Source organism: Oceaniferula flava (genome assembly GCF_016811075.1).
In the GTDB taxonomy this organism is placed as follows: Bacteria; Verrucomicrobiota; Verrucomicrobiia; order Verrucomicrobiales; family Akkermansiaceae; genus Oceaniferula; species Oceaniferula flava.
This window is the reverse complement of record NZ_JAFBGL010000005.1, coordinates 1-57,671: the sequence shown is the minus strand read 5'-3', so window position 1 is coordinate 57,671 and position 57,671 is coordinate 1. Positions and strand designations below refer to the sequence as shown.

At 52.2% G+C, this 57,671-nt stretch carries 40 protein-coding genes and 1 tRNA gene (1 of these 41 running past the window's edge); 20 read left to right on the top strand and 21 right to left on the bottom strand.

Annotated elements, in window-relative coordinates:
• Both JO972_RS08795 and JO972_RS08790 read right to left on the bottom strand, forming a co-directional pair.
• On the bottom strand, nt 1–289 hold the 5' portion of the coding sequence (locus JO972_RS08795) for a sialate O-acetylesterase (protein WP_309489664.1). It extends 3,638 nt beyond the left edge of the window; 289 of the gene's 3,927 nt are visible here — the first part of the coding sequence; it begins with the start codon at nt 287–289; its stop codon lies off the left edge, out of view.
• 95 nt (nt 290–384) lie between these two features.
• Nucleotides 385–1,245: a PEP-CTERM sorting domain-containing protein gene (locus tag JO972_RS08790; RefSeq protein WP_309489663.1), complete on the bottom strand. Its 861-nt coding sequence runs from the start codon at nt 1,243–1,245 to the stop codon at nt 385–387.
• A 160-nt stretch (nt 1,246–1,405) separates the two neighbouring features.
• Between JO972_RS08790 and JO972_RS08785 the strand changes: the two genes are divergently transcribed.
• Nucleotides 1,406–2,476 (top strand): substrate-binding domain-containing protein, encoded by a 1,071-nt coding sequence (locus JO972_RS08785; protein WP_309489662.1) that lies wholly within the window; start codon nt 1,406–1,408, stop codon nt 2,474–2,476.
• Between the two features lie 77 nt (nt 2,477–2,553).
• Here JO972_RS08785 and JO972_RS08780 read toward each other — a convergent pair whose 3' ends face one another.
• From JO972_RS08780 to JO972_RS08770, 3 genes are all read right to left on the bottom strand, one after another.
• Nucleotides 2,554–4,014 (bottom strand): sulfatase family protein, encoded by a 1,461-nt coding sequence (locus JO972_RS08780; RefSeq protein ID WP_309489661.1) that lies wholly within the window; start codon nt 4,012–4,014, stop codon nt 2,554–2,556.
• Between the two features lie 186 nt (nt 4,015–4,200).
• Nucleotides 4,201–5,637: a sulfatase family protein gene (locus tag JO972_RS08775; protein ID WP_309489660.1), complete on the bottom strand. Its 1,437-nt coding sequence runs from the start codon at nt 5,635–5,637 to the stop codon at nt 4,201–4,203.
• A gap of 55 nt (nt 5,638–5,692) precedes the next feature.
• Nucleotides 5,693–6,874, bottom strand: coding sequence for a M24 family metallopeptidase (locus JO972_RS08770; protein ID WP_309489659.1), 1,182 nt, complete (start codon nt 6,872–6,874; stop codon nt 5,693–5,695).
• Nucleotides 6,875–7,585: 711 nt separating this feature from the next.
• Between JO972_RS08770 and JO972_RS08765 the strand changes: the two genes are divergently transcribed.
• Both JO972_RS08765 and JO972_RS08760 read left to right on the top strand, forming a co-directional pair.
• Complete coding sequence (locus tag JO972_RS08765; protein WP_309489658.1) at nt 7,586–8,356, top strand: PEP-CTERM sorting domain-containing protein; 771 nt, start codon at nt 7,586–7,588, stop codon at nt 8,354–8,356.
• A 105-nt stretch (nt 8,357–8,461) separates the two neighbouring features.
• The gene (locus JO972_RS08760; protein ID WP_309489657.1) at nt 8,462–11,035 is read left to right on the top strand and encodes an alpha/beta hydrolase fold domain-containing protein; all 2,574 of its coding nucleotides are present in this window, start codon (nt 8,462–8,464) and stop codon (nt 11,033–11,035) included.
• 666 nt (nt 11,036–11,701) lie between these two features.
• Here JO972_RS08760 and JO972_RS08755 read toward each other — a convergent pair.
• The 9 genes from JO972_RS08755 to JO972_RS08715 form a co-directional block, all read right to left on the bottom strand.
• Nucleotides 11,702–14,113: an alpha-amylase family protein gene (locus tag JO972_RS08755; RefSeq protein ID WP_309489656.1), complete on the bottom strand. Its 2,412-nt coding sequence runs from the start codon at nt 14,111–14,113 to the stop codon at nt 11,702–11,704.
• A gap of 67 nt (nt 14,114–14,180) precedes the next feature.
• Nucleotides 14,181–16,619 carry a discoidin domain-containing protein gene (locus JO972_RS08750; protein ID WP_309489655.1) on the bottom strand — a complete coding sequence of 813 codons (2,439 nt, stop codon included), beginning with the start codon at nt 16,617–16,619 and terminating at the stop codon, nt 14,181–14,183.
• A gap of 12 nt (nt 16,620–16,631) precedes the next feature.
• On the bottom strand, nt 16,632–19,028 hold the full coding sequence (locus JO972_RS08745) for a DUF6288 domain-containing protein (RefSeq protein WP_309489654.1): 2,397 nt from the start codon (nt 19,026–19,028) through the stop codon (nt 16,632–16,634).
• Between the two features lie 11 nt (nt 19,029–19,039).
• Nucleotides 19,040–20,245 carry a sialate O-acetylesterase gene (locus JO972_RS08740; RefSeq protein WP_309489653.1) on the bottom strand — a complete coding sequence of 402 codons (1,206 nt, stop codon included), beginning with the start codon at nt 20,243–20,245 and terminating at the stop codon, nt 19,040–19,042.
• A gap of 25 nt (nt 20,246–20,270) precedes the next feature.
• Nucleotides 20,271–21,371 carry a sialate O-acetylesterase gene (locus JO972_RS08735; RefSeq protein ID WP_309489652.1) on the bottom strand — a complete coding sequence of 367 codons (1,101 nt, stop codon included), beginning with the start codon at nt 21,369–21,371 and terminating at the stop codon, nt 20,271–20,273.
• Between the two features lie 24 nt (nt 21,372–21,395).
• Nucleotides 21,396–23,597: a hypothetical protein gene (locus JO972_RS08730; protein WP_309489651.1), complete on the bottom strand. Its 2,202-nt coding sequence runs from the start codon at nt 23,595–23,597 to the stop codon at nt 21,396–21,398.
• Nucleotides 23,598–23,797: 200 nt separating this feature from the next.
• Nucleotides 23,798–25,615: a sialate O-acetylesterase gene (locus JO972_RS08725; protein ID WP_309489650.1), complete on the bottom strand. Its 1,818-nt coding sequence runs from the start codon at nt 25,613–25,615 to the stop codon at nt 23,798–23,800.
• A 332-nt stretch (nt 25,616–25,947) separates the two neighbouring features.
• Entirely contained in the window at nt 25,948–26,805 is an 858-nt protein-coding gene (locus tag JO972_RS08720) for a hypothetical protein (protein WP_309489649.1), read from the bottom strand.
• A gap of 628 nt (nt 26,806–27,433) precedes the next feature.
• Nucleotides 27,434–27,507 (bottom strand) — tRNA-Ile (locus tag JO972_RS08715).
• A gap of 148 nt (nt 27,508–27,655) precedes the next feature.
• On the opposite strand from JO972_RS08715, the gene ypfJ reads away from it, so the two are divergent.
• From ypfJ to JO972_RS08690, 5 genes are all read left to right on the top strand, one after another.
• Nucleotides 27,656–28,585 (top strand): KPN_02809 family neutral zinc metallopeptidase, encoded by a 930-nt coding sequence (gene ypfJ / locus JO972_RS08710; RefSeq protein WP_309489648.1) that lies wholly within the window; start codon nt 27,656–27,658, stop codon nt 28,583–28,585.
• A gap of 75 nt (nt 28,586–28,660) precedes the next feature.
• Complete coding sequence (locus JO972_RS08705; RefSeq protein ID WP_309489647.1) at nt 28,661–29,176, top strand: hypothetical protein; 516 nt, start codon at nt 28,661–28,663, stop codon at nt 29,174–29,176.
• Nucleotides 29,177–29,192: 16 nt separating this feature from the next.
• A complete protein-coding gene (gene polX, locus JO972_RS08700; protein ID WP_309489646.1) occupies nt 29,193–30,944 on the top strand; it encodes a DNA polymerase/3'-5' exonuclease PolX in 1,752 nt (583 codons plus the stop codon).
• A 36-nt stretch (nt 30,945–30,980) separates the two neighbouring features.
• On the top strand, nt 30,981–33,743 hold the full coding sequence (gene glnD / locus JO972_RS08695) for a [protein-PII] uridylyltransferase (protein ID WP_309489645.1): 2,763 nt from the start codon (nt 30,981–30,983) through the stop codon (nt 33,741–33,743).
• Nucleotides 33,744–33,980: 237 nt separating this feature from the next.
• Nucleotides 33,981–34,304 (top strand): hypothetical protein, encoded by a 324-nt coding sequence (locus JO972_RS08690; RefSeq protein ID WP_309489644.1) that lies wholly within the window; start codon nt 33,981–33,983, stop codon nt 34,302–34,304.
• Nucleotides 34,305–34,344: 40 nt separating this feature from the next.
• Here the strand turns inward: JO972_RS08690 and JO972_RS08685 are convergent, their stop codons facing one another.
• Genes JO972_RS08685 through JO972_RS08675 form a run of 3 tightly spaced genes read right to left on the bottom strand, consistent with a single transcriptional unit; the run spans nt 34,345 to nt 36,131 of the window.
• Nucleotides 34,345–34,716: a hypothetical protein gene (locus JO972_RS08685; RefSeq protein ID WP_309489643.1), complete on the bottom strand. Its 372-nt coding sequence runs from the start codon at nt 34,714–34,716 to the stop codon at nt 34,345–34,347.
• Nucleotides 34,717–34,751: 35 nt separating this feature from the next.
• Nucleotides 34,752–35,114 carry a YkgJ family cysteine cluster protein gene (locus tag JO972_RS08680; RefSeq protein WP_309489642.1) on the bottom strand — a complete coding sequence of 121 codons (363 nt, stop codon included), beginning with the start codon at nt 35,112–35,114 and terminating at the stop codon, nt 34,752–34,754.
• A gap of 12 nt (nt 35,115–35,126) precedes the next feature.
• Nucleotides 35,127–36,131, bottom strand: a complete 1,005-nt coding sequence (locus JO972_RS08675) for an N-acetylmuramoyl-L-alanine amidase (protein WP_309489641.1) — start codon at nt 36,129–36,131, stop codon at nt 35,127–35,129.
• Nucleotides 36,132–36,423: 292 nt separating this feature from the next.
• Here JO972_RS08675 and mfd point away from each other — a divergent pair, with 292 nt between their 5' ends.
• From mfd to hemW, 4 genes are all read left to right on the top strand, one after another.
• Nucleotides 36,424–39,561: a transcription-repair coupling factor gene (gene mfd, locus JO972_RS08670; RefSeq protein ID WP_309489640.1), complete on the top strand. Its 3,138-nt coding sequence runs from the start codon at nt 36,424–36,426 to the stop codon at nt 39,559–39,561.
• 114 nt (nt 39,562–39,675) lie between these two features.
• A complete protein-coding gene (locus tag JO972_RS08665) occupies nt 39,676–40,665 on the top strand; it encodes a peptidylprolyl isomerase (RefSeq protein WP_309489639.1) in 990 nt (329 codons plus the stop codon).
• Nucleotides 40,666–40,768: 103 nt separating this feature from the next.
• Complete coding sequence (locus tag JO972_RS08660) at nt 40,769–41,548, top strand: SDR family NAD(P)-dependent oxidoreductase (RefSeq protein ID WP_309489638.1); 780 nt, start codon at nt 40,769–40,771, stop codon at nt 41,546–41,548.
• A 75-nt stretch (nt 41,549–41,623) separates the two neighbouring features.
• Entirely contained in the window at nt 41,624–42,718 is a 1,095-nt protein-coding gene (gene hemW / locus JO972_RS08655; protein ID WP_309489637.1) for a radical SAM family heme chaperone HemW, read from the top strand.
• A gap of 94 nt (nt 42,719–42,812) precedes the next feature.
• On the opposite strand, the gene JO972_RS08650 is transcribed toward hemW, so the two are convergent.
• The 3 genes from JO972_RS08650 to JO972_RS08640 are packed head-to-tail and all read right to left on the bottom strand — an operon-like array spanning nt 42,813 to nt 46,752.
• Complete coding sequence (locus tag JO972_RS08650) at nt 42,813–44,912, bottom strand: cytochrome c biogenesis protein (RefSeq protein WP_309489636.1); 2,100 nt, start codon at nt 44,910–44,912, stop codon at nt 42,813–42,815.
• A gap of 19 nt (nt 44,913–44,931) precedes the next feature.
• Complete coding sequence (locus tag JO972_RS08645; protein ID WP_309489635.1) at nt 44,932–46,161, bottom strand: cytochrome c biogenesis ResB family protein; 1,230 nt, start codon at nt 46,159–46,161, stop codon at nt 44,932–44,934.
• 27 nt (nt 46,162–46,188) lie between these two features.
• Nucleotides 46,189–46,752, bottom strand: coding sequence for a hypothetical protein (locus tag JO972_RS08640; protein ID WP_309489634.1), 564 nt, complete (start codon nt 46,750–46,752; stop codon nt 46,189–46,191).
• Nucleotides 46,753–46,929: 177 nt separating this feature from the next.
• On the opposite strand from JO972_RS08640, the gene hemE reads away from it, so the two are divergent.
• From hemE to JO972_RS08615, 5 genes are all read left to right on the top strand, one after another.
• On the top strand, nt 46,930–47,964 hold the full coding sequence (gene hemE / locus JO972_RS08635; RefSeq protein WP_309489633.1) for a uroporphyrinogen decarboxylase: 1,035 nt from the start codon (nt 46,930–46,932) through the stop codon (nt 47,962–47,964).
• 77 nt (nt 47,965–48,041) lie between these two features.
• Nucleotides 48,042–49,265, top strand: coding sequence for an AI-2E family transporter (locus tag JO972_RS08630; RefSeq protein ID WP_309489632.1), 1,224 nt, complete (start codon nt 48,042–48,044; stop codon nt 49,263–49,265).
• A gap of 200 nt (nt 49,266–49,465) precedes the next feature.
• Nucleotides 49,466–49,666, top strand: coding sequence for a hypothetical protein (locus JO972_RS08625; protein ID WP_309489631.1), 201 nt, complete (start codon nt 49,466–49,468; stop codon nt 49,664–49,666).
• A 12-nt stretch (nt 49,667–49,678) separates the two neighbouring features.
• Nucleotides 49,679–49,987, top strand: coding sequence for a DUF4235 domain-containing protein (locus JO972_RS08620; RefSeq protein ID WP_309489630.1), 309 nt, complete (start codon nt 49,679–49,681; stop codon nt 49,985–49,987).
• A 185-nt stretch (nt 49,988–50,172) separates the two neighbouring features.
• The gene (locus JO972_RS08615) at nt 50,173–50,628 is read left to right on the top strand and encodes a hypothetical protein (RefSeq protein ID WP_309489629.1); all 456 of its coding nucleotides are present in this window, start codon (nt 50,173–50,175) and stop codon (nt 50,626–50,628) included.
• A gap of 121 nt (nt 50,629–50,749) precedes the next feature.
• Here the strand turns inward: JO972_RS08615 and ppdK are convergent, their stop codons facing one another.
• Complete coding sequence (gene ppdK / locus JO972_RS08610) at nt 50,750–53,569, bottom strand: pyruvate, phosphate dikinase (protein WP_309489628.1); 2,820 nt, start codon at nt 53,567–53,569, stop codon at nt 50,750–50,752.
• A gap of 293 nt (nt 53,570–53,862) precedes the next feature.
• Here ppdK and JO972_RS08605 point away from each other — a divergent pair, with 293 nt between their 5' ends.
• The 3 genes from JO972_RS08605 (at nt 53,863) to JO972_RS08595 (ending at nt 57,484) form a co-directional block, all read left to right on the top strand.
• Nucleotides 53,863–54,537 (top strand): hypothetical protein, encoded by a 675-nt coding sequence (locus tag JO972_RS08605; RefSeq protein ID WP_309489627.1) that lies wholly within the window; start codon nt 53,863–53,865, stop codon nt 54,535–54,537.
• 16 nt (nt 54,538–54,553) lie between these two features.
• Nucleotides 54,554–56,752: a DUF7133 domain-containing protein gene (locus JO972_RS08600; RefSeq protein WP_309489626.1), complete on the top strand. Its 2,199-nt coding sequence runs from the start codon at nt 54,554–54,556 to the stop codon at nt 56,750–56,752.
• Between the two features lie 162 nt (nt 56,753–56,914).
• Nucleotides 56,915–57,484, top strand: coding sequence for a PEP-CTERM sorting domain-containing protein (locus JO972_RS08595; RefSeq protein ID WP_309489625.1), 570 nt, complete (start codon nt 56,915–56,917; stop codon nt 57,482–57,484).
• The last annotated feature ends 187 nt before the right edge of the window (nt 57,485–57,671 follow it).

The following is a 57,671-nucleotide window of genomic DNA, read 5'->3' as shown; positions in this document are numbered from 1 at the left end:
GTTCTTGAATCCATACATCATCACGCACCACCCAGTCCCCCGAGCCATCTACGAGGTGTTGATATTCCGCCTTAGGGTCGTTTGCGACGAGATATTCCAGTGTTCCAGGTTTACTTTGTGGAGATATCTCCCCCTGGCCGACCATATTAGATTGGCCGACTAGGATGAAAATTTTCAACGGACTGCTCCCTGCTTGCTCAGCACAAAGCTCCGAACTCAGAGCAAAAAAGACAGTCAGGAAAACCGGAATAGCGGTGTAGCGCAAGCGGGCGAAATGGTTATGGATCATTGTGTTTTAAAGCCGTTAGACTACCCCTCTGAGGGAAGCTTCGGAGGGGATATGTTTAATTGAAAGCCTAGGAAGATTTTTCGTAGATCCTAAGGTTAGATGCGACGACGCAAGATCAATGCTAGCCCTCCCAAACCAAGCAAAGCGGTTGCTGAGGGTTCTGGTACTGTGACGACAACATCACTGTAGGATGCCCCAAGGCGTATCTCATCAATAATCGGTGCATCCTGTTTACCAGAAAAGGCCAAAGTGTCGAAAGTTGATTGATCATACACTCCGCTGATTGAAGAAATGCTAGAGCCAAGAACGAGGTCAGTCCCGGGCATAAAGAGGTCCAACGTATCATCCGATGCACCGTCCAAACCCCAAGTAATTCTACCAACTATCAAGTGAACAGTACTGTAAGCGATCGAGGTCTCAGCACCTTTAGCCTGGGATCCGCTTGTGTATGTTGTCGCGCTAATCTGGTTTCCTCTGCTATTGCCGATATGAACCCCAAGACCGTTCCCACTGCTATTCATCGAGCCTGACCCAGAATTTGTTCCATCAGTGCCTAGGGAGAACATAAAGCGATTGTTGCTGTCTTCTGTTGATTGTTCTACAAGAAAACTAAACCACAGCTCTGCGCCATCATCCATCAATCCTGCACCGTCTAGTGCTGCATAGGGATTGGCGCTGTAGCCAGTGCGACCATTCTCAGATGTACTCAACCCCACATGATTTCCTTTGGTTGCCAGTGATCCATAGCTAAGATCTCCGGAACGGATTTCAAGACGTCCAGCTCCGTCATAGCCATTCCAATTTCCTGCCAAACCACTACCGGTTGCCTTTCCATTCAATGAATCGCCGACATCAGTTACGTCGAAAGGCTCGTAAACAACAGTTGCCGCGTGTGCTCCAGCGATCCCAGCTAAGTGAATCAATGGCATTGTGAGTATTGCAGTTAATTTATACATGGTGTTGATATTCTTGTTTGTTCCTTGATGGACGATCAGGGCAGAAATTTTTACCTCTAATCGCTCCAACTAGGAGCTACATCCTTTCTGTGATCTCACACTTGAACAACATATATATATCTTGACGACCATTCCTAATTATGGGAGGAGTTAGTCTAACATGTCTGAATTTCAAGTAATTACCGCAGCTGAACAAGTGGCTACTCACCTGCGTAACGAACTCGCACGAGGAGCTTGGGTCGGGGTGCTACCGGGCAGTAACAGATTAGCAGAACTCCTTGGGGTTGGGCACGGTACAATCGATACCGCACTGGGCATATTGGAGAAAGACGGTCTGATAGTCCCTCAGGGCGTGGGACGTCGCCGCCGCATCGTATCAGGAGGGAAACAGAACACCCCTTCGCTACAGATTAAAATTTTACTCTATGAAAAAAGTGATGGCAGTAGCCACTATATTGTTGATCTTTTCCACAGGCTTCATGAGGCAGGGCATCAGGCAGCATTCACAGAGAAAAGTTTATTAGATATGAAAATGGATACAAGTCGGATTAAACGACATGTCAAAAATACCACGGCAGACGCCTGGATTGTGTTTGGCGGCTCAAGATCCGTTCTGGAATGGTTTGCTAAGCGACCTGAACCCGTATTTGCTCTCGCTGGCCGACGTCGTTCCGTTGAGATTGCTGGATGTGGACCGGACAAAGTGATGGCGCAAACAGCCATTCTGAAGAAACTGGTTGGATTTGGGCATCGCCGCATCGTGATCTTATCGCGCGAGGAGCACCGTGTGCCCAGACCAGGCCATTTTGAGCAAAGCTTTCTTGAACAAATGGCCGCCCACGGTCTTCCGGTAGGTCAATATAATTTGCCGAACTGGAGTAATGACCCAGGAGGGTTACAGGATTGCTTGGATTCTCTATTTGCCACGACGCCTCCTACTGCAATGTTTATCGAAGAAATGCCTATATTTGTCGCTGCCTCTCAACATCTTGCGCAACGTGGCATTTCAGCTCCGCGCAATATTTCAATGGTTTGCGGCGATCCGAACCCAGCCTTCGACTGGTGTCGGCCAACCGTGGCCCATATCAAGTGGGATCCACGCCTATTGGTGCGCCGTATCGTAAAATGGGTGAACAATGTTGCGCAAGGCAAGCAGGACCTGAGCCAGAACTCTATCAGATCAGTCTTTGTTGATGGCGGAACAATTGGGCCTGCGCCGAGAGATTCCTAGTCATTTACAGCAGAGCTTATTTGCTGGGGCTTCGGTATTTGACAAAGCCGGTAAACAGCGACGCCATGCACACTGTTCTACTTTTTCCTGTTTCGAGCGCGAGTCCGCTGTTGTTTCATAAACGCATCAACTGCGGATGGAGTGTCCCGGTCGACGAAGGCTTGTAGCGCGGGGTCATGGGTCTTCGCCATTTGCGCTTTGAGCTCGGACCGCATTTCCGAGATTTGGTCCTTATATTCCGGATCTGCAATCAAGTTGTGTAAAGCGTCAGGGTCCTTCTCGAAATCGTAAAATTCCTCTAATACTCGGTGCTCAAATAAAGCGACACGGGCAGCTATGGCTGGGTCCGATTTTCCCGCTTGCTGCATCGATCTGAAAGCAAGCCCGCTTGTGGAATCCATGCGCATCGCTCCAGTTCGATTTGCCCAGAAGTTAATCAGGTAGCCATATCGCCTGCCCTGCACAGCACGCATAGGGTATTGGCTTCTGGAGTAAGTCTCGTGAAACTGGGTAAAGGCATACTTTCGTGTTGTTTGCTTCTTGCCATGGAGCACTGGCAGAAAACTGGTGCCGTCCATACCAGCGGCGGATTTCAGTCCAATCGCATCGAGTACAGTTGGCATGTAGTCGATTCCCGAGATCACGTGTTCGGAATCCACAGATCCGGGAGTCACATGTCCGGGCCATTTGACAATCCACGGCGTCTTCGTGCTGTTGAGATAACAATTGGCTTTAGCGAAGGGGGTTGCCATACCGTTATCGCTAATGAACATGACCATGGTATTTTCAGCTAGGCCGGACTCTTCTAACGCGCTCATCACAGCACCAACGGATTGATCACCGCGATGAACTGATGTGAAGTATTGCGCGATCTCCTTCCGAATTTCAGGAAGGTCGGGGAGGAATTGAGGTACTGATATTTCATCTTCTCTGATCCAACGAGTGACCTTGGGCAAATTGGCCCCCCAGCTCTTTTTCTCCTGCTCACTCCCAGCGAAAGGCCGGTGAGGGTCATGAATGTTGGCCATCAGGAAAAACGGTTTTCCTTGGCGCTTGGCCATCGAGATAAATGCATTTGCAAACGAGTAATATTTTTCAGGCGACCTTCCGATTCCAGCACCGGAGGATAGCTGGGACTCTGTGATATAATAGTCCCAACAATATTTGTGTTTAGGCTTCAAGTGCACTTCCTTGCCGAGGATGCCATTAACATAACCGGATGATTTCAGGTATTCCTGCAATGTTGGAATCTCTTCATTGATTGGTTGGAATCCCTTGGCTCCATTGCGGTGCGGATAGCATCCCGTCATGACAGACTGTCTGGATGGTTGGCAGACCGCAATATTGACATGCGCGTGATTAAACTTCATCCCCTCTGCCGCAAGGCGATCAATGTTGGGCGTGATTTTTGAAACCTTGCACCCGTAGGCTCCGACGGAGTTGTAGTTGAGATCATCTGCTGTGATCAGAATAATGTTTGGTTTTCGAACGATGTCGGGAGCTCCCATCGCGTGTGGAAGGGTGCTCAGCAGAAGCATGAGAATGCCTATTGGAAGTATTTCGTGGAGAGGAAGGTGGCGTTGCATTGAACTTGGAGCTCTAGTTAATACTAATAAAGGGAATAATAATTTCTGCAGTGAGCTGTGATAACAGATTATCTATCTGCTCAAGATTTACGAACTACATCGGGTTTCTTGATTGTCTCAACCGTACCATCATTTGCATTATGGCTGAACCCTGATCGGGCCAGGATGATTGATCTGTTGAGCTCCGGAAGAGGCTCCAGGCATTTCGCTTTTTGTTTTCTTGTTCCTTGCTTCTTTACTGCCTCGGCTTGGTTTGAGGTTTTTGGGTAAAGTATCGCCCGTCTGCTCAGTCCAGATTTTAAGCTGCTTCCGCATGGTCTTGAGAATCGTCTCGTTTTCAGGGTTGTCTGCTAGATTCGTTAATTGTTCAGGATCTTTCCCAACATGGTATAGCTCTTCTTCCGGGCAGGGATTTTGGAAAATATTCATCTGAGCCTTTGTTAACGTGCCGGCTTGATGAGCGGCTTTCAATTCTTTTCCAGCTCCTCCTATGTATGCCTCTACGCAGAGGTTTTGTTGATCGGGGACATTGTTACGAATATACAGCCAGTCACCCATGCGAACGAGTCGCTCATGGCTACGGTAAACATGCCAATTGTGTTCAGCAAAAACAAGGTCACGGACAGTGGCTTTGGGATTTTTCATAATAGGTGTTAGGCTGACACCTTGGATGCGCTCGCTTTTTGGAACCTTAGCGAGATCAAGAACTGTGGCTGACACATCGATGGAGCTGATCAGGCTACTGCTGACTCCGGTTTTGGTTCCTTTGGGGTAATGTATGATAAATGGCGTTTTAATACCGCTGTCATAAAGCCGCGTTTTGCACCGGGGAAAAGGGCGGCCATTATCCGCCATGACGATGATGACCGTATTTTCGAGAACATTCTGTCGCTCAAGTTCTTCAACGACTAAGCCGATATAGTGGTCGAAGCGACTAATTTCGTGGTAGTATCCAGCCAGGTCTCGACGCGTTTCCGGGCCGTTAACCATGTATGGGGGAACAATGACGTCTTCAGGTTGGTAAGTTGGCGTTCCTGGTCTGATCGCCCAATCCCTGTGGGCGTCCGATGATGCATACCAACAGAAAAAAGGTATGTTTTTAGGGCGATTTTGCAAAATACTCACCCAGTCTTCTTCTAAACCAGCCCCCTTGCCACGTGATATTTTACTAAAGGCGATATTTGCAGATTTGCCCATGTGGTGCTTCCCGGAAAGAGCGGTGTAATACCCCGCATCTTTAAGTAACAGGGGGAAGAGTGATGGGTTTTCAGGTAAGGTGGTGTGCAACTCGGCTGCACCAGTATTATGGGGGTAGCGTCCGGTAATGATACTGCATCGGCTTGGACTACAACTACTTGACGTTAGATAAGCGTTATTGAAACGCATACCATTGCTTGCCAATCGGTCTATGTGGGGCGTTTTAATTGTCGGGTGTCCATAGCAGCCAAGATCTTCATATGAAATATCATCAGCGATAAAAAAGACGAAGTTGAGTGGACTTGATGCTTTATCCGCATGGACGAGCGCTGCGGAGAATATAAATGCCCGCAACGAAGTTAGGAATTGGTGATTCATGATATATAATAAATTGCCTGGCTGTGTATCGCTTAATACAACCTGCGCTGTTTACTTATTGTATTTCCCATGTGTAAGGAGCATGGGAAATGAGTTCGTTGCCCCCAGGAGTCACATGCACGACATCTTCAATTCGACAACCGCCCAGGCCTAAGTAATAAAGCCCAGGTTCTACGGTGATGACATGCCCCTCCTTGAATTTCCATGGCGCTTTCGATCGCATGAATGGGTTTTCATGGATTTCAAGGCCGACCCCATGACCAAGAGCATGAAAAAACCCTTTCACGTTCTCGCTGTCTCTCACTGTTTCGTAGCCCTCTTTATCAAAAAATGCCTGTACCGCATCATGCACCTCCCCGCCGACTTGACCTGGCTTAATCATACTGATCGCTAGCTCGTGACCTTTTTTAACAGTTCTCACTAGTCGCCGTTGTGCGTCACTGGCTTGGCCCTTGAGGAAAGTCCGCGTCATATCTCCCCAATAGTGGTCGTCAATCCTCTGAGGAAAGATATCTACGACTATCAACTGATTAGCAAGGATAGGGCCGTAACCGGTGTTGTGGTTGTCGTGTACCTGATCGCCACAGGACGCAATTGTATGCAACGCCACGGCACCTTCATCGAGAGCCGCATGGCTAATCAGCTCCCTGAGGCGCTCTGACGTAAGGACCTTGCCTTGGTGGACAAGCTGCCCGCGCACAATCTTGGATTCAGTGAGGGTTTTGTGGACGACTCGAAAGCCTGCTTCGCTTGCTCGATTCCCCCTGCGCAATGATTCCACTTCCGAGGTTTTTTTAATTTCACGCTCAGGGCAAACCCCTCCGTTTTTGTCTGCTTGGATTTCCACCCCCGCTTGTTGAAGCTCAAGTGCAAGACCGGCTGGGAATCGTTCGCCGATACGAAATCTAGGGATCTGATAAACCTCCGCTAGATGTATGATCATTTGACTGAGACTCGCCTGCTGGCCTTTTGGTAATTTGAAATGTCGCGCAGCATCATCGTTGACTTTGTTCACAAGTAGGATTTCGTCCAGGTCTGACTCGGCTACCATCCTCCCATATTCCGACGAGTGAACCACACCCACTTTCATTTGGCCTATTGAAAACGCAATGTAGGGATCGAGCGCTTTGAAACCGCTGAAATAGAGTAAATCTGGATCGTTCGAATCTGCATGAAAGAGGATTGATTCTGCATGCGTAGGCATATTTTGAGGGCTCTTTAAATTTGTTTGGGTCATATTGAACGAATGGTGGATTGGGCTTGGGAGGCAACATGCTGCGGATTACCAACACGAGGCACGCGAGATCTCAAAACCATTTATCACCTAGACTTTTACTAGCCGCCCTCGGCTCACAAGAGATTTATTCATGCCCACCCATCCTTAAATTGGATAGTTGCAATAAAACTCTACTCATAGCGTTTATCGCCGATGACTTTCAATTGTTCCCGATAGCCTAATAAACAACGAAGCAGAGTACGCCAAACCAGGCTACTAACAGCGAGTAAATGGCTCACTTTTGTAACGCTCTTTAAACGTCAATGACAACATCATGTAAGCTTCATCCAGAGAGCTTCCGAAGAGCATTGTAGAACTCGATATGGGCCCTATTTATAGGAGTGATCTTCCAATTTCACACCTCACTGAGCTTCGATCATTTCTCTGGTTTTCATGAGCTCATACTCATAGCCAATCAATTACGCCTCCGTCGTCTGCTACATGATCCAAGTCCGCCAGGCGCCCCTTCTTAAGTGGCGATAATTTCCAAAAACCATGTGTGATTATAACCTACCATTATGGGGTATAGTCGCCAAGAACGATAAAGTAGTTTTGACTGGATTGGCCGTCATTACTCAGCTTAATTGTATCGAAATTCTAGCATTTGGCTTTTTGCTGTAACGCGTGCAGTAAAGATCCTGCCTTTTTATGCGTCCCAATATTACCAACAACATGAAACACATGAACTATCGTATTCCATTATCTGCCTTTGCCGGCCTGGCAATATCTATCGCCACCTCTCACGCTGCCATTACTTACGTTGACGCTCAAGCAGGCGCTGGAGGAAACACACGAGAATCAGGAGAGCTTCAAAGTGATACAAGCTGGGTAGGAGCTGATGTTTCTGGTTACAACAACACTCAGTGGGCCGAGCGAGGCACAGGAGCCGAGAACTATTTCCAAGCGATGCCTGATGGAGACCCAAGCGGTATCCCGCAGTTGACCACGACGATCTCAGGTCTGACCGACGGCCAAACCTACAAGGTCTGGGCCTATTTCCGGGATCAGATTGATGACACCTCTGAGCCATACCAAAACTGGGTGCTGGCGGCAGGTCTCACCCCGTCATTGGACACGACATACTGGTCTGATAGCCAACCTCTGGCTACACACAACGGCGCTACCCCAGTAATCGGAACCGGTGGCACGGGCACGATCTCTTCGACTGGCGTCTCTGAGGCATCGGCTGCCGACTTTGCAGGCATTGCTCCCGCAACAGGGACAAGTCCGAGTAGACTTTACTCGGTCTATCTAGGAGAGGTTACCCTGTCTGGAGATACAGAAATCGACGTTTATGTGGACATGCTGATTGCCGGCTCGAATAGCTCCACTCGGACCTATTACACCGGGGTTGGCTATGAACTCCAGCCTGTTCCAGAGCCTTCTTCGAGTGCTCTGCTCGGTCTCGGTGCTCTTGCTTTGATTCTTCGCCGCCGGAAGTAATTTCACTCTTACCTCCGCTCGGAGTAAAATGATCTCACGCCCTCCTGTGACCCAAGCGTTACAGGGGGGCGACTTGCATAGAGCTCGAACATCCTGTCAAAACTCATGAAGCGAAACTGCGTTATCCTGCTATCGGCCTGGCTCTGTGCTAGTCTTTCCACCTATGCCTTCGATGTCGCGGGATTTACAGCCGATCAAACCCTAGCATACAAGCAAACGGTGAACGGTAGCGGAGAGGCGGTGACCTTACACCTCGAGGTGTTCACACCGCCTGACCATCAGCCAGCCGACAGCCGACCGGTCATTGTTTTTTTTCACGGCGGAGGCTGGTCCAGTGGTTCTACAACTCAGTTCCACCCACATTGTAAATACCTAGCTTCCCGAGGCATGGTGGCGATTTCCGCAGAATATCGTCTCACCGGTGTCCATGGAACCACTCCACAGGAAAGTGTTACGGACGGAAAATCAGCGATTCGTTGGGTTCGTAACAATGCCAGCACACTAGGCATCGACCCGAACAAGGTCATCGCTGGGGGAGGCTCCGCTGGAGGGCATATCGCCGCTGCTGCTGGGACACTCACCAACTATGACGAAGCAGCCGAAAATTCTAGCACCAGCTCTAAGCCCAATGCCCTAGTTCTGTTCAATCCGGTGTTCGATAACGGGCCGACTGGCTATGGATACAACAAAGTCCAAGCTTACTGGGAGGATTTTTCGCCTTTGCACAATATCGATGAAACTGCGCCCCCAACGACGGTTTTCCTGGGCACGAGGGACGAATATATTCCAGTCGACACGACCAAGGGCTATCAAGCCCTGATGAGGGCAAAAGGGCTTCGCTGCGATCTGCATCTCTACGAAGATCAAGTCCACGGATTTTTTAACTACGGTCGAGATGGCTATGAAAACAACATATTCCGGATGGATGAATTCCTCGTCTCGCTAGGATACTTAACACACCCTCATGCAGATCCAGACCCAGTCAGCGAATGGGTGAAGATCTTCGGAGACACGAGCTTTTCTGGTATGAGCGCCACAACGTCTTCTCCAGTTACTACTGACGCCGATGGCGACGGAATTGCAGCTCATTTTACCGACGTCAGCCTGGCGGACGGTCAGTTCATCAGAATGACCGGATCAGTGACCTTCGATACCCCTTTATCCGGTAGTAATTTCCGCATCGGCCTCTTCGAGGGCGATAATCCGGTGACTGAGGACGATGGAAACGGCTATGTCGGAATCTGGGCTGAGGCACCGGCAACCGCGGCCACCAAAATCGCGGCAGGTGACGGAACCGGCACCAACCATCCTTTCGAAACCGCCACCTCTCTCATCCTCGGCCCAGTCCCGGCCGCAGATGCCATGGTTCCTACAAATACGCCCATCGAGTTTACCCTGATGATCGCACGCAACGGCAACAACCTCGATATTTCCACGAACTTCACCGACCACGGAACCTATGATCAGTCACAAAACTTGGTGAACCAAACTGTGGCGAAGTATAATTACAACTGTGTCGCTTTCCTGATGACTGGCAACTTGAACGCAACGCAAGCTAGCTATTCTAACATCGAAATCTCCGGCGGCTCTGTGCTGCTAACCACCAAAAGTGATGAACCAGCCATCAGCAAAGTGATTACTTACGTTGATGCTCAAGCAGGTGTTGACGGAAATACACGGGAGTCAGGAAAACTTCAGAGTGATACAAGCTGGGTTGGAATTGATTCGTCTCTAACCAACAACACGCAGTGGGCTGAGCGAGGCACAGGGCTCGACAACTATTTCCAAGCGATGCCCGACGGAGACCCGAGCGGCATCCCGCAGTTGACCACGACGATCTCAGGTCTGACCGATGGAGAAACATATAGAATCTGGGCCTTCTTCCGAGACAATACAGGTGATGATAGTAGTTCTTACCAAAATTGGGTTCTAGCGGCAGGCCTCACAGAGTCATTGGAGACGACATACTGGGCACCGAACCAACCTCAGGCAACACACAACGGTGCCCCTCCCATACTCGGATCTGAAGGCACGGGAACGATCACTACCTCAGGCGTCTCTGAGGTGTTTAGCTCTGACTTCAGAGGCACCACTCCCATTACGTTAGTCAATGAAGGCTTAACTAGTGAGAACAGGCTTTATGCCGTCTACCTTGGAGAAGTTGCTTTATCCGGTGACACAGAAATTGATATCTACGTGGACATGCTAATTAACGGAAACAGCAGCTCAACCCGCACTTACTACACTGGAGTTGGTTATGAGCTTGTTTCCAATACGACCTTCAACGACTACCTTTCCAACCCTGAATTTAACATCGATCCGGATGAACGGGACTTCGAGCTCGACCCAGACAACGACGGCCTTAGCAACGGACTCGAAGCCTGGTTCGGCACCCATCCAGGTAAGTTCAATGTGGGGCTTACTGTGCTCACGACTGACGGCACAACGACCACGACAATCCATCCGCAGAGCGAAACTCCACCGAGTGACGTGAGCAGTTTTTACGAATGGTCGCTAGACCTAGTTAACTGGTATTCTGGCGATGGAGTCGATGGCCCGATTGGTGGGCTCACTGCGACAATCGTGCCCTCCACCACTGGTACAACCACCACTGTTACGGTCACCGTCAGCGAAGAAGCTGCTCGAATATTTCTACGCGCAGGGGTGACCTCAAATTGAGCATGGCCTCCATGGCCCTGAATCATTTATGGAAAGCGGTGGGGAAAACCAGGAAGATTGCTCGTGTGCCCGACCATAAGACGATGCTTAACAAGTCGTCAAAACTCATTGAGACTGATCAACAATATTCATATCATTTTGATGATTGAGAGCAACGAACTGCCCCGTGGTCTTGGCATAGATTTTACAGTTGTGATCCGCAGGCGGAACGATAGCGCGAGTGCAACAATTGGAGTTGCTCATAATCCTCACAACCTCACGCTGTGACTGACCTCGCTCTAGACAGGAGCCCCTCCTTTCTCACTAATGAGGCGACGGCACTCATTAGGATTAGGGTTGTTGTTTCACTCTGCACAGTCCCCCCCTCTGCTGCATGACGGCATAGAGTGCGAGGTGCACACTTTATTCGTCGACTCTTGAAAAAACTTGATGCTTTCTGATTCAGGGGCGGCTGCGCGACGTTTTCTCGCAGGTTAGATTCATTCAGTGCGGTAGTTCTGGTTTCTTATTGAATCGGGAACCCGATCACGTGATGAATAACAGACCACCCAGCAGCTAGTTTAAGAAATTTACAGAGCATTAACTGCTCCATTGCTACTAGGAAGGCTCATCGTATAAACTCTAAAAGACCTCTTAATAGCCGTTTCTATTTACGGAACGCGGAGATCAATGACTCTGTGTGACACGCCAGTCAACCTCACCAGACTGGGATGATTCTATACTCAGGACCTTAAGGCTGCGTGATGTTGGGTGAGGTGCTATTGTAGCTAAACCCTTATCAACCTTCACTTGGTTCATCTCGATACCGTTGTTGGCAATCACGATCTTGAATTCTTCTCCGGCAATCACCTTGGCCGTTCCAGACAGTGATCTTTTTGACTCATCCCACCGGACATTAGTTAGATCTACCCAGCCTTGGAGCAGGTGGCGGTTTGTGCTTATTACTTGTGGATGATCCAAGGCCTTTCTCACCGAAATCATGGCGCAGTGGCCGGGTTCTAGCTCTTGTTCCACCCTACCACTTCCCTCGATTTTTCCTAAATAAGTATCGCTCCAGAATTCGTAGCCATGATAGCTAGCCGAAGGGTCAAGCCCGATCGCATTCGTCGTTCGATCGCCGCTTAATGCAGTTGAGACGATTGTTCTCTTTGCCCCAGTGTTATAGAGTGCCACCTGTCTCCAATCAGGAGTCAGCTCCAATTCGTAAACTTGTGGATCGCTGATGTCGGTAAAGGCATCAAGTGGACGAGCACTCATTGGCTCCTGATAGTGCGGATAGCTCCGTGAGACGATTCTAGTGACTTCGGGTGTAAACAAGGAATACGAAGTCGCCAAATCTAGTCGACCACTGGTTAGGAAGTTCATCGTGATGAGCGATTGTAAATTTTCCGGTGTAAGGCCATGTACAGCCTTCGTGTCTGAATAATAATTAAAGACAGTCCGGTTTTTATACCAACGCAGCCCACTGCGCGAAACCATCTCTGGCACGAACTTGTTATCATCTCCCCAAGTCCGTTGAGTGTCCACTAAGCCAGCGGTCAAGTCTAAACAAGGGCGGCCAGATTCGCCGAGATTTCGTTCATCGATCAACCCATCCTCCCCCATAGCCTCTCTAAGCAAGGAAAATGCACGTCGGTAAGCAGAGTTTGTACTGGCGTAACGGTCGTCAAATCCTCCTTCGGGGCGCCATGCGGTAGCGGGATAATCTACTTTCACCCCGCGCACTCCGGCCTTACGTATTGCTGACCAAACTTTAACGAAGTGTTTGGAGTATTCCTTATCGGTATAGTCATAGGTAACGTAAGGTTGATGATGGTTATGTTTATTTTTTTTGTCTTCATAGCCAGGACCTCGACGGTCCAGCTCTGAAATATCATTAAAGAGCATCCATTCCGGATGAGCTTTGGCGAAATCATCCGAAGGCATACCAAGCTGCATGTATGTGTAGCCTGAACAACCTCGTTCCTCGAGAGCCTTACACCAGCTCGCGACAGTCTCGTAAGGTGGCACGAGGTGCCCATATTGACGAAAGCGCTGATCGTCCCACCAGCCCTGCTCAGTATCCAAGTGATATTTATCTGGCTCGAGACGGAGCATCGGTTCTGTGTACTTCGTCAGTTGACTGGCCTTAGCCAGTTCCGCCTCTTGAACAAGCTTTGCAGAGTTGTTAATATTTGGCAATTTACTGATATGAGACACACTCCACCCACATAGAACAGGAGCTTGGTAAACGTTGGGTGAAGCATTATTGGCTATACGCACAGCTTTACCATACCTCTCCAAAGTCTCAAATGGGTCTAATCCTGTGAGGTCGAGATAGAAAGTATCTTCACTAAGATAATCTTTATCTTCGTCGACCAGGATGCCGATCGGGTCTTCTGCGTATAATCCGAGGACTCCCGCCTTTAGGGTCGCAATCTTAGCATAAGCTTTATTCCCAAGGCCTCCCCAAACGATCGAACGGCGTTTACCGTTTACCTTACCCGTCAATAACAAGCTGTTACAGGAAATACGATCGAGCCCTTTAATTACTAGAGTTGAGTCCATGCCTGCACTACCATTCAAGGTTTGAGACTGGCTGACTTCTTTCCCGCCAAATAAACGACCTCCATCAAGCACGGTAATATCCCTTAACCGCATGCTAAAATAATTCGGAGTTTTAAGGCCAAAGCCGAGTATAATAGCCGGATGATTCTCATAAAGGGTGTATGAGAAGAGTTGCTGAGCTGGTAAGCCCCTACGTTTGAAATGTGAAGAGTAGCGATAAAGCCCGTAATCGCTGAGGGCAAGCACTAGCCGTTGCCCCTTGCCGAATGCGTCCACTACCGCCTCTTGACGATGCACGTACAGGCTCGCACCTTCCTTCATCTTGGTTTTAATCTCTGAATTTTCGAGCAGTATTTCACCATTTTGGCTATCGAGAATGCTGAACCTTCGACTATCTAGATCAAATTTCGCCGTAATAAAGTCGTTTGCCAAGAGTGCTGTTTTAGCTTCCACCTTTATCTTAACAGGAGCAGCCTCAATCAAGCTGCTTAACCCTGCGAAGGCGATTATTGTCAAGAGTCCTATCTTCATATTTCTAACTTTTAGTAGGGAGGCCGATGTATGTTGAGTCGTTCTAGAGTTTTGTCTAATCTGCACTTTACTCTGATAGAATGAGAGTTTTTTCCTTCAAAGGAATAGGGTATGCAGTCAACCAAACTTCTGGGGTGAAATCTAGATGCTCAGGATCTAGACCAAGCACAACGACTTCACATTTTTTCCCAACCATATCTGGAGTCACAGGAATGAAGTAGGTAACATTGCTTTCTGTCCGTGGAACCCCGTTTTCCCATGGATTAACAGGGAATGAAGGTGCTCGGCGTGGGGCTCCTACGTAACGGTCTCCTACTTTAAGTGCAACCCAAGTCCCATCTCTTCCGTGTTTACCATTGCATGCAACAGCTAAGTAACTTCCAGCTGGAGCTGCCTCCATCGTGAAAGGTAATGACCAAGCTTTAGATGCTGATTGAAACTCAGTGAATAGCCACGACATCTTCCACTGGCTTCTTGCTAATTGCTTGTCTCCTTCGTAACCGCGAATTTCGACCAACTTGTCTGGCACTAGGTTGCTTCTCAGATAGCGGACTGGTTTGTCAGAGTTAATATCAATTCGAAAGTTCCCGTCATCTTCTACCAGCTGCACAGGTGACCAGGTCTTGAGATCTGCTGATACTTCGGCATGAGTGTCCTTCGTTATTGATGCATGTTTTAACTCGGCATTCTGTGGTGTTTCTAATACGATACGGTTGATATTTGTAAGTTCCCCTAGGTCAAGCCTCAGGTAACGGCTTTCTGGCTTACGTCTCTTTCTACGCAACAGGCTATAGACCGTGGAAGGGTCGTCATCGAACAGATATTGCTGAAGAATACCACGTTCTTGAATGATCGCCTGACCAAGAAATTCTTTTCTCGCTTTTTGCACCTGTGGAATAGCACTTGGGCCTGATCGCTGCAGTGAGCGAATTTCGAGTGGGTGGTTGTCGGCAGCGAAACAGGTAACCTCATAAAGGGTTTCGGCATCCTCAGGAACTGCGCATACGGCAGGATTCCCGATTTTTCTGTGCCATGATTTGGGATTTAAAGTCCCTGGAAAGTTGATGGTTACTGCCCCACCTGTGGTAAAATTATTCAACGGTTCACCGTCTAAAGTGGCACGTTTAAATGTCTTACCACCACCTACCAATGAAATGGGAGTCGTATGACCAGCTTCACCTCGAAGCTTGATAATTACATCTTTCCCAGGCACATCTCGAACAACCGAGTAATCACTACCAATGACACCTACCCCTCCTGTTTGTTGATTATCGACTAATAACAAGCAGCTTCGGAAAGGGAGCACTTCAACCTCCACTTCATCACCGTAGTTAAATGTCCCCAAAATACGTTCATTAGGGTGAAAACGGCGAACTTCGACTGGCCCTGTTGAAGTGAAACCAACTGATTCATCCAATTTGATTTTTCTGATGACTGGTTCCCAAGTTAAATTTCGTAAGGTAATGATGCGAGTATTTGCATCCCCCCGAGCTACAGCCAACGGACCGTAGCGTTGTTCATCGAGGACTATGCCCTTGACCATGATGTCGCGGTAACGATGGAGTAAGTTATATATGCGTGCCAAAAGTGGAAACTCATCATCTTTCAAGAACCAAGGGTTGGCATAAATCTCAGGAGATAGGATTAGGTTTCGGTTAAATGCCTGCAATATCAAATCATCTTCCCAGAAGTCGAGGCATGATGAAAGGCAGACACCATGATCCTCTGTGAGTCTCTGTAGATCAGGAACTAAGCCACGAGATATTGCCTCTACCCGATTGTGGGTTCCAGTGCGACTCCGGTTTGTCATGTGCACATCGATGTACGTTTCCGCGCCACCCCAGAGAAAAGTAGTGGCATAGGGATTGGCTTTGCCCAAGTCCAGACGGTGGTTAAGCAAGATCAAATCCGGGCTGTATTTTCGGCACTCTGTCATTAAGCGAGCAAAGGCATCCTGCTTTTCCGGGCGTAACTGGGTACAGACTGAATCCATCTTGAAAAGTGCGAATTCATAGTCCCTACAAAGACCAGCCAGCATATCTATCCTCGCTTGTTCTTCTTCAGGGGTGTCACCAAAGCCATCTGGACCTAACCAAATACCCAGTCGACAATCGAAACTTTTTGCGAGTTTGTAGATCGGTTCAAACCCGCGCGGAAACTGCTTCTTGAATTTATCAGAATCCATGCTCCCATAATACCGAGGACCATCAATGTTACCTGCGTCGAAAGCATAGATATCCAGTTTCATACCGTATTCATCATGCATCCATTTAAAAAACTCCAGATTAGCCAATGTTTGAGTTTCGGTGGCTCCTTCATTAGTGTTGTTGATCCACGAAAAATACTGTGACCGAGACGGGGTAGACTCCGTTGCTCCTGGAATTATTTCAGAAGCAGATAAAGCTGTTGAGCTTACAACGGATAAAGCCAGAGCGGCGATAGAACTTAGTCCAGGAATGAGACGCAACCCTAAGCTCGCTGAATGGGTGAAAGATGGATGAGACATGGGAAGTGTAGCTTAATTGATGGTTATAAGTTCTGGTGTAATATTGGATTTTTCAATCAGGGCGATGGTCTCTCGAATATACTCAGCTTTTTGCAAACTAAGACGTTTCGGGAAATGGGCTTCACCCTGTGACATTGTTGCCGCAATTTTTTCGAGTTCTGGGATGACTGACTTAGCGTGAGTTCCGTAGGAAAGAAGGATCTCCAGGAGTTCTGGTGTACGTTTTTCACTTGCCCATCGGTTCTGAGTGCGGAGGTAGTTTACACAGGCCAAGATGCCTTCTTCGACTTTGTGCACTGAGAGAATATGAAGTCCCTCGACTCGGACGATATCGGCAAACATAACACCGCTGGGTGCAGGCTCGACGACAGCTTCCAAGATTGCAGGAAGAAGTGGACGGATCTCTTTAAAATTCAGGTTACGGTAAACTGATCCAATACTACCACGAGCTCGACCATCCTCATTTTTTAGCCCAGCTCTAACCGCTGCGTATAGCGCTTCTCGATCTACGCCGTCAAGTGAGCTAGTGAGCATCCCCCCCCTAGCATTGAAAAGCGTGTAGGAGAAATAGCGCTGTTGCATCCCTCTAGGATCATTTTTTTTGTCAACTTGCGCAAGCAGGTTTAAAAGTTCGGGGGCTGTGTGCATAGCCTGTTTACCGATGGAGGACAGGGCCTCTGCAGCTTTAATACGAAGCCATAAGTCATCAGATTTGAGACAGGCCCTGAGTGGTTCGATGGCAGGGGCGGCTCGCTTACGCAGGGCTGCGAGGGCTTGACAAGCACCGTATCTGGAGTTCATGTCTGATGAAGAAAGAAGAGTAACAAGTGGTGCAATAGGTGTATCCTTCCGACGAGCGAGGGCCATAGCTGATCGTTCACGAACGACGGGAGACCAGCTTGTTAGATTATCAAGGAGAAATCCGATCTTGAGTTTATCATAGGCGCTGTTCCGATCTTTATTATCCCATCCTTGACCGTCACCAATGAGTTTTGCAGCGCGTATGGCATTGACAGCAGGGATGCAGGACCCTTCTTTTCCCGTCAAATAGAGCGTCTTAAGTGGTAAAGCATAACTGAGCAGATAGGCACCAGTGCAGTCCCAATTCGCATAACTATCAGTTTTAAGTTGAGGTGGCCCCTGATGGGTAAAGCTTCCGTCTGATTGTCGAGCGAGATCAAAATACCATGAGCCATATTCTTTCATCCAGGCTCCGGTAGCATGAGGACCACTTGGAGAGATTCCAGGAAGTGCCCAAAGAATATTGAAAAAATTGCCAGTGTGTCCGGTGTCACGCTCTGAGCCGTGTGAGGCAATGCTCATCTTCGAGAAAAAAGTGGTGCAATCTTTCTCCTTGAGTAGATTAAAGAGGACTGCGGTCATACCACATTTCCCGTTATCTTCGTGTGTTTCAGTCCAGGGCGTGTGATCACCATAGGGAATAGCACCCTTTCCATTATAAAAACGAAGTAGGCGAGTACTACGATTGATGGCTTGGGTGATTTCAGGATCTTTGAGGCCAGCAGCACGTGCCATAGTAAGAGCTATTGTAAGAGGCACTCCAGGGGAATTCATCATGCCGTACCCAATTAATCGACGATCAGATCCAGCAAAACCATGCCCCCAAGAGCCAACAGCGCTTTGTCCAGCGGCGGATTCCAACGCCAAACGTCGCAACCCAGGTAAGTAACTCTTGTCACCCGTAGCCATGGTATATTCGGCCACTAACATCATGTTGTATCCGTAATACCAAGTTTGAAATCGATCAGTTGAGAAGTTGGCGGCCCATTCAACTTCTTGGCGAATAACTGGAAGATACTTAGGCTCACCACTGGCTAGTAAAGCAAGCGCATTCAATGCCCTGGGTATAGGGTTTTCCTTATAGCTTGGGTTAACAATACGCGCGGCAAGAGCCTCGCAACCCTTCTTAAAAATGACAACAGATTTCGAGCAATCATAAGGGGCGGTAGCACTGTAGCTCCCCAGAATTGGAAGAATTAATGATACTTCATCCTGCTTCCCGTCACGCCAACGCAATAACGTAAGACCCCCGTTAGATTTAGATGATTCAGCATGCCCCAAAGCATTACCTATTTCCTTACGAGGGTCACTTGAGAAGGGCTTCCCGTTAACTCCTAAAATCACATCTCCAACTTTGATTTTACCGTCAGCAGGCGACCCTTTGGTGACTTTTGTGACCAGAACTTGCCGGGCATCAGTTGTGACCATTTTATTGAAGTACATCCATCCGCGTAGACCAGTAGCACCGAGATTCCAGTCGTGATTTGCATTTTCGGGAACCTTGTCCCCTTGCGTAAAGTCGAGTTTGGAAATGGAGTGTTTAGAAGCAGCGTATGTTGTGCCAGAAATAGAAAGAGACAGGCACAGAATAATATATTTGAATGTCATTACTTATAAAGTTAGTGATTGTTTGATACACCACTCAATACCCTAGCAAACTCTTGACCTATTGCGCCGAGTATTTTTGCTGATCCTAAGTAGTGGTATTCGGCATTCGAAATGCCTTTCTCAAGTATCTTTTGTTCCCTAGCCGAGAGGCCCTGGTTGTTAATTTTTTCGTAAAGTGCCTTTGACTCGGTTGCATTCAGTTTTTTCTTTTCTGCAATTTGCTTGGCCTCTTTCCTAAGAGCGTTGGCCTTTGCTTTGGTAGCGGTAAGTTCGGGATCCCAAAATTTTTCTGTGAGCACGACGGTGACGTTGTCCTTGAACTCCGGCAACTTCGCCGGTGCAGCCATAGCATCGCGGAAGCTTTGATGGCTAAATCGATAGCGTTTTTGATCCGGCCCATATTCCTGGGTCGGTCCACCCACGCCCATGACACCAATCACAAAAGGAAGCTTGGGTGTCTTGAGGTCCTTTCTTACATCTCGAATGAGGTGAGCCATGGCATCACTATATGCAGAGTAACCGCCGGCTTTGCCGCGTCTAGGATAGGCATTACCGTCTACCAAGTCATTCCATCCTTGGAACCAAACAAAGCCGGAAAGCTCGTAACCTTGCTTCGAGTCATATTCTGGCACCACGCGTTTGATGTCAGCAAGCACGGCATTTACATGCGCTATCATCTGTCGATAATAAACGCCGGTAGCTTTCTCCTTTTCTAACTTCTCAGCATCGAAGTCTTTGCTTTGAGCTCTTAACTTAGCAAGTTCTGCCTCATTAAATTCATAGGGCCCGGCACTCGGCGGCCGGAAGTCGGTATGTAAGCTTTTTCCTCCCCACGCGGTTTTAATTATCAAAATAGGGGCATCTGTTTGTTTCTCCATGGTGATACCAAAAGTGAACTCTGGACCTATTTTAGGCCCTCTTTTGGCCGCTCCGAACCCCGCAGTCAACTTACCCACCTGTTCAGTATCGGCACAACCAATAGTGGAAATCCAAACTCGATCACAAACCTTTGGGTCTCCTTTGGAGTTTTGCATATCGTCGAGCATCGGCTTAGAATTTACATCCATGCCAATGTGCTCGAATGTACTTACTTTTGCATGCCCCTGCATGTTAGATTGACCGGCTAAAATGTAGACCTGTAGTGGTTTACTGGAAGCTTCAGCTAGATGACCAACGACCAAAGCAGCTAGCATTGAACAATATATACTTAATTTCATAATATGATATTTATTGCTAGAAATACTACTTCGATATTTTAAGTAGTTTAGTCATGGCCTGGCCCATAGCTTCACCTATATTCATATAAGTTTCAGCATTACCATCATAATGACCGTTAGAGGACCCTCCTAGGGATAAGGGATGACTGTAGACGGTAGCTACATTTCCTTTGAATGCCTGGTATTTACCGGTCTCGCCGTCTACTGCTAATTGAGCCTCAAGAATAAGACCCTCATTTCCTTTGGCCCCTTTTTCGGTCTGTCCTAGAGTAGCGCACACGAACTTCGCTATTGGTGCGTCAAACTCTTTCCGGAGCTGCTTAATCAAGTGAACAAGATTGTTTTCATAGTTAGCAGAGAGGCCAGCATCGTATCGATCCTTGTCGCCCTGCCAGAAGAAAAAACCTGCAACTTCATAACCATTCGCACCAGGGTAATGGGCATCAAGATCTGCAAGAACAGCTTTAGCCCTAGATATATCACCATCGTATTGAACTCCTGCATACCAATTAATTGGTTTAGGATCTGTGCCTTTCTCCCATTTCATTGGTGACTCTTTATATTTTGCGTAAATATAGGTCTTCACAGTGCCGTCTTTTACCTTTTCTTCAAATTCGTAACGCGGGCTTCCTGGAGCTAATAGATCCCATCCAAGACTACGATTCCCAATACAGCTTTTAAGAATCATCACTGGAGCGTCTATGGCTTGCCCCATACGATGACCGATGCCAATTTCAGGTCCAATTTTGTTTCCTTTTACGGTCAACCATTCGTTATTGAGTTTTCTATTTTTGTTCATACCGCTGCCCATCACACGAACATAACGAACGTCCTTACGCTCTGTCCACTGACCTTGCGATCCTTGCAAGTAGGGGTATTTTTTATCTATTTTTACTGCATGTTCTAGGGATCCTTTCTTCCCTTTTACTTTCCCCATGCCAACCATGTTAGATTGACCCAACAGAATAAATACTTGCACAGGCTTCCTCATGTCAGCGGGTTGATCATCGGGAGCCTGAATTCCAGTAGTTTCGGCGCATGTGCCGTTCTGCGTGACTGCGGCTGTAATAACAATCGCAGCGACTGTGGAAAGTCTCTTAGTTCGTGTAATGATGGTAGATTTCATGGTTATCGGAATTTGTTTTGTTGTCTAAAATGAGATTTGTTTCCTGAAAGTTTGATTGACGGGACTTAACTTGAACTCCTTGATTGTTATCCCTTTTTGGAAATAATGAGCACGTGAGAACGTCAACACGTTCGTTCCTTTCAGCAGTTCAATTTCGACAGGTTCAGAGTCCCCCCACTTTCCAACGGTGTATGGCAAAGCCATCTCAGTGGTCTTCTCTGAACCGTTAGAATTAACAAACAGGAATTGTTTCCAGGCCGGTGTGATCAATTTTGCAGAGAGTAGATATTTCCCAGCTTTAGTTACTTCGAATTCATATTCAAATGTATCTGAACCACCATACCGACTGTAATGCATCTGCATCCCGCCGAGACAACTCTCGACAAACGTAATGACGTCGGTGTTGTTGGCAGGTTTACTACAAGCAGAAGCAGGAATGGTTATGACACCTTCACCGTCCACTCTAATCTCGCGTTCAGATTGTGGAATATCTACAGTTCCAATTACATTGCTGACACTAGCTTTCATTGCACGTTCAGGAGGCGTTCCAACAAACTCAGGAGTATTTACCTTCAGGCTTTCGATTACACGCCTCTGAACAACCAATGACAAACCATACCAAAGGTTAGGTTCACGTTTTGAATAGTAACCATAGACGGGAGTCTCTTGCACGAGATCACCTATCCACTGCAGCCTTTTCACTATCTTAAACCCTTCAGCATCATTCCGAGCCTGGGTATTGGCAAGAAAATCCATATCATAACCGTAGCGGTCCATGGATGCCCGCCCGCTCCATTGACCACCTAATCGAGTTTCCCAACCATTCGGAGTCCAGTGAGCTAAAGTAGCATGTCCAGGTTCTCTGCGGGCTGTTGTAGGAATGCCATAAGCGCGAAGCAGGAACCGACCAAAAAACGCACGCCTGCCGCAGATGCCACCATTCGCGAGGACATTCTGAAAAAACTCGAGTTCTGGCAGATCGTCCTTAACATGATCGCTTCCGTAGAAGATTTCTGTATCAACAGCTTTCGCGTAGCGCCCAGCACTGTAATCAATATTGAGATGAGAAGGTCGGTAATTTTGGAGTAATTCACGGCCCCAAGCAAAAACGTCATCAGGGTCTTTACCATCCACAACTTTCCTTAGCTCCCAAACACTGAGGTTTTTAAATGCAGGGTCGAGCTCTCCTTGCTCATAAGATTTTTCATAGCTAAGGTATCTTTTGACAGGATCGACATATTTTGGAGCATCCTTCTTGGCTTTTGCATTTCTTTGCAGAAGAGGAACGGCATGCTCTAGGCTAACGGCTAGCGCCAATCTCTGGTAGATCCCCTCTTTAGCCTTTGGACTGATGTTCTGGATCGCCGTATAGATTTCCATGGCCTCTCCGTATTTCCCCCACCAAGCACCATCTGCCAGCAACATCTGGAGCATCAATTTATTGTTCGATAAAAGCTGATTGATTAGCTTTTCCTGTGCCTGCCCCTGTTGTGCAAACTCAGCCAAGTAGCGAGGAGTCGCTTCGGAGAGGACGGTGTACTTTACCAAATTATCATCAAATTGACTTTTGGATGCCAAGCGGTGTAGGCCGAGGGCTTCCACCGTTTGCCAAGTGTTCAATTTTGCCTGCTCATAGACTTTTGTTGCATTCTCCGATTTCTTGGCTAGTTCGGGTTCCTTCAGACGGGCCTTTTTCAAAGCGTCTTCCGCCTTCTTGACGCTGCCTTTGAGCTTTTTCACATCAGCCTGTCTTTTTTCTAGTTTTCCTTTAAACCAATTAACAGTTTTAGCCTTATCATCGCTACCCTCAGGCATAGCAAGAGCTCGGTTCAATCTGGCTTGTGCATCGACCACTCGCTTAGGGGCCTCTTCCAGTTTGTCTTGTGCCTCTATTAACTTGCCATCTTTTGCTCGACAAATGCGCAGGTCTTTTGCTTTTAAAATAGCATGTTTCAATGCCTTTGTTTCATCCTGTAAAGCACTCAGGAAAGCCGTTTCTTTTGAGCTATCGATAGTTGGCAACTGCCGCATGATTTCAGCTTTCAGACTATTAAGGATCTCAGTATATTGAGCTTCTAATTTTTCACCCACCGTCGTCAACTCAGTAGATGTTTCAGGCGCTCGATCGCGTGTTTTTCTTAGCTTTGTTTCGGCTCCATCAGCTAATCCTGAAAGCAGAATTCCGCCCGCGATAACAGCTGTTAATATATGATTACATTTCATCACAATGCGATTAGTTTATTTATATTATTATAGTTTATTCCACTGACTCAACAGTCGGCATTTCATGCTAACAATAAATCATTGAACTAGATTTATTATATTAACTCCACCAGATATAATTACTGCATGGATTGGGCGATCTTACATGAGCTAAGATAAATTTTGAGTAATCTAGTTTAATCCCTGATAGATTGTGAGCATCACTATTTTGATACCGATCGCCCCAAGGTTTCCAACTCATCAATGATTTCCACTGCTCGCGTTGCTTCCTCATGACGTCGGAACTCGAGACGTTCGGCTGCTTCCTTCATTGCCTTTTTCATCGTGAGGCGATCCATCAGAATTTTTGAATAGTCGTCACTCTCAGGCCAGTCCCAGTTGTCGGTGCGGAAACTGTGGAGAGGTAGCCAAGGCTTACCGTTAACCTTGAGGTTCCCCATGGGGCTGGTTGCCCAGGCGTAGCGCACTGCAATGGGTTCAGCTACCAGAGGGCTCCATAATTCGATCTTTTTATTTTCAAAGCTCTTCTTAGCGGTGTTATGAATACCGTGATCTTTCTTCATTGGCCATTTCGCATGCGCGAGGTAAAATTTTCCATCTTTACCAGCGATTGAGAACCCTTCAATGGTGGTCGACATATCGTCAGGCATTACTGGTTTATCAAAGGTAAGCACGATTCGCTCGCCCTGTGGCTCGACTGACACCAAGGTTGCTGAGTCCCAGTTAATCTTTTTACCGTATACTCGATTAAGAGCCCAACGTGTGGCGCGGATGGCATGATCAATTTTTTTAACTGGGTGAAGGCCCGGGATTTGTATGTCATGGGCCGGCAAGAAAGCTGTATTTTTAGCATCTTCAATATCGGCCAGCCCTAGTCGTTGAGCCTCACGTATATACGCTCCAGAAGAGATCGACCAGGCTTCAAAGTTTTCACGTGTTTGTGAGACTCCGCCCGCACAGAATCCAATTACGCCGACAGGGAGGGCTGGGTCGTTAAAATCTTCCCGCCACCCTTCGACCATCACTTTCATGAGGGCACGGTAGAGTTTTGGCCTGCAGCTGGTGCGTAGCGAGTTGTTGAAACCTTGATGGAAAAGAACACCCTTGATATTAAGCCCTTTAAACACGCCAAACATACCGTTATAACAACTACCGTTATGAGCTGGGCTTTGATCTGGTCGATCCCAAGAACGAAGGCTCTTGGCTCCACCATTAGTAGGCCATTTATCCTTTGGAAGTCCCTTTGATTTTGCTTGAGCTAATTGATTCTTCCACTTCTTTTCAGCAAAGGCTTCAGCATCAAATTCAGCTATAACGCTGTCTTGATAAGACTTGTAGGCGGCGGCAAGAGGGTGGTCTTTGAACTTGTGCTGAGGAACTAAAGACTCGATTGATGCCCCGCCGCGTGCAGTATCGATGATGCCAATCGGGATCTGTAACGCGCGTTGGAGGCGGGAGCCGAAACTGTAACCTATTGAAGAGAAGGTGAGAGATATTTGGGGGGTAGAACATGTCCAGCCATCTCCCTCAATTGCATCAGCAGGCAAATCAGACTGCAGAGAGGCTTGTTCATTGCTTTTGAGGTTAAAGCAACGGAAAAGGGGAAGGTTTGCCTGAGCGCTTTCGAGATCGGCTTGGGATGTCTTACCTAGGCCAAATGCCATGTTAGACTGGCCATTCATAACCCATACATCACCGATGACGATATCTCGCACTTCAATTAATGTGCTCCCATGCGCTACAGTGAGTTCTTTTCCAATAGCGTCAGCTCCACGGGCAGGAAAAGTGACTTCCCAGCGACCAGCCTCTCCAATCGCCGTAGCATTAGCGGTTTCTTTGCCAAATTTTACAGATACATTTGCCCCCTTATCGGCCCAGCCCCAGATCATAATCGGCTTATCTCTTTGTAGAACCATGTGATTAGTAAAAATGGAGTGGAGCTTGAGTGGCCTAGCTTCGATATCTGCCATGCAGGTGGCGAGAATGAGGATAAAGGTCGTGAATGTACAAATGTGTTTCATATTAACTAGCTGTCGCTAGGAGTTTATTTTGGATAATTTGATCTCGAGACCAATTTTCATTGGGACATGGACTAAGAAACTAATTCAGCAACGAGGAGAGAAACCAATGGAATTAAGGACGGACAGGATTGAGGTCATCCCTCTCACCCAGTCGAATGGCCCCAAAAGATTTATGCTGAATCAAAGCAAGTGATCGTTGTCACGCAATCAATAAGAGCATAACAACCATTCCTGTATTTGGTAGGTTTGCGCCCCTTGTACATAGCTGTTAAAAAAACGGGGCGGCCTTCGTTGCCCCCCGTGCAGTTTCGAAGAAAAGCATGAGACCTTCGTTATCTTCGGCGACGCAGCAACAGAGCGAAACCTGTTAGACCAACGAACGTAGAACTCGATGGCTCAGGTATAGCTGTAACTACCACCTCGTCATAGCTTGTTCCAAAACGAATCTCATCAAACTGAGTCTGATCTTTACCAGCAAAAGCAAGGGTATCAAAGGTGGATTGATCCAAGGCCGCAGACCCAGAACTATCAGCAAGGGCTGGTAATGTGAGGTCGGTTCCAACGACAAATAGATCGATGGTGTCATCGCTCCCTCCTATTCCCCATGTAATTTTACCGACAATCAGCGAGGTCTCTCCAGCAGTAAGCATGTTTGTGGTGCTGTCCTCCAAAGTCTCATCACCTCCTGACCAAGTGGTTGCGCTCAGGGCTCCACCATTTGACCCGTTGATCACAAATCCTATACCGCTGCCTGAACCGCTCATGCCTACGTTTCCGCTGTGAATTGTGCCGGTCCCCAGAGACATCACCCACCGGTCATTAGAACCTAAGCTCGGATCTGCCCCAACGAGCACACTGAACCATAGGGTAGCACCATCATCAAGCAGCCCTGTGCCAGAGAGAGCTGAACTCGATATAGAAGCTGATGCGCCAGCCCTAGCATCAGCAGTACGTTTTGCACTGCCTCCTGAAACGACGAGTGAGCCATATGTAAGCCCCCCTGCAACTTCAAATGCATTGTCATTAGTAGCCCAAGTCCCATCTAGCCCCAATCCGGTGCTATTACCTGTTAAGGGATCATCAAGATCATCGAACGGTTCATAGATCACGAGCGAGCCATAGAGGGGTGAGCTACACATTAGCGCAGAGGTTGTTATAAGAAGTAGGTTGCGTATGTTATCTTTTTTCATAATCCATTCATTGTTTATTATTGCGAACTGCACGCAGCACAGTCAGTTCCCTACTCATCCAGATAGGCATCTGACAGCGATATACGAACAACCTAAATAGCCCCATGGCAGGAGAGGAAGTAATTTCTCTATTGAAACCTGTCCCAAAGCAGGGATAGTTCACCATCTATGAATATTTACCTCTCACATCAGAGGTAGATATTTGTTAGGTTTATTCGAAAGTAGATTTACGATAATCAAAACAGATAACTGCTAGATTGGGAATCTAGAAAACTTTGCGCAAAAATGAATTCAAACCATGTCATCAAACAAACTATTTTCGCGCTTTAGTAAGATCATTAAAGACAAATTTGAGCCTAATTCACATGCTTCCCCTCCTCTAACATACCTCACATTTCCCCTCAACGAGACACTATCACTTTAGCATCGGTAGCCACAAGATTAAGACCTTATTTCTACGAAAAATAGTGAAGAGAAGTCCATCATTCCCTAGAACTTGAAGATAGCACTCGTCAGGGAATTTTTCCCACATCTGTGAACAAAGAAATCACAAGGCGTTAACATCAAACACTTAAACCTATGAACATGGATAAGATAAGCTCAACACGTGCCATCAACAAAGAATAAGTAGGGCCGCAGGGACTTGAACCCTGGACCAAGGGATTATGAGTCCCCTGCTCTAACCAACTGAGCTACAGCCCCCTTGAATGCGGCGCGAATATAGCCACCGACTGCCACTTGACAATGCCATATTTAACGAATGTCAGGCCACTTCCAGCGACCTTGCTATTTCACCAACCTTGACACAGCCCCCTCATGCGGACTTAGATCATATCAATCACATTCAATCATGCGCTGGAAAGGGAGAAAACAAAGTTCAAACGTCGAGGATCGGCGAGGCACTACAGTCCGCGGCGGCGGTGGTGGCCCGGTCGCTGGAGGAGCCATCGGCAGCCTATTGTTCGCCTTATTCCGGCGTGGCAGCGGCAAGACCAAGCTAATTTTAATCGTCGGTGTGATCGCTGCCTGTTTCATGTTCAAAATCAACCCCATCAGCTTGTTCATGTCCACTCCGGGAGGTGGCAGCAGTCAGGTGGTGAGCCAGAAAGACTACCAACCGACCGCCGCCGAACAAGAGATGTTCGAGTATCTCAAGACGCTCAAAGGGGACAACGAAACGATCTGGGCCAAGATCATGGCCGCCGAGGGGCTGACCTACCGACCCGCCAAGATGGTGGTTTATACCCAGCGCACTTCCACCCCCGGTGGCATAGCGGACGCTCAGATGGGCCCCTTCTACCTACCTGCCAACGAAACCATCTACATCGATCCCTCATTCTTTAGTGAGCTGGAACAACGTTTCAAAGCGAAAGGTGACTTCGCTCAGGCCTACGTAATTGCCCATGAAGTCGGCCACCACATTCAGAAGCTTCTTGGCCTGACCGATAAAGTGCACGGCCAACAGGGGCGTATTTCCAAGACCGAATACAATCGGCTCTCAGTGCGACTGGAGCTGCAGGCAGACTTCCTCGCCGGCGTTTTCGCCCATCATGGGCAGGAGAAATTCAACTTTCTGGAAAATGGCGACATCGAGGAGGCCATGCGCTGCGCCGAAGCTATCGGTGACGACCGCATCCAGCAGCACAGTCACGGCCACGTGCAGCCGGACCTCTTCACCCACGGCACCTCGGAGCAGCGCAAACGCTGGTTCATGCGTGGCTATCAAAGTGGCCGCATCCGCGATGGAAACACCTTCGACGTGCCCTACAACGAGCTCTAAGCCGATGCCACTTCCGCGGAGCTTGGAAAGCTATGACGCCTTGACCTAAGAGCCATTCTCACCAAGGATAGCGGCATGTGGAAATCACTGTTACTTCTTGTCCCGCTCTTGGCCGCCGGCCTCCTGAATTCTTGTTCTACTGGTGGCTCCAGAGGAGCAATCTACGGCCCCGCCAACATGGGTGGCCCCAGCGTCGCCGAACGCAAGGCCCAGATCGCCAACGAACCCACCGGATCTTTCTTCTACGGGCGCCGCTACCACGTCGAAAAAACCCGCTTCTGGGGCTACCTTCGCAAACCTCGCCAGAGCGCCAGCACTTCACAGTTGGTGGTGATGAATGAAAGTAAAAAACTCTGCCCGGATCGCCTGCCGGAGAACGGCCCGGTCGGCCAGCGTTTCGGCTACGATAACAATTACGAATACCGCATTTACGGATACTACACTGGCGAAAAAGTCTACGAGGTGAACTCCAACCAGATCCTACCCGAATTCATGCTCACCGGTTACGAGGTAGTGAATAAACGTCCAGGCTGGCTGTTCGGCCCCAAGGACCACTACAACCCGCAGAGCCTGACGCTGGTCAAACGCTAACCTCACCACGATTAAAATGGCTATCTCACGCGATGACATCGCTGCCGTTCTGGATGAAATCGCCTTATTGTTAGAAATTAAAGGCGAGAACCCATTCAAGACCCGAGCCTACCGCAATGGCGCGGAAACGGTGCGCAACTACGATGGCGACATCGTGAAAAAAGCGGCCGCCAACGAGCTCGATGGCATCAAGGGCATCGGCAAGGCCCTGCAGGAAAAACTCCACGAGCTCGCCAGCACCGGAGAACTCAAATTCCACCAAAACCTCCGCGCCGAGTTTCCAGAGGGGCTGTTCGATCTCTTCGGCATCCAAGGGCTGGGACCGAAAAAAGTCCGCGCCCTCTATGATCAGCTCGGCGTCGATTCCATTGAGGCCTTGAAAACCGCCTGCACCGATGGCTCCGCCGCCGGACTGCCCGGTTTTGGTAAAAAATCCATCGAGAAGCTACTCGAAGCCATCGCGCTGAAAGAGCAATTCGCCGATCTCTTCCGCCTCGGCGACATCGCACCGATCGCCGAGAGTATGTTGGAAAACCTGCGCCAGCACCCGGACAGTTTGCGAGTCGAGATCGCTGGTTCTTACCGACGGAGCAAGGAGGTGCTGCACGATATCGATTTCCTCGTCGCCACGCCCAAGCCGGCGGAGATGACCGAGTATTTCAGCCAACTGCCCGAGGTCGACTCGGTGATCGTCTGCGGCAGCACCAAGGCCTCAGTCCGACTGGCCAACGGTCTGCAGTGCGATCTGCGCGCCGTGTCCAACGAGCAATTCCCCTTTGCCCTGCAATATTTCTCAGGCAGCAAGGAGCACAACGTGGCTCTCCGCTCGCGAGCCTTGAAGCATGGTTGGTCGCTAAATGAATACGGCTTCACGCCGAAAGACAAAACCTCGCCGGCCGCCCCCGCCGTCAAGGAGGAGGCCGATATTTACCGCATCTTGGAGCTCGATCGCATCCCCCCCGAACTTCGCGAGAATCGGGGCGAAATCGAGGCCGCCGAAGCCGGAGAGATCCCCCGCCTGGTCGAGCTGGAAAACCTGCGCGGCACCTTCCACAATCACACAACCGCTTCCGACGGCAAAAACACCCTGGAGGAAATGGCCGAGGCCGCCCGCGATCTGGGATTGCAATATTTAGGCATCGCCGATCACTCGAAATCCCAGTTCCAAGCAAACGGGCTGTACCCGGATCGACTGCTCAAGCAGGTGGCCGCCATCCAGGAGCTCAACCAATCTTGGGACGACTTCCAGATTTTCACCGGCACCGAAGTAGATATCCTCAAAGACGGATCGCTTGATTTTGAAGACGATGTGTTAGAACAGTTGGACTACTCGGTGGCATCCATCCATGGCTCGTTCCAGCTGCCCGAGAAGGAAATGACGGCTCGCATCATCAAGGCGATGGAAAACCCGCACGTTACCATGATCGGTCACTTGACGGGTCGACTGCTCCTCCGCCGCGAAGGCTACGCCGTGGACGTGGACAAGGTGATCGACTGCGCCATCCGCACCGGCACCATCATCGAGCTCAACTGCAACCCACGCCGGCTCGACATGGACTGGCGTCACTGGCAACGCGCCCGCGACAAGGGTTTGATGACCTCCATCAACCCCGATGCGCATGCCACAGAACAGCTGCAATACCTCGCATATGGCATACGCCTTGCACGCAAAGGCTGGCTACGCAGAGAAGACGTGCTGAATTGCATGACACTCGATGAAGTCCAGCGCTGGCTGAAGCTTCCGAAAGAGCAACGGATGCGCGCCTGACATTCTTTTTCACCCTCAAAATTTATCCAAACAACCGTGCCCCTAACAGAACTCAAAGAACGCGCCCAGCAAGAACTCAAAGCCATCGTCAACGGACAGTTGACCCGCACTGAAAGTGCTGGGGTGGTCATGCAGTTCATCAAAAAAGAAGAGGGCCTGATCAAAAAACGCCACGATGCAGGTGGCAGCGGTGTCGAGATTGCCCAAGCTCGCGCTGACTTGTTAGACATCATTCTGGATGTGATGTTCCAGACAGCCATTGGCAGACACGAGGGCGAGGCACCGGTGATGACTCTGGTGGCTCAAGGTGGTTTTGGGCGCAGACACCTGAACCCGAGCTCCGATTTGGACCTCCTTTTCCTGCTGCCTCGTTCGGCCAACAAGGTCACCAAGGCGCTCTCCACCATCATCGAGGAAATCCTCTACATCCTCTGGGACGCCGGCTTCAAGGTGGGGCACGCGTCGCGCTCCATCGCCGAATGCATCGGCGAAGCACGCAAGGACCAACAAAACAAAACCGCCCTGATGGACGCCCGTTACATCGCGGGGGACAAGGAGCTCTTTGCCGATTTCGAACAGCGCTTTGAAAAGGAATGTGTGCAGAAAGGTCAGGAGGCCTTTTTCGATCTCCGCCGTGAAGACCTGCGCCGCCGGCACAGCAAGTATTCCTACACCGTCTTCCTGCAAGAACCTCATGTGAAGGAAAGCTGCGGTGGCCTCCGCGACTACCAGAATGTGCTCTGGGTGGCTCGGGTCAAACGTGGCTTCACTTCCATCGAGGAACTTGCCAACGCCAAGATCATCACTGCCAGCACCTGCCGCCAGCTCAACGAGGGATACGATTTCCTCCACCGCGTTCGTAATGAACTGCACTACGAAAGTGGCCGTGGCACCGACATCTTGACCCTGCGACTCCAGGGAGTGGTCGCTACCAATTTTAAATACCCGCAGAAAACCATCCTGCGCCGCTGCGAGGCATTCATGCGCGATTACTACCGCCACACCCGCGCCATTTTCCGCCACAGCACCTCGCTGATGGAATACTTTGAAATCGAACATGAAAACCAAAGCAGTGGTGGATTGTTAGGGAAAATCCCCTTTGCCACCAAAAAGGATAAAACCGAAAAGTTCGATGGCTTCTACTCGCGCAACGGCCGAATTTTCTTGGAGCAGAAAGACGTGCTCAGCGAGGAACCAAACCGTCTGATGCGGCTGTTCCAGCACTGCCAGATCCGCTCGCTCGAGCTCAGCCCGCAGGCGCGCAAATACATTCACCGCGAGAGCAAGAAAATCGACCGAGCTTTCCGCTACAGCGTGGATAATCGCGAGACCTTCCGCGCGATCCTTGAACGCAAAGGTGAGGTCGGCCGCATCCTGCGTCTGATGCACCGCACCAAGGTGTTAGACAACTACATGCCCGAGTTTGGTGCCATGGACTGCCTGGTGCAGCACGAGTTCTTCCACCGCTACACAGCGGACGAGCACACCCTGCGCTGCGTGGACCAGCTAGACAGCTTGGTCGGTCAACCGGAGGACGCCGACCCTGGTCGCAAACTCTACCGCCGATTGCTCCACGAGATCCAGGACCCCTACGCACTCTATCTCGCCATTCTGCTGCACGACTCGGGTCGCGCCGAAAATGTCCGCGAACACATCGACGGATCGACCATGCTTGCCGACCGAGTTTGCCGTCGCCTCCAAGTGCGTGGTGGCCGCCGTGCGATGATCATGTTTTTGGTCGATCACCATCTGACCTTTTGGCGCTTTGCCACCAGCCGCAACCTCGAGGACTTGTCCGTCATTGAGGAGTTTGCCGGGCTGATGAAAAACAAACGCAACCTGGACGCCCTGCTGCTATTTACCTGGGCCGATTCCAATGGCACTAACGACGAAGCCTGGTCGCCGTGGAAGGAAACCCTGATGCTCCAGCTCTATCACGCCACTCGCCTGTGGCTCAAGAAAGGCAAGGAGCACTTCAAGACAGTGATGGATGATAACAAGGTGGAGCTGTTGGAAACCTGCCGCAAAAAGCTCCCCAAATCATTCCACGAGCAGATGACCAAGCATTTCGAGCAAATGCCATCGGCCTACTTCCGCTTCCGCGATGCCCGTAACATCGCCAGCCACATCCGCTCGATCCAGAAGTTCCTCTCACGCGATGCTCGCTCGAACGGCGGCTTTGAGTGCGACCTCAGCTGGATCGATCGCGACAACCGCTCACTCACCGAGCTGGTGGTGACCGCGTGGAACCGACCACTTTTCTGCGAGAAAATGTGCTGCGCCCTGGCCAACGCCAACATCAACATCATCGCCGCCGATGTCTACACCCGCATGGATGGCGTGGTCTGCGATTTGTTCCAAATTTGCACACCGGAAATGGGCCCTGTCTCTAACGAACGCTCGCGACAAAAGGTCATCGAGACCTTCCGTGCGCTCAATAAAGACCCGGATCCCCATAAGGACTACCAGGCCGCGAAGTATCTCAAACCGAAAACCAACCTGCTGCACGACGATAAATCCGAGGGTGGCATCCCCTTCCCCACGCGAGTTTACGTCAATAACGAGATCAGCCCAACCTGCACCGCCATCGAGATCCAGGCGCTCGACCGCATCGGTCTACTGCACGACCTCTTCCTCGCCGTTGGTGAGCTCGGCCTCGCCACCGTGCACGCCCGTATTTGTACGGAAAAAGGAGCCGCGATGGACACCCTCTACGTCACTTGGCCGGATGGCTCGAAGATCGAGGAAGAAGAGAAACAGATAGAAATCGAGACCTCATTGACCGCTTTGGTAGGATAAGGAGCGGAACCTCCGCAAGTTTCAGCCAAATGGATACTTGCAGCAAAACGTAGGCACCGTCACACCTAACAGACAACCACGCTGGGTGAGAATCACCTTGTCATCACAGCGCTTTCTCTTCACTCTGTGCTTATTCGTTCGGGATTTTCACGGTGCTTGTTTGGACTCAAGGCGTCACCTGACAGCCACTAAACATTGCACCCTCACCCAAACTACCAACGGCCACCTCTCAAGCTCATGAAAGCACTCTATCCACTCGGACTTCTCCTCGCTGCCATCACCCTGTCCTGCAGCACACAAGATGAACCCAAAGAGGCTCCTTTCAAGCCAGTGATGCCGTATGAACCGGTAAAAAATACGGACCTCACCAAGCATGAGGGGCACAGCCTCTACATGAAAACCTGCTACCAATGCCATCAACAGGCTGACCCCACATCACTTTCTGAGAAAAAATGGTCCATGACCGTTCCAGCGATGGCCACACACGCAGGGATTACCCAATCAGAAGGCCAGCAGGTGTTAGAATATATTCTGAACGTTAAGTCCGAGGGGCTCCGATAGTCAGTCTCCGCTCCAACGCAACTCAACGCCTTCATTGGACTTAATAAAAAGCCAATACCAGCGCGGTAATCAAGCCTCCTACAAATCCTAACAGCGCTACGATGGTGCCAATCTCCCATGTGCGGTAATAGCCCTGGAGTCCCCAGAACCATCGAAAGTGACAGAACAGTGCAACACCGCCGTAAACGATGGCCATGGCGCGCGCAGCCGGACCGGACAAAGTGACATCAGTCGATTGCCCATACCAAATGGCCGATTCGTTTAGCCATGCTTCTGAGGCATGATACATTATCCAGCCTGGCAGCAAAACGCCTAACAAGACTAGTTTGAACACGCCACCATTGGGAGGGTCAGAGAGCGTATTGAGATCGGTGGCTACATGCCGATTCGGATTTTTATTCCAGTGAAGCATTGGTCTAAAAAATGAGGCACCGGTCTCTATCCACCTTACTGGACGAGCCCCATTTCCTTCGCTTTCTGCATAGGGATTGCTTTCGCATGGCAAACTTTCTGCCATCCGGGGAAATTCCATTTGTTAGGAAAACCACGGCACTGTTCAGGCTTCACCGGATTGATCCGGCAACCCCCATTTTCTAACATGATACACTCATGATTCTCTTTTTCAATCAATGAGAGCCCGGTGCGATTCGTGCGCAGACGGGTGTATTGATCGATAAAGTCCTGAGTCTCCATGCCAACAAATGAGGCGATCTTCTCGACCTCATCATCGTCCACTTTAACATCACCAGGCCATTTACAGCAGGCCGTGCAGCGGTCACATTGAAACCACGTATCTGGATACACTTCCATGTTTACTAACAGTTAAGGAATACGCAGTCGCTTGCCATTGATCAGCAGCGTGCTTTTCATGCCATTGGCTTTTTGAATAGCCGTCACGCTGGTGCCATACTTGCGTGAAAGTGAATAAAGCGTGTCGCCACGGCGAACGGTGTGATAACGCACTTTGGGTTTCGGCTTTGATCGAGTCGTCGTCGTTTTGCGAACCGTTGGACGAGGAGTGGACTGAAGCACCCTCGGCTGGGCTTGGGTGATGACAGGAATCGGTCGCGTATTCACCGTAGTGGTGCTGACCAGCGTTGGGCTACCGCTGGTGATGGATTTGTAATACTTGTTTACCTTCGCCAAGAACCATTGCCATTTAGCCCCTGGGCGACCATTATCTAACAAGAAATGCGGGCAGTTTTTATGAGGTTTGCTCAGTCCCTTGCGTTCCCAGTGGTAATGCGGCACGACATTGCGCAGAGGAATGTCATACTCCTTCATCAACCAGGCCGAGAGCTTGGCAGTGCGTTCGATGGTGGCTGCGCGGCTGTTGCCTCTGTTTTCACACATCTCAATGGCGAGACTGTAGTTGTTCCCCGGGCCATCGAAGTCGGCATGCTCCCCTTGCTCATTGCATGGAAGGTGCTGCACAGCGCGGTATTGATCGACGGTATAGTGCCATGTGAGATAGCCGATCCGGTTTCCCCCCTTGCGCTTGGACGCGCGGAGCTTGCCATTGTTCAGCGCAAGTGAGTGACGCCAGGCATCGGCACTGGACGAGTAATTCTGAGTGCTGTGGATGGTGATGTATTTAGGATTCAATCGGCGGCGGTATTTCCGCGCGTGCTTCCCTTTGGGGATGAACGACTTTTTGACATTCACTTCACGATAAAGCGACGAGGAACTTTTACGCGGCGCAGATGCGGCGAGACCGTGACCACTGGACGCTGTGGCGGCGTAATCCGAGCCGGCAGCCGAGCGGTCACCACTGGTATAATCCGGTGATGAGGAACAGGCGGCCAAGCCCCAAATAATTCCTAACATTGCCACCATTGGCCATTTTTGTGGCCAAAAACGATTCTCCACATCACTCCCAAAATCCATGGCTCGACCTATACCTCACATTATCAATCAAATAAAGCGACGATTCTAAAAAACTCCCTGCAGCTTGATTATCAGTCACAGAAAGCGATTCACTCCAGATCACACGACTTGCACATCCCTGATTCAGGCACTATATCAACGCTAGGTGTCGACGAAGACTCCACATTCATCACCTCCTCAATCTGGTCCATTGCTACCTGGATTGAGTGAGGCCCTGACCGCTCCGCCGTTCGTGCATCGGCTGGAGGATTTTGTACGTGGGGCCGGGCCCCCGAGCTTTGCTCCGGTCGATAACGCCGCCCTTTCCTTCATCGCCGCGCTCTGCAGCAGGGCACTCGCGGATGCCGAATCCGGCAGTCGGGTCTGGCTCACTCATGCGAACCCACGGGTCCGAGACCGTATCGCAGTGGAGCTGGACCTATGGAACATTCGCCCGCTGCTGCTCCCGGATCTGCCGGAATCCGAGGACGACCAACTTTCCATCCCACCGGAAACCATCGCCGAGCGGCTGGACGTGATGAATGTGCTCAGCTCAGCCCCCGTGGGAAACAAAAGCCAGGTGGTCATCCTTTCACCCGACGCGCTGGACGCCCCATCTCCGTCGCCAGAAACGCTGCGGGAATCGGCGCAGGCGATCCACCTAGGTGACGACCTCGATCCAGACTTGTTAGAAAAACGTCTACTCGACCACGGCTACGAGCGGGTCACCCAGGTGCATGCCCACGGTCAGGTCGCTCGGCGCGGCGGCATCATGGATCTGTTCTCCTGGCACGCGGCCGCACCGCTGCGGATGGAATTTTTCGATACCGAAATTGATTCCCTGCGCGAGTTTGACATCGATACCCAGGTCTCCACCCGCAAGGTCAAGACCGCTGAAATCACCATTGCCGAGCCGGAACAGACCGCGACGGTGCGCGACTACATTCGGCCCAACGACCGCTGGCTCGCCGCAGGCGATGAGGAGACGCCAGCTGACGCCCACGCTTACATCCGGCAAGCGGGCGACAGCGAATCGATCTGCCCGGGCACTCCCCTCGGTGTGTTCGATGCCGGAGATTTCATCCTCAACGAAACCAGACGACATCGCTTTTTCCAACAAATTGCCGACTGGCGCCAGGACCACTGGCAGATTTTCCTCACCTTTGCCAACCAAGGTGAACGCAGTCGTTTTGAGGAATTGGTCGATCAAGATTTCTTCACCTCCGGGGCTATCACCCCACTCGCCGGTGATCTGGTTCAGGGATTCACCGTGCCGGCAGCCAAGCTGGCTTTTCTCTCCTCGGCGGAATTGTTCGGTCGCTACCAGACGCCGCAGACGCGAAAGCGCGCATCACGGATCGATCACCAACGCCGCGCCAGACAGCAAACCGCGCTGGAAGACATCAGCAAGGGCGATCTGGTGGTGCACACCGAGTATGGCGTCGGGAGATTTCAAGGCATCGATCGCGATGAGGACGGCCACGAGGAAATCCACATCCGTTACCGCGATGGCGCCATTCTCAGCGTTCCGTTAGACCACTCGCATCTGCTTTCAAAATACGTCGGCCTCGGCGGCAAGGATCCGGAGTTGAATCGTCTGGGCACCGCCGCCTGGACCAAGGCGAAGCATTCTGCGGAGAAATCCATCCTCGATTACGCCGCGAAACTTCTGCAGATGCAGGCCGAGCGCAATACCCAGCCAGGTTACTGCCACCCGCCAGACAGCCGCTGGATGTGGGAGTTTGAGAACTCATTCCACCACACCATCACCGCCGGCCAGCGCGATGCCATTGAGGACATGAAGGCCGATATGGAATCGCCCAAGCCGATGGACCGCCTGATCTGTGGCGACGTCGGCTTTGGCAAAACCGAGGTCGCGATCCGCGCGGCGTTCAAAGCGGTGACCGGTGGCAAACAGGCCGCCGTCCTGGTGCCCACCACCGTGCTCGCCGAGCAGCACTGGCGCACCTTCCGCGAGCGCATGAGCGACTACCCGGTCCGCATCGAGCTGCTCAACCGCTTCCGCAGCACCCGTGAGGTGAAGGAAACGTTAAAAGGTCTGGCCGACGGCAGCGTCGACATCGTCATCGGCACCCACCGGCTGATTTCCAAGGATGTGAACTACAAGGATCTCGGCGTGGCCATCGTCGATGAAGAACAACGCTTCGGCGTCAAACACAAGGAGCGCTTCAAGGAAATGTTCCGCAACATCGACGTCCTCACGCTCTCCGCCACCCCCATTCCACGCACCCTCTACCTCTCACTGATGGGCGCGCGTGATATGTCGACCATCGACACCCCGCTGCCCGGTAAGGTGCCTATCAATACCTCCATCCACGGCTACGACCAGCGCATCATCCGCGATGCCATCCGCCGCGAACTCAAGCGCGGCGGGCAGGTGTTCTTTTTGCACAATCGGGTGCAGAGCATCGATGTGGTGCAGGCCGGGTTGAAAAAGCTCGTGCCGGAAGCCTCCATCGTCGTTGGCCACGGCCAGATGGAAAAGGACGAGCTGGAAGTGGTCATGCGCAGCTTCGTTTCCGGCGAGGCGGACATCTTGTTAGCCACCACCATCATCGAGAGCGGCATCGATATCCCCAACGCCAATACCATCATCATCGATCGAGCCGATCGCTTTGGCCTCGCCGATCTCTATCAGCTTCGTGGTCGGGTCGGTCGTGCCGGAGGTCAGGCCTATGCCGTCTTGCTCCTCCCCTCGGATCTCATCCAGGGCGACGCCCGCAAACGCATCAACGCCATCCAGCAATACACCGCCCTGGGCTCGGGATTTAAGATTGCCATGCGCGATCTGGAAATCCGGGGAGCTGGCAATTTGCTCGGCACCAAACAGTCCGGCCACATCGCCGCCGTCGGCTTCGATTTGTATTGTCAGCTGCTTCGGCAGTCGATCGATCGCTTACGTGACGGAAAAATCACCGAGCGTGTGGACGTCACATTTCGGGCGGATTTCATCTGTTTCAGCGAAGCCGAATACATCCAGGCGTCCGGCGACGAGACGGGCGACGATCGTATTGGCAACCTCCCCGCCTACCTTCCCGCGAGCTACATGCCGGAAGCGAGGTTGCGAATTTCCGCCTACAAAGAGCTCGCGGAATTGGTCACTCAGAAGGAGCTGAAAAATCTGAAAACCCGCTGGATCGACCGATTTGGAAGGCCTCCGGAGTCCACCGCCAATCTGCTCACCGCCACCGCCGTGAAACTCGCCGCGGCGGCGGCCGGAATTTCCACTGTGGAAATCCGCGAACAACGCCTGATGCTAACGCGCAACGGCGAATATATTTTCCTCACCGGCAAGCGATTTCCCCGCTTGAAATCGATCACTCCGGAAGAAAAATTGGCAGAGACATTGGAAATGTTAAGATCGATATAATTTGAACAAATCATGGTCTTCATGCCGTCTATTTGATGAATCCTTGCCAGACGGCGCAATATTTCGCACACTATTCGTGTCCTCACGAAATCGACCCCCACATTTTCCTAAGTTATGAAATTCATTCAGCGACTCTTCGTCATTGCCGCCCTTCTCCCCATGCTCGCCGTCACGGCGGATGCTCGTCAAGTCACCGGCATTGCTGCCAAGGTGAATGGTTCGGTGATCACGATCAATGAGGTCAATTACCACCTCACGCCCTACCGCCAGCAGCTCGATGCAGCCATGCCACGAAAAGGCACTCAATACAACCAGCTGCTCTCCAAAGCCCGCGGCGAAATCCTTGAAAACCTGATCGAGCGCGAGCTCATCCTGTCGGAATTCAAGCACTCCATCAAAGGCAGCATCCCAGCCCACGCCATCGACTCCGAGATCGATCGCCAAGTGCGCGAACTTTATAACAACAGCCGCAGAGAATTCAACAAGTCGCTCAAGGAAGCAGGCGTCACCCCATCCCAACACCGCAAAGAGACTGAGAAAAAGCTGATCGTTCAGGCGATGCGTGCCCAACAGTTCAAAAATGCCGTGCCTCCACTGCCCAGCGAAGTGCAGGCAGAGTACAACCGCCATAAGCTGAAAATGCGTGATCAGTCAGGCGATGCCATGGACTACCACAAGATTTACATTCTCAAAAATGACCCCAGCAATGCACTGGTCACCCCCAAGGTGCAGCTGGAACTTGCTGAAAGCATCGTTGACCGTCTGAAAAAGGGAGAGGACTTTGCCACTCTGGCCAAAGAATACTCTGCCGACTCCTACGCCGAAGACGGAGGTAAGATCGTCAATCAGAAACGCACCGATCTCTCACCCGCCTTCGCCTCTATCCTCATGGAAACCCCCGAAGGCAAGGTGCTCGGGCCACTTGAAGACGGGCGCGGGTTTACCATCGTGCGCGTCGATAAAAAACGCTACGGCCCAGTGCCTCCTCTCAGCAAGGTGCGCAAGGTCATCGAGTCCCGCGTCCGCGCTCGCAAGAACAAGGCCAAGCATGACCGCTGGATGAAACGCCTCCGCAGCAATGCGATGATTCAGAAGAAAATCTAATTTCAAAATGGCAGGTGGCATGAGGGATTTCGAAATGGAACCCTCAGTCCCTACACCCGATTCCGCCATTCTCTCATCTCACTTTCCGAACATTTAGAACACCATGGACTTTCTTAATTCACTCTACAATCTCAAGGGCCAGGTCGCCGTGGTCATCGGCGGCACAGGCAATCTTTGCGGCTGCATGGGCATCGCCCTCGCTCAGGCGGGAGCCGAGGTCATCCTCGTCGGACGGAATCCCGAAAGCGCGATTGAAAAGCTCGCCGCGATCGATGAGATCGGTGGCAAGTCGTGGTTTTACCAAGCCGATGTCAGCAAGCGCAGCGACCTCGAGGACCTTCTCTCCGAGGTGGTTTCCCGCTCTGGAAAAGTAGATATCCTCGTCAATGGTGCCGGTCTTGGCTCCGGCACTCCTTTCCTCGAGATTGACGAAGAGGAATACGCCCGCCTTATGGACATCAACTTCCACAGCGTGTTCCGTGCTTGCCAGATCTTCGGTGATTACTTCATCAAACGTCACGAGCCCAGCAGCATCATCAACATGGGATCGATGGCAGGAAAGATGCCCATCTCTGGTCTGTTCACCTACTCCGCCGCCAAGGCCGCGGTGCATAACCTCAGCAAGAACCTCGCGCGCGAGTGGGCCGAGCACGATATCCGTGTAAACACCCTGGTCCCCGGCTTCTTCCCATCCGCCCAGGCTTCCCAAAAAGGCGATGAAACACGCGCACTGGAAATCCTTCGCCACACGCCAATGTCACGCTTCGGCATGGCCAATGAGCTCACCGGTGCAACTCTGCTGCTGGCATCCAACGCCGCGTCCTCATTCATCACCGGCTCAGAGATCGTCATTGATGGCGGATTTTCCGCGATGACCATCTAGACCCGGCAGAGACGAGCTCACTACCAGCTGTGCAAGCCATCTCCCCCTTGGTTATTGGGACTTAAATCACAAAGTTTGATTCTCTACGTCCACATCCCTTTTTGTCACCGGATCTGTCCCTACTGCTCCTTCTACAAACACACGCCCGGGGATACCGATATCCAGGCGTTTATCCGTGCCATCCTGCACGAGGCGAAAGAGACAGCGTCTTCTAGCAGCCTGCCACCCATCGACACCCTCTACCTCGGCGGCGGCACGCCATCGATGCTATCGCCGAAACATCTCACAGAGCTTTTCGAAGGCTTCCACCGGACGCTACCGTTAGAAAACACTCACATCACGATGGAGGCGAATCCTGCCACCTTCGGCCCCAACAAAGCCGCCCTATTCAAAGAACTCGGAGTCAACCGGACATCGCTGGGGATCCAGTCCTTTAACGATCATGTGCTGAAAACCCTCGGCCGTGAACACAACCCTGAGCAGGCCGCCGAATCGGTGAGAATCCTACGCGATGCCGGCATGGACGAAATCAACATCGATCTGATGTTCTCCATCCCCGGCCTCAGCAACGCCGATTGGCAACATAGCCTGGACACGGCGGTGGCACTGAAGCCCGACCACATTTCCGCCTACAACCTCACCTACGAGGAGGACACCGAGTTCATTGAAAAACTAACCCAAGGTGACTACGCACAGAGCGAAGACACCAATGCGGTCCAATTCCAGCAAGCCCACGACACCCTGACGGCCGCCGGTTTCCTGCACTACGAAACCTCTAACTACGCGCAACCCGGTATGGAGTCGCGGCACAATCAAAGTTACTGGCAGGGGATCGATTACCTCGGCCTCGGACCTTCGGCGGTCGCGACCGTTGGCGATCGGCGCTGGCGCAATCTCCCTGACACCGCCGGCTACATCCACGCCATCAACACCGTGGGCCACGCCAAGCGCGAGGAGGAAATTATCGATGCCGAAGCGTATCGCATCGAGCGCATCGCCCTCCTGCTGCGCACCACGGAAGGCCTGCCGGATCACTACCTCGAAGGCTCTCCAGAAGGCGAAGTAGACACCCTGATCGAGAACGAACTGGCAGAAATCAAGGACGGCAAGCTCCGCCTGATTAACACCGGCATCCTCTTAGTCGACGCCATCGCCGAAAAACTCGTCTAACCCCCGTAGCGAAGCTAGGAGGTAGGGCAGCATAGCCTCATGCTGCCGGGCAACGCCATCCGCGTCCCTACACCATCAAAGCGAAATCGAAGCCCTAACCAGCTTCCAAACTCTGATTAATCGGCTTGTTCGCTCTGGTCACTACCGCGGCGATCATGCCCATGAGGCAGACGCCGGTCATTAGGCCGTAGAAGCCCCAGATCACACCGAGGCCATCGATGAATCCGTAGGAGTGCAACCCGGTGCTGAGTGAATTCACGTGCCACCAGGAGAAGGCGACGATGTTTGCTCCGAACACAGCGGCGATGTGGATGCCCCACTCGCGCAGGTAACCGGCGAGGCGGGCGTGTAGCACCACCAGGCACCAGAGCACGATCATCAAAGCTCCGTTTTCCTTGGGATCCCAGCCCCAGAAGCGGCCCCAGGAATCGTTGGCCCAAATACCACCTAACACGGTGCCAATCAGACTGAAGAAGAGGGTGAAACAAACCATGCCGTAGGCAATGCGAGTCATCGCACGGCGGAACTTGGCATCTCCTTCGTCGATGCCCAACACCCGAGCGAAAAGATAGATCACCGAGAGCCCCGCCGCAGCGAGTCCTCCCATGTAACCGATGGTCACCGTGACCACGTGGGTCGACAACCAGAAGTTCGATTTCAACACCGCCACCAGAGGATCCATATGGTCTTTGGCGTCACCAATTTCGTAACGGCGAGCCAAGAACATGCAGGCCAGCCCCATGAAAACAGCAAGACCGAGAGCCACCGCGCGGCGTGTCATCAGCTCGACAAGAAGCAGCACCAGCACTCCGGTGGTGGCGATGAACAGGATGGTATCGTAGAGGTTCCCCACCGGCGAACGCTCCATGATGATGCAGCGGTGCGTGATTCCTGCAATCATCAATGCGAGTGCGATCACCGCCAAGCCAGCGGCCAGGATGTTACAAATCTTCGCACCCAGACTGCGTGGTGCCAGCCAGCCGAACATGATAAGGATGAAAGCGAAGATAAAGATCACCAGCGAGCGGAAGAAGTAATCCATCTTGGCATAAGCCACCTCAGTAGAGAGCTTGGAAGTGGCGTCTTTGCCAATGCGCCCGTGCACCGATTTTTTCCACTCGTTGAGCTCGTCGGCAAAGGCACTCTGACCTTTTTCCCGCAGGGCGATGGTGGCGTCTTCCAGCATCTCCATATCGGCGATCAGCTCATCGGCGTGTTCGCGATTGCCACTGACCACTTTCTCGATGCGTTTGCCCACGGGGAGCCAGACTTTTTCGTCTTCTTCGTAAGGTGGCAGGATGTTGATGTTTTCGGACGAGCGGCGCATGCGTAGTTCAAGGTCCGAAAACAGACTGCGTAAATGCGGCGGCAGCTTCTGCCCGGTCGGGTCCATCTGGCGCACCGCATCGGCGAGCAGAGGAAAGGACCGAATCCAGTAGCTCATGCGCTGCATACTTTTCTTATCGACCACCGGAGTGCCTTCCTTAATCTCGACATCCGCTCTGGCGAAGTCCATGTGGTAAATCAGCTGCATGAACATCCAGACTTTTTCACCCAAGTCCACAGTGCGACGGTGATCGGATGTCATCTTGGCTTTCTCAGGCTGGTTCTTGCGGATCTGTTGCACCTTGGCAAGCAAGGCGGGGGCGATAGGTTCCAGCTCGTTGTAACTGTATCGATCGCGACGGTTTTTCTTCTTCTCCAGCTCCTTCACCGCGGCCTCCAGGGAAGCATCATCGATCCCCGACGCGCGACGCACCTCCTCAGGAAGGTCGTGAGTGGCCAGGGTGGTGATGACATTAGCGTCGTCGATGCGGAAAATAGGCAAGTCCTTGGCCATCTCCGGGCGGAACAAGCAGTCTAACAACACCGCTTCAGGCCCTAGCTTAACCTTCTCGCCATCGACTGAAATCTTCATGCTGCGTGCGCCGTGGAGCTTCAGCATGGTGAACCCGGCCCAGGTGGAAAAAGGTTTGATTCGACCGCCGTCCTGCACCGCAATATCGCGGGAGGCATCAAGCGCCTTGTCTTTCCAGACTTGGTAGCCCTCGATCTCGGCAGGCTTGGCAGACACCACATTTTTCCGCATGGTGTAGAGCCCGTAGCCGCCGAGGAAGAGCAGCACGAGGATGAAGGCTGCCCAACGTCCCATCTTGGAGCGTTGCTTGCGGTAGTGAATTTCGTTTTCTTGCATGGTCACAGAAATGGTTAACTTACGCGTTTTTCGGAGCGCCTTCCTTTGGCCCCTGGCCCTGACGTTTTGCGGACTGCAGAATGAACGACCACAGCTTCACGCCAAAGTGGATGAACAGTCCCAGCATGGAAATGTAGAGACTGTATTTCGGCCACTGATCGGATGGGTTTTTGACGATGGCGAAGCCAGATTGCGGCCGCTCGGTCTCGCCGGACCAGCGTGCTTGATAGAGAGTGTAGCCGCCGTAACGCATCGGCTCGTTCATCTTGATGGTGAACTTGTTCTCCTCGTTCTCGGCCAGGCGCGTGATGACGCTCATGAAGGAGCTCGGCTTGTTGGTGCCAGGGTAGTATTCCCCTTCGGATTCTTCCAGGCGCACACGGAATGGCATCGGCCAGATTTCGCGCACCAGGGTGAAGCCGTAGATTTTTCCATCCACCGTCGCGGTCACAGCATCGCCAACCGGCCCGTAGAGCAGCAGTCTGGACGCTTTGGCATCGGATGATTTCGGCAGCACATCGACGTAGCAGCCAGCGGCGTTTTCTTCTTCGGTGGGAACGACTTCCTGCGACTGCAGCGCCATGCCATCAATGGCCAGTGGATTGGTGTCGTCGAGTGGAGCTTTGACCACCGTGCTGTTCCTCATCCAGTCGGAGACCTCGATGTCGAACGGCAGCTCGGGGAACTTGAACGTCCGAGTCTCACCGGGCTCCAGCGTTTTCAAATACTCGGCTTGAACGACGTAAGGTCTGGTTTTCTGACCGTCGACGATTTCACACACTTCGATGGTGTATTCGGTGTAGCTCTGGGCGTAGTCCGAGGTATCACCCTTCATCACAAACATGATGCCCTCCTTGGAGTATTTGTGGGAAACAAAGCCGGCAAAGAGCAGGCTCACCATGCTGAAGTGGGCAATGATCACCCCGATGTTTTTCCACCCCTTGCGGATGCGGATGATGCCTCCGAGAAAGAGGTTCACAAACAATACCGCGCTGACCAAGTAGGCACCGGGCAGCGGGATGATGATTTGTTTCCCTCCAAAATACAGCCACGGCAAGTCAGGCGTGACGAACAATGCTTCGGCATCGTAGTAACGCTTCTGCACTTCGTAGAGGCCTTTGAACGGCTGCTCCAAGGTGCTCAGCCAAGTGAGCACAAGCAGCAGAAGCAGGCAGGTAACGGCGAGTCCGTAGCCAGATAAAAATCGGAAGATCCGGACCGGCCAGCTGAGAGATGATGGTTTTGCCACGTGTCTGATGAGTTGGGAAATTGCTGCTTAGTTGCCGGTTTCGGCATCGGATTGCTTGATACGCAGGCTTTCGCAGAATTTTAGCATTCTTTCGCGCTCTGCAGCGACTTGATCGGCGGGTCCGATCATTTTCACGGTGAGCAGTCCGCTGCCATGATCAGCGATGACACCGAGCACGGCGGCATTTTCCTGCGCAGGCTTGCCCATGCCGCCACCGAAACGGCCAGAGGCAGAAACTACGACAGCATCCAGGCCGAGAACTTTAATTTTGGGAAGATCATCGAGCGAATCGATTTCAGGTTTACCAAACTGAGCGAGCCAGCGGTTGACATTGGGCAGCACCCCTCCGCGGGCGCGACTGACGTAAACTTCCCCTCCCTGGGAGCCTTCACCGAAGCGATAGTTGTAGAGTCGTAGCTGAGTGCTTGGAATCTGACGCCACTCGGGGGGCATCGGGGCGATCAGCGGGTCAGTGCCATCATCCCACATCGTCAGTTCGCGGGTTTCAGTCACTTCCACCGCCTCCGGGGCCTTGCGGCAGGAGACTGCAAGCACGGAAAGCACCATCAAAAGCATCGCTTTATGAATCATGTGCTTCGCATAACCTCGCTCCTGAACCCGTGCAAGTGCAATCGATATCGCGTCGCCCCGTCCGCGATTCCGGAGATCGACCGCGATTCGCAGTCACCTTCTGCAAATTCGCCCTTTCCTCCCGCGTATCCTGACATCATATTGCCGCGCCCCCGCCTATCTTCCAATTTAGATCCCATGACATCCAGAGAACGCTTCCTCGCCTCCATTCGCCGCCAGCCGACCGACCGCACACCCGTCTGGGTGATGCGCCAAGCTGGTCGCTACCTGCCTGAATACCGCGCTCTCAAGGAAAAATACAGCTTCATCGAGCTGGCGCAGACCCCCGAGCTGGCCACCGAGGTCACCCTGCAGCCGCTGAAACGTTTCCCTCTCGATGCTGCGATCATCTTTTCCGACATCCTCATCATCCCGGAGGCGCTCGGCCAGCCCTACCACTTCCGCGATAAATCAGTGGGTGGCGGCATTGCCATGGATTACCTGCTCGATTCCGAAGCAAAAATCGACGCACTCGACGCCTCCGGGATCGAAGAAAAACTCGCCTACCTCCCCGCCGCCCTGCGCATGACGCGTCAGGAAATTGGCGAGGACAAAACGCTGCTCGGCTTCGGCGGCTCCCCATGGACACTCGCCGCTTACATGACCGAAGGCGGCTCGCTCAAGGACCTCGCCGCACTGAAGTCGCTGTTCTACTCGGAGCCCGCTGTGTTTGAAAAACTGATGCACAAAGTAACCGATGCGGTGATCGACTTGTTCAAGATGCAGATCGAAGCCGGCATCGATGCTGTGCAGATCTTCGACTCCGCAGGCGCCTTCTGCCCGAGCCACCAATACGAAGCAATGTCGCTGAAGTGGATCAAAAAGATCACCGACTCGCTGCCGGAAGACTTCCCCGTGATCATCTTCGCCAAGGGCATGGGACACCAGAAGGACGCACTCTGCGCCACCGGTGCCAGCGTGCTCAGCGTCGATTGGACCATCGACCTCCCGAGCTACTACGACAGCCTGCCAGACAACGTCGCCGTGCAGGGTAACCTCGATCCCCTCATCCTCACCGCCAGCGCGGATGTGGTGCGAGAGGAAACACGCATCTTGTTAGAAAAAATGAAAGGTCGCCACGGCCACATCCTTAACCTCGGCCACGGCATCCTGCCTTCGGCCAAGCCTGAGAACATGCAGGTGCTCTGCGACACCGTCGCCGAGTGTTCCTAAGCTGGACATGGTCAGGCATCTCCATTAATGGTGGATACTAGCAGACCAAGCATCCAGCCCACCCTCGCGCCATCCCCATGAGCCAAGAACCAACCACACCTGAACCTCCCTCCCGCAGTTCTCTGGGAAACAAGGTTCAGGAGAGGCTGGCCACCTTCAGCTTCGTGCAGCACGCCATCCTCCTGTTGGCGGTGGCTTACACCCTGTATTTCATTCGCCCGGTCCTGCTGCCGATCATTCTCTCGCTGCTGCTGTCGCTGATTCTCAAACCGATCCATCGCTACCTGTGCAAGCTCAAGCTGCCCTCGCCGATGAGCTCGCTGCTGATCATCCTGACCGTCTTGGGATTGTTGGGAACAGGGATTTACTACCTCTCGGCACCCGCGGTGGAATACACCGACAAGCTGAGAAACGAGATCGTCAAGAATCGACTCAAGAGCGTCTTCTACCCGATCGCCAAAATCCAGAAAGAGATTTCCCAGGTGGCCACCGAGGTGGAAAAGATCACCAACACGGGCGAAGACGAAGGCGGCGACGACAGCCTGAACCAAGAGGACATCAAGAACGAAGAGTCTATCAATGCCAAGACCGGCTCGCTGGAACGAAGCAAGATCCCCAATCAGCAAATCGCCACACTCGACGAAACCTTTGTCAAACCACTCAGCCCGGTGAAGGTGAATATCGCCACTAATCCGATAGACGAGCTGGTGGAAATCATCAACTCCGTGGGCTACTACATCGTGGTCACCCTGACGCTGGTCTACTTCATCCTAGCCTACGGCGAAAAGATGCTCAACCGGATCACGGAAGTGGATCTAACGGCGAAACTGATGGACGAGGTGACCAATGAGGTCTCGCGCTACATGTTCACCATCACGATCATCAACATCGTCTTGGGCCTGGTCATCGGTCTGGCGATGTGGGCGCTGGGCATGCCGAATCCGGTGCTCTGGGGTGTGCTCGCCGCGGTGCTGAATTTCATCCCCTACATCGGTGCCATCGTCGGCACCTGCATCGTTTTCCTCGTGGCCGCCACCCACTACGATCAAAGTATGTTCATCATCTTGGTGCCCGGCGTTTACTACCTCACCACCCTCTTTGAAGGGAATTTTGTCACCCCCGCCATCCTCGGCGAGAGCTTCACCGTGAATCCGATCATCATCTTCGTCTGGGTGCTCTGCTGGGGAGCATTCTGGGGCATCCCCGGCATGCTGATCGGGCTGCCACTGCTGATGACCTGCCGCATTATCTTGTCCCGCTGGCAGGGGTTCAAACGCATCGAGCGTATCATCTCGACCTAGCGCCCCGGCCGGCCCTGAAGCCAGTCCGCCAGGTGCAATCTACCCCCGAACTGTTGCAGAGTGCACGTTTTGGGTCTCCTCGCGCGACGCTCTGGCGTGCCCAGACACTTGTATTTCAGGGCGGAAACCCGCCCCGATAGCTTTGGCACATGAAGTGCAATTCTGACGTCAGCCCTTCCAACAAGGGCTGGCCAAGAATTATGAAAACCATCCGTCTCTTCATCATTTCCACGTCCACGACACTCGGCCTTTGGATGGCCGCAGCCTACATAACCACTCTTCAACCCGCCCCTTACCAAGTGGAAGAACAGGTTGAATCGACCCCTGACCGAGATATGGCCCAAGGCAAAAGCGAGGCCCGTAAGATGCCGAAAACTTTCACCGTCGCCCAATCCCAGTAAAACCCAATCGCTATGAACATCACCCCATCCAAAAAACAAATCCTCATGGCCGCCGGCCTGGCGGTGCCATTCATTGCCTCCCGCGCCACCAAGGGCGTGATCGGCAAAGGCTACCGCGCCTTCACCGATCGCGAACCGCCGAAAAACCCCGCATCGCCATCCACCGAATGGAAGGACGCCCTGACCTGGTCCATCCTCACTGGAGCCGCCGGTGGATTGGCTCGCTTGGTGATGCGCCGCGCCCTGGCGCATAGCTCGGTGCTGACCGATGGCTACGATATGGAGCAGAAAAAAGCCGCCCTCGAACAGGAAGATGAATAAGCGCTCAGTGGCCAGCGAAGATTGGCGATCTGCATGTTACACGATGCAAAATGAAACATGAAGAGCGCCACTCTACCGTCATCCAAAATGCCACAAACACGCGGCAACCATTATATTCCCTAGCCTGCAGCCTCTCAGCCACGACACTTAAAGATTGGCGTAACTCCTGCAATTCATCACTTGTTATGACAACGATAGAAACCAATCCCACTTCCATGCAACCCAACGCCCAACCCCATCCGAACACCACCAGCCAAGCAGCTACCGACGCCCCCTATGCCGAGCAAAACTCGCAGGGCTTCAAAAAGTCCGTTTCCGACGCCACCACCAAGGCCAAAGAAAAGACGAGCACCCTGATCGACGACGGCTCGACCCGACTGGGAGAATCGATCGGTCACCTCAGCGAGGCCAGTGAAAAAGCCTGCTCGAAGATCGAATCCGGCTACCAGCGCAAAGTGGCACCCGCCATCCACAAGGCGAGCGAAAAGCTGGCTGACACGTCGGACTACCTGAAACGCTCCAAGCCCTCGGATTTTGCCGATGACATATGCGCCAAGGGCAAAGCCCGCCCAGGTATCGCTGCCGCCCTACTGGTCGGAACCGGCTTCCTGCTAGGTCGCATGCTGACCTCAAGATCCTAATGCTTGTGTTCGGGGAATCACCCCTCGTCAAAACCCCACACAAAAAAAGCCCCCGGCGGATTTCTCCACCGGGGGCTTGTGATTGTTTAGGTCACGAAGGGATTGCTCCCCTCATGCGTCATTAGCTGACCTCTCCGCGAGCCATGCCTTTTTCCTCGAGGGCGGCTTGCGCAGCGGCAAGACGGGCAACGGGGATACGGAATGGCGAGCAGGAAACGTAGTTGAGTCCTGCGCGGTGGAAGAACTTCACGGATTCCGGATCACCACCGTGCTCACCACAGATGCCGAGTTTCAGTTTCGGCTTGGTGGTGCGGCCACCTTTGGCACCCATTTCAACGAGCTGTCCGACACCCTCTTGGTCGAGGCTGGCGAATGGGTTGTTGTTGAGCACTTCGGCGTCCTGGTAAGCAGGAAGGAAGCTGGAGGAGTCGTCACGAGACAGGCCGAGACCGGTCTGGGTGAGGTCGTTGGTTCCGAAGGAGAAGAACTCAGCGTGCTTGGCCACTTCAGCAGCGGTGATGGCAGCGCGAGGAATCTCGATCATGGTTCCGACGGTGTACTTCAGCTCGCTCTTCTTGAGACCGAGTTTCTTACGGACTTCAGCGGCAGTTTCATCGATGACCTGCTTCTGGAGCTCAAGCTCACGGGCGTAGGAAACGAGTGGGACCATGATCTCAGGGAGAACCTTGGTGCCGGCTTTCTGCACGTCAGCAGCAGCTTCGAGGATGGCCTCAACCTGCATGGCGGTAACAGCTGGGTAGCTGATGCCGAGACGGCAACCACGGTGACCCAGCATGGGGTTCTCTTCGTGGAGAGCGTGGATGCGGCGAGTGATCGCAGCGGCGCTCATGCCGATCTTCTTGGAGAGATCCTTCTTCTGAGCGGTGTCCATAGTGCCGATGAATTCGTGCAGTGGTGGATCCAGAAGACGGATGGTAGCCGGGCGACCTTCGAGGGACTTGAAGATTCCCTTGAAGTCTTTTTTCATGAAGACCTTGATCTTCTTGAGTGCCTTGGCGCGGCCTTCGTCATCGTCAGCGAGGATCATCTCACGGACGGCGTCGATACGGTTGCCTTCGAAGAACATGTGCTCGGCACGTGTCAGGCCGATGCCTTCTGCACCGAACTTAATGGCTTGCTCCACCTGCTCAGGGGTGTCCGAGTTGGTGCGGATACCAAGTTTGCGAAGCTTGTCGGTCCACTGCATCAGCTCCATGAACTTCTTGTAAGTGTCGGAACGCTTGGCAGCAGGCTTGTTCTCGATGAGACCTTGGATCACCTGTGAAGGAGAAGACTTGATCTCGCCGGCGTAGACGCTACCGACAAATCCGTTCAGGGAAAGGAAGTCGCCCTCCTTGAGAGTGACGCCGTTTCCGGTGAGGGACTTCTTGCTGTAGTCGATGCTCATGTTGTGAGCACCGCAGACGCAGACTTTACCCATCTGACGGGCAACGAGTGCGGCGTGGGAGGAAGCTCCACCTTCGGTGGTGAGGATACCGTCGGCAGCGATCATGCCGCGAAGGTCTTCCGGAGAAGTGGCCTGGCGGACAAGGATGACCGACTCACCTTTGGCAGCAGCTTTGACGGACTCTTCAGCGGAGAAGTAGATCTTACCACATGCAGCACCAGGGCCGGCAGGGAGACCGCTACCCACTTTCTTGGCAGCTTTCTCAGCCTTGGCATCAAAGATGGGGGCGAGAAGGTGGCTCAAGTCATCGGCAGGGATGCGGAGGATGGCTTCTTCTTTCTTGATGAGACGCTCCTTGACCATGTCGAGGGCGATGTTGACTGCGGCGAAACCGGTGCGCTTACCGTTACGGGTCTGCAGCATCCAGAGTTTGCCTTCTTCGATGGTGAACTCAACGTCCTGCACATCGCGGAAGTGCTTCTCGAGAACCTTGCGGATTTTCAGCAGCTCTTTGTGCGACTTGGGAAGGTCCTTGGCCATCTGGGCGATAGGCTTCGGTGTGCGGACACCTGCAACCACGTCTTCGCCCTGGGCATCGATGAGATACTCACCGTAGAAAACGTTTTCGCCGGTGGCGGGGTCACGAGTGAATGCAACGCCAGTGCCGGATGTGGTGCCGGTGTTACCGAAGACCATGGCCTGCACGTTCACAGCAGTTCCCCATGCGGCTGGGATACCGTATTTCTGACGGTAAACGATGGCACGGTCGTTGTTCCAGGAGTTGAACACGGCGTTGACCGCTCCGGTGAGCTGGTCGCGTGGGTCTTCTGGGAAATTCTTGCCGGAGCGCTCTTTGATGAGTGCTTTGAACTCGGCGACCACCCACTGCAGTTCTTCAGCGGAGAGACCGGAGTCATCTTTCACCTTGGCCTTGGCCTTGGCTTTATCGAGGATCACTTCGTAAGGATCGTGGTGCTCGCCTTCTTCGGCTTCCACTTCCATCACGACGCTACCATACATCTGGAGGAAACGACGGTAGGAGTCCCATGCGAATTTGGCGTTGCCAGTTTTCTTGGCCAGCGCTTCGACCACCTCGTCGTTGATACCGAGGTTGAGGATGGTGTCCATCATGCCGGGCATGGACTCACGTGCGCCGGAGCGAACGGAGAGGAGAAGTGGGTTCTCCAAGTCACCGAATTTTTTGCCCATGACTTCTTCCACTTTGGCAATGTTTTCTTCGATCTCTGCCTTGAGGGTCTTGGGGTATTTCTTACCGTTGTCGTAGTAGTAGGTGCAGACCTCGGTGGTGATGGTGAAGCCAGCAGGAACAGGAATTCCGATCAGGCCCATTTCGGCGAGGTTAGCGCCCTTACCTCCGAGGAGGTTTTTCTGGGAACCGTTACCGTCGGCCTTGCCACCTCCGAAGAAGTAGACATTTTTGTTGGAAGAAGCAGACTCGGTAGTCTTGCTAGCGGCTGCTTTTGAAGCAGTTTTCTTGGTGGCCTTCTTTGCGGCCTTCTTTTTAGTTGCCATGTGTATGGTTTTTTATTGTGAGAGACTTTCCCTTTTCTGTTAGGATCGCCAAGTGACAATTCCAGCTAGAAAACGGAGGCGCAAGATAACAAGCCATCCCACTGGGTCAAGCCCTGTGCGGCTTTTTATCGTTCATCATCAATAACCTTGCAGAAGCATTCTCCACGGCAAAGATGGCAGCCATCGACGCGGCTGGCCGGAGCAGAAATTTGCGATGAAAAACATCGCCCAACTCGTCCGTTTTACCGAGGTTCCGTTGCACATTTTACAGCACCTATTCCACATCCATTCTCATGACGACCATCCCACTTCGCTCACCACTCGCCGCCCTCGTTGGCGTCATGCTGGCGGGCCCCATGATCAGCACATCGAGCCGAGCCGACAGCTTGGCAGACGATGTTCGAAACATCCAGAAATCCAAGCAACCCCAAGCGCTGCGCTGTGTCTTGAATGGTCAACCGAGATCCTTGGCGATCGAACTCAGCCCGCAAATTGCGGTGGCCTATGACACCTGGCACGGGGGGATTTCCACCCTCTGGAAACCTGCCGAAGCCGGCAAGGCGGTGGAACTAACAGGCGCCGTTTTCACCGGTGCGCACGGACCGCAACCGAAGACCAACGGCACCCTGATTTTCGAAAACAAGTCGCCGAAAAATGGCCAGCGCTACCACCACTCCGACAGCTCCGCGACGCTGCATTACCTCGGTCATCGAATCGAAAAAAATGGAGTGGTCACCCTGAGCTTCGCCTTCCGCAATGCCGAAGGGAAACATCTCGCGCTGATCGAAGACAGCTGCCGCAGCACGGAAAAAGGACAGCTGAAACGCCACTTGAAAGTCAGCGAACTGGCACCGGGGAACCACATCGTGGTCGATTTCCCCAGCGGCCTCGAATGGTCGGGAGTCAGCGACAATGCGCTCCGCGTGACCCGCAATGGCAGCAGCAGCCACAGCACCTCAATCAACTAACAGACACACCTCTGCGATGAAATTTCTCACCACTCTCTTTTTCGCCGGCAGCCTACTGGCGGCCCACGCCGGCAGCGTGCACCTCGCCCCCTCAGCAGCCACCATCAAAGGCCCCTCAGGAAATGGCAACCTCACGGCGGACGGCCAGTTTTTCCGCTTTTGGCACTCCATCGAATCGGTCCCGAGCTGGACCATCGTCGTTACCGAAGCCGTCACCGTTTACCCGGTGCTCGATTACGCACACGCCCGTGCCGCCGGCAGTGAACTGGTGCTGGAATGCAATGGCCAAAAGCTCCAAGGCGTCACCAAACAGACCAAGGACTGGAAAACATTTGAGCCACTGCATTTCAAAAAACTCGAGCTCACACCTGGCACCCACACCGTCACTCTGCGCGCCACCAAGGCCGCCGATGAGGCAGTGTTAGACTCCACCGGTCTGAACCTGGTGAGCGATCGCTTACCGATCACCGTGGTAGAACAAGGCCACCCGTTCAGCGGAGCCCCCGGTTTCCAGCGCAAGCTCGATGCCCCCCACCCCGCGATGAAGGTCACCGACATCTCCATCCCCGGCTTGGAGATCAAGGCGGGCGGCATCGGATTCCTCAGCGATGGCACCATGGTGGTGTGCTCATGGACCTCCCAGGGCGCGGTGTATTTCATCCAAGGCTACGGCGGCGATCCGAAAAAGATGCGGATCAAAGAGTTCGCTTCCGGCCTCGCCGAACCCCTCGGCATCAGCATCGTGGACGACCGCATTTTCGTCTGCCAAAAGCAGGAACTCACCGAGCTGATCGATAGCGATCAGGACGGCGTCTGCGATACCTTCCGCTGCGTCAGTAATGCCTGGCAGGTGAGTGATAACTTCCACCAGTTCACCTTCGGCCCGATTTATCACCAGGGGAAATTCTACCTCAACCTCGCCGTCGCCATCAACCCCGGCGGAGCGACCACCGTGCCCCAGGTGAAAGACCGCGGCACCTGCATCGCCGTCGATCCCGACACCGGCGAATACGAAATCATCGCCGCCGGCCTGCGCACGCCGAACGGAATCGGCATCACCTCGAAGGGCGAGATCCTGGTGTCCGATAACCAGGGCGACTACCTGCCAGCGAACAAAATGCTGCACATCCGCCCGGGTAAATTTTTCAACAATAAATACACCCCCGAACACCCGTGGGCGAGCCGACCCGTGAGTCAGCCGGTCGTCTGGCAGCCGCAGAATGAAATTGGCAACTCCCCCACCGAGCCCATCGAGGTGCCCAGCGGTCCCTACCGCGGTCAGATCCTCCATGGCGACATCCACCACGGCGGCCTGAAGCGGGTCTTCATGGAAGAGATCAACGGGCAGCTGCAAGGCGCCCTCTTCCGCCACGCGCAGAAACTCCGCGGCGGCATCAACCGACTCGAATGGGGCCCCGACGGCCACCTCTACGCCGGCATCGCCGGGCACGTGGGGAACTGGGGCAATGCCAAGCGCAACGGCCTGCTGCGCATCGAATACGCCGAGCCGGTCCCCTTTGAGATGTTGGCCGTGCGTGCGAAGAGCGACGGTCTGGAAATTGAGTTCACCGAGCCGCTCGCCGAGGGGCAAGGCTGGGACCCTGGCTACTACCTGATCGATAGCTGGACTTACGCACCGAATGAAAAATACGGCGGGCCGAAAATCGATCAGCACAAGCTGACACCCGAAGCCATTTCCGTCTCGGCCGATCGCAAGCGTGTGTTCCTCAAAATGCCCACGATGAAAACCGGCTACGTCACCCACATCGTGCTCAATCGCTCACTGACCAGCGCCAGCGGCAGAAGCCTCTTCGCCGGCGAGTGCTGGTATAACCTGAACGAAAAACCCAAGGAGCTCGCCGGAGAAATCCGCCCCCTGCCTGCGGACGCGGTCGTGCTGGGTGAGGTCAGCGAGACCCAACTCAGTCGCGTGGACGTGCTGCACAAAACTTTCTGCGCCTCCTGCCACACCACCAACGGCAACAAACTGGTCGGTCCCTCGTTCAAGGGGATGTTTGGTAAAAAACAGAAGGTCCGCCGCGGCAGTGAAGTCATCGAGATGACGGTGGATGAAGATTATATCCGCCGCGCCATCCTCAACCCTGGCGCCGAGTATCCGGACGGCTTCCAGCCGATCATGCCGCAGACACTCTCGGAGTCATTCAGCAAGGAGGACACCGAGAAGCTGGTGCAGTGGATCAAATCACTTCAATAAAGCTCATTTCCACCGAAAGCACCTACAAAGATAAAATTTTACCCCTTAAAAATCAGGAAATCATCGCCTACTCAAGGAGCATGACTCGTTTTTTCAAAAAACAGGCTTGTTATTAGTTAGGCTTTCCTGATATAAAAAAGAAGTAAACCAAGCACCCTTAGCATGAAATCCAAATTTCTCACCCTAATCGCTTCGGCAGCGATGCTCACCGCAGCGAATGCCTTTACCATTGATTTTAACTCGATGCAGATTTCCGGGGACACGGGAGTCATCGCTCTTGATTTTGACAATGCTGGCGATCAGGCCATCAGCGACGGAGAACAAGTGGAGGTCAACGTTCCCGGTTACGGCTTGGTAAGATTTGAAATCGTCCCTGAATCAACCTACACAGTGGCTGTGGGTTCGCAATTTAAGAACGACAGCGACAGTTTTCAGCAGTCGCTGGAAGTCGAACCAGGTGAGACGGTCCAAGTCACCTTCTTGGAAGACGTTGATATCTACAATGTGAATTTTGATATCATCGGAGTTAGCGCAGACGAAAACTCTGACGTCATTCCTGTGTTTGGTTCCGATAAAATTTTCCAATACAATACACCGACCGGTTCGGGCCCCGGCGGAGAAAACGACGGTGCAGGCATCGCCGCTATCAGCTGGTCCGTTGTTCCCGAGCCCAGCAGTGCGCTGATGGTGCTCCTCGGCGCGGGCTCACTGGTGCTACGTCGCCGTCGCTAACACGCCCAATTGGGTTGAACCATTTCCCGAAGACCGACTCACCTCTGTGTGAGTCGGTCTTTTTTTATCCATCGTAGTGCAGACAAAAAATGCTCCCGTAGCGAAGATTGAATGAGAAGGTAGTCGAGGCCGAGCCAACGGTTTCTGTAGAATGCTACCACCTTATGAACAATAGTATCAAACATCA

Bases quoted from the DNA above. Each gene is read 5' to 3' on its own strand.
- JO972_RS08790 (WP_309489663.1), bottom strand. From the start codon at position 1,245: ATGTATAAATTAACTGCAATACTCACAATGCCATTGATTCACTTAGCT.
- JO972_RS08785 (WP_309489662.1), top strand. From the start codon at position 1,406: ATGTCTGAATTTCAAGTAATTACCGCAGCTGAACAAGTGGCTACTCAC.
- JO972_RS08780 (WP_309489661.1), bottom strand. From the start codon at position 4,014: ATGCTTCTGCTGAGCACCCTTCCACACGCGATGGGAGCTCCCGACATC.
- JO972_RS08775 (WP_309489660.1), bottom strand. From the start codon at position 5,637: ATGAATCACCAATTCCTAACTTCGTTGCGGGCATTTATATTCTCCGCA.
- JO972_RS08770 (WP_309489659.1), bottom strand. From the start codon at position 6,874: ATGACCCAAACAAATTTAAAGAGCCCTCAAAATATGCCTACGCATGCA.
- JO972_RS08765 (WP_309489658.1), top strand. From the start codon at position 7,586: ATGAAACACATGAACTATCGTATTCCATTATCTGCCTTTGCCGGCCTG.
- JO972_RS08760 (WP_309489657.1), top strand. From the start codon at position 8,462: ATGAAGCGAAACTGCGTTATCCTGCTATCGGCCTGGCTCTGTGCTAGT.
- JO972_RS08755 (WP_309489656.1), bottom strand. From the start codon at position 14,113: ATGAAGATAGGACTCTTGACAATAATCGCCTTCGCAGGGTTAAGCAGC.
- JO972_RS08750 (WP_309489655.1), bottom strand. From the start codon at position 16,619: ATGTCTCATCCATCTTTCACCCATTCAGCGAGCTTAGGGTTGCGTCTC.
- JO972_RS08745 (WP_309489654.1), bottom strand. From the start codon at position 19,028: ATGACATTCAAATATATTATTCTGTGCCTGTCTCTTTCTATTTCTGGC.
- JO972_RS08740 (WP_309489653.1), bottom strand. From the start codon at position 20,245: ATGAAATTAAGTATATATTGTTCAATGCTAGCTGCTTTGGTCGTTGGT.
- JO972_RS08735 (WP_309489652.1), bottom strand. From the start codon at position 21,371: ATGAAATCTACCATCATTACACGAACTAAGAGACTTTCCACAGTCGCT.
- JO972_RS08725 (WP_309489650.1), bottom strand. From the start codon at position 25,615: ATGAAACACATTTGTACATTCACGACCTTTATCCTCATTCTCGCCACC.
- JO972_RS08720 (WP_309489649.1), bottom strand. From the start codon at position 26,805: ATGAAAAAAGATAACATACGCAACCTACTTCTTATAACAACCTCTGCG.
- ypfJ (WP_309489648.1), top strand. From the start codon at position 27,656: ATGCGCTGGAAAGGGAGAAAACAAAGTTCAAACGTCGAGGATCGGCGA.
- JO972_RS08705 (WP_309489647.1), top strand. From the start codon at position 28,661: ATGTGGAAATCACTGTTACTTCTTGTCCCGCTCTTGGCCGCCGGCCTC.
- polX (WP_309489646.1), top strand. From the start codon at position 29,193: ATGGCTATCTCACGCGATGACATCGCTGCCGTTCTGGATGAAATCGCC.
- JO972_RS08690 (WP_309489644.1), top strand. From the start codon at position 33,981: ATGAAAGCACTCTATCCACTCGGACTTCTCCTCGCTGCCATCACCCTG.
- JO972_RS08685 (WP_309489643.1), bottom strand. From the start codon at position 34,716: ATGCTTCACTGGAATAAAAATCCGAATCGGCATGTAGCCACCGATCTC.
- JO972_RS08680 (WP_309489642.1), bottom strand. From the start codon at position 35,114: ATGGAAGTGTATCCAGATACGTGGTTTCAATGTGACCGCTGCACGGCC.
- JO972_RS08675 (WP_309489641.1), bottom strand. From the start codon at position 36,131: ATGTTAGGAATTATTTGGGGCTTGGCCGCCTGTTCCTCATCACCGGAT.
- JO972_RS08665 (WP_309489639.1), top strand. From the start codon at position 39,676: ATGAAATTCATTCAGCGACTCTTCGTCATTGCCGCCCTTCTCCCCATG.
- JO972_RS08660 (WP_309489638.1), top strand. From the start codon at position 40,769: ATGGACTTTCTTAATTCACTCTACAATCTCAAGGGCCAGGTCGCCGTG.
- JO972_RS08650 (WP_309489636.1), bottom strand. From the start codon at position 44,912: ATGCAAGAAAACGAAATTCACTACCGCAAGCAACGCTCCAAGATGGGA.
- JO972_RS08640 (WP_309489634.1), bottom strand. From the start codon at position 46,752: ATGATTCATAAAGCGATGCTTTTGATGGTGCTTTCCGTGCTTGCAGTC.
- hemE (WP_309489633.1), top strand. From the start codon at position 46,930: ATGACATCCAGAGAACGCTTCCTCGCCTCCATTCGCCGCCAGCCGACC.
- JO972_RS08630 (WP_309489632.1), top strand. From the start codon at position 48,042: ATGAGCCAAGAACCAACCACACCTGAACCTCCCTCCCGCAGTTCTCTG.
- JO972_RS08625 (WP_309489631.1), top strand. From the start codon at position 49,466: ATGAAAACCATCCGTCTCTTCATCATTTCCACGTCCACGACACTCGGC.
- JO972_RS08620 (WP_309489630.1), top strand. From the start codon at position 49,679: ATGAACATCACCCCATCCAAAAAACAAATCCTCATGGCCGCCGGCCTG.
- JO972_RS08615 (WP_309489629.1), top strand. From the start codon at position 50,173: ATGACAACGATAGAAACCAATCCCACTTCCATGCAACCCAACGCCCAA.
- ppdK (WP_309489628.1), bottom strand. From the start codon at position 53,569: ATGGCAACTAAAAAGAAGGCCGCAAAGAAGGCCACCAAGAAAACTGCT.
- JO972_RS08605 (WP_309489627.1), top strand. From the start codon at position 53,863: ATGACGACCATCCCACTTCGCTCACCACTCGCCGCCCTCGTTGGCGTC.
- JO972_RS08600 (WP_309489626.1), top strand. From the start codon at position 54,554: ATGAAATTTCTCACCACTCTCTTTTTCGCCGGCAGCCTACTGGCGGCC.
- JO972_RS08595 (WP_309489625.1), top strand. From the start codon at position 56,915: ATGAAATCCAAATTTCTCACCCTAATCGCTTCGGCAGCGATGCTCACC.